This window comes from Erwinia mallotivora (genome assembly GCF_000590885.1).
GTDB classification, from domain to species: domain Bacteria; phylum Pseudomonadota; class Gammaproteobacteria; order Enterobacterales; family Enterobacteriaceae; genus Erwinia; species Erwinia mallotivora.
Genome location: NZ_JFHN01000066.1, coordinates 1 through 57,671 on the forward strand (window position 1 = coordinate 1; position 57,671 = coordinate 57,671).

General features: G+C 51.7%; 51 protein-coding genes and 1 riboswitch (1 of these 52 running past the window's edge). Of the genes, 21 read left to right on the forward strand and 30 right to left on the reverse strand.

Features of this window, described 5'->3' with window-relative positions; translation table 11 throughout:
* The 14 genes from BG55_RS17515 to tssB all read right to left on the reverse strand — a co-directional run.
* On the reverse strand, positions 1-2,586 hold a 2,586-nt coding region (locus tag BG55_RS17515; RefSeq protein ID WP_034940252.1), incomplete at its 3' end, for an ImcF-related family protein.
* Complete coding sequence (locus BG55_RS17520) at positions 2,583-3,785, reverse strand: KPHS_23130 family T6SS system protein (RefSeq protein ID WP_034940329.1); 1,203 nt, start codon at positions 3,783-3,785, stop codon at positions 2,583-2,585. The genes BG55_RS17515 and BG55_RS17520, both read right to left, overlap by 4 nt.
* A 2-nt stretch (positions 3,786-3,787) precedes the next feature.
* Positions 3,788-4,048, reverse strand: coding sequence for a PAAR domain-containing protein (locus tag BG55_RS22075; protein ID WP_071995052.1), 261 nt, complete (start codon positions 4,046-4,048; stop codon positions 3,788-3,790).
* A gap of 1,124 nt (positions 4,049-5,172) precedes the next feature.
* On the reverse strand, positions 5,173-5,607 hold the full coding sequence (locus BG55_RS17530) for a hypothetical protein (RefSeq protein ID WP_034940256.1): 435 nt from the start codon (positions 5,605-5,607) through the stop codon (positions 5,173-5,175).
* 2 nt (positions 5,608-5,609) lie between these two features.
* Complete coding sequence (locus tag BG55_RS17535; protein WP_052018930.1) at positions 5,610-7,871, reverse strand: hypothetical protein; 2,262 nt, start codon at positions 7,869-7,871, stop codon at positions 5,610-5,612.
* A gap of 10 nt (positions 7,872-7,881) precedes the next feature.
* Complete coding sequence (locus BG55_RS17540) at positions 7,882-10,239, reverse strand: type VI secretion system Vgr family protein (protein WP_034940258.1); 2,358 nt, start codon at positions 10,237-10,239, stop codon at positions 7,882-7,884.
* Positions 10,240-10,275: 36 nt separating this feature from the next.
* Positions 10,276-11,094: a lysozyme inhibitor LprI family protein gene (locus BG55_RS17545; RefSeq protein WP_034940259.1), complete on the reverse strand. Its 819-nt coding sequence runs from the start codon at positions 11,092-11,094 to the stop codon at positions 10,276-10,278.
* A 68-nt stretch (positions 11,095-11,162) separates the two neighbouring features.
* The gene (gene tssH, locus BG55_RS17550) at positions 11,163-13,808 is read right to left on the reverse strand and encodes a type VI secretion system ATPase TssH (RefSeq protein ID WP_034940261.1); all 2,646 of its coding nucleotides are present in this window, start codon (positions 13,806-13,808) and stop codon (positions 11,163-11,165) included.
* Between the two features lie 291 nt (positions 13,809-14,099).
* Positions 14,100-14,591 carry a type VI secretion system effector Hcp gene (hcp, locus tag BG55_RS17555; protein ID WP_034940262.1) on the reverse strand — a complete coding sequence of 164 codons (492 nt, stop codon included), beginning with the start codon at positions 14,589-14,591 and terminating at the stop codon, positions 14,100-14,102.
* 145 nt (positions 14,592-14,736) lie between these two features.
* Positions 14,737-16,401 (reverse strand): OmpA family protein, encoded by a 1,665-nt coding sequence (locus BG55_RS17560; protein WP_034940264.1) that lies wholly within the window; start codon positions 16,399-16,401, stop codon positions 14,737-14,739.
* A complete protein-coding gene (tssL, locus tag BG55_RS17565) occupies positions 16,401-17,129 on the reverse strand; it encodes a type VI secretion system protein TssL, short form (RefSeq protein WP_034940266.1) in 729 nt (242 codons plus the stop codon). The genes BG55_RS17560 and tssL overlap by 1 nt, the downstream gene beginning before the upstream one ends.
* Positions 17,126-18,475 carry a type VI secretion system baseplate subunit TssK gene (tssK, locus tag BG55_RS17570; protein ID WP_034940267.1) on the reverse strand — a complete coding sequence of 450 codons (1,350 nt, stop codon included), beginning with the start codon at positions 18,473-18,475 and terminating at the stop codon, positions 17,126-17,128. The genes tssL and tssK overlap by 4 nt, the downstream gene beginning before the upstream one ends.
* A gap of 18 nt (positions 18,476-18,493) precedes the next feature.
* Complete coding sequence (tssC, locus tag BG55_RS17575; protein ID WP_034940269.1) at positions 18,494-20,041, reverse strand: type VI secretion system contractile sheath large subunit; 1,548 nt, start codon at positions 20,039-20,041, stop codon at positions 18,494-18,496.
* A gap of 34 nt (positions 20,042-20,075) precedes the next feature.
* Positions 20,076-20,576, reverse strand: a complete 501-nt coding sequence (tssB, locus tag BG55_RS17580) for a type VI secretion system contractile sheath small subunit (RefSeq protein ID WP_034940270.1) — start codon at positions 20,574-20,576, stop codon at positions 20,076-20,078.
* Between the two features lie 752 nt (positions 20,577-21,328).
* Positions 21,329-21,398: riboswitch (Fluoride riboswitch) on the forward strand.
* Between the two features lie 80 nt (positions 21,399-21,478).
* Between tssB and BG55_RS17585 the strand changes: the two genes are divergently transcribed.
* The 4 genes from BG55_RS17585 (at position 21,479) to BG55_RS17600 (ending at position 24,795) form a co-directional block, all read left to right on the forward strand.
* Positions 21,479-22,387: a DHHA2 domain-containing protein gene (locus tag BG55_RS17585; protein WP_034940272.1), complete on the forward strand. Its 909-nt coding sequence runs from the start codon at positions 21,479-21,481 to the stop codon at positions 22,385-22,387.
* Positions 22,384-22,809: a universal stress protein gene (locus BG55_RS17590; RefSeq protein WP_034940273.1), complete on the forward strand. Its 426-nt coding sequence runs from the start codon at positions 22,384-22,386 to the stop codon at positions 22,807-22,809. Before BG55_RS17585 ends, BG55_RS17590 begins: the two co-directional genes overlap by 4 nt.
* 15 nt (positions 22,810-22,824) lie before the next feature.
* Entirely contained in the window at positions 22,825-24,114 is a 1,290-nt protein-coding gene (gene eno, locus BG55_RS17595; protein ID WP_034940275.1) for a phosphopyruvate hydratase, read from the forward strand.
* Positions 24,115-24,399: 285 nt separating this feature from the next.
* A complete protein-coding gene (locus tag BG55_RS17600; RefSeq protein WP_034940276.1) occupies positions 24,400-24,795 on the forward strand; it encodes a VOC family protein in 396 nt (131 codons plus the stop codon).
* Between the two features lie 249 nt (positions 24,796-25,044).
* Here BG55_RS17600 and BG55_RS17605 read toward each other — a convergent pair whose 3' ends face one another.
* A complete protein-coding gene (locus BG55_RS17605; RefSeq protein ID WP_084276361.1) occupies positions 25,045-25,821 on the reverse strand; it encodes a LysR substrate-binding domain-containing protein in 777 nt (258 codons plus the stop codon).
* A 1-nt stretch (position 25,822) separates the two neighbouring features.
* On the opposite strand from BG55_RS17605, the gene BG55_RS17610 reads away from it, so the two are divergent.
* On the forward strand, positions 25,823-26,209 hold the full coding sequence (locus BG55_RS17610; protein ID WP_235192787.1) for an SDR family oxidoreductase: 387 nt from the start codon (positions 25,823-25,825) through the stop codon (positions 26,207-26,209).
* A 121-nt stretch (positions 26,210-26,330) separates the two neighbouring features.
* Here BG55_RS17610 and BG55_RS17615 read toward each other — a convergent pair whose 3' ends face one another.
* The 5 genes from BG55_RS17615 to BG55_RS17635 form a co-directional block, all read right to left on the reverse strand.
* Positions 26,331-27,650 (reverse strand): NAD(P)/FAD-dependent oxidoreductase, encoded by a 1,320-nt coding sequence (locus BG55_RS17615; protein WP_034940278.1) that lies wholly within the window; start codon positions 27,648-27,650, stop codon positions 26,331-26,333.
* A 258-nt stretch (positions 27,651-27,908) separates the two neighbouring features.
* Positions 27,909-28,598, reverse strand: coding sequence for a GntR family transcriptional regulator (locus tag BG55_RS17620; protein ID WP_034940279.1), 690 nt, complete (start codon positions 28,596-28,598; stop codon positions 27,909-27,911).
* Positions 28,599-28,680: 82 nt separating this feature from the next.
* Positions 28,681-28,974, reverse strand: a complete 294-nt coding sequence (locus tag BG55_RS17625) for a hypothetical protein (protein WP_052018931.1) — start codon at positions 28,972-28,974, stop codon at positions 28,681-28,683.
* The gene (locus BG55_RS17630; RefSeq protein WP_034940281.1) at positions 28,964-30,463 is read right to left on the reverse strand and encodes an aldehyde dehydrogenase; all 1,500 of its coding nucleotides are present in this window, start codon (positions 30,461-30,463) and stop codon (positions 28,964-28,966) included. Before BG55_RS17630 ends, BG55_RS17625 begins: the two co-directional genes overlap by 11 nt.
* A gap of 9 nt (positions 30,464-30,472) precedes the next feature.
* Complete coding sequence (locus BG55_RS17635; RefSeq protein WP_200871644.1) at positions 30,473-31,375, reverse strand: dihydrodipicolinate synthase family protein; 903 nt, start codon at positions 31,373-31,375, stop codon at positions 30,473-30,475.
* Positions 31,376-31,767: 392 nt separating this feature from the next.
* Here BG55_RS17635 and yddG point away from each other — a divergent pair, with 392 nt between their 5' ends.
* Both yddG and BG55_RS17645 read left to right on the forward strand, forming a co-directional pair.
* The gene (gene yddG / locus BG55_RS17640; RefSeq protein WP_034940283.1) at positions 31,768-32,685 is read left to right on the forward strand and encodes an aromatic amino acid DMT transporter YddG; all 918 of its coding nucleotides are present in this window, start codon (positions 31,768-31,770) and stop codon (positions 32,683-32,685) included.
* A gap of 273 nt (positions 32,686-32,958) precedes the next feature.
* On the forward strand, positions 32,959-34,344 hold the full coding sequence (locus BG55_RS17645; protein WP_034940284.1) for an MFS transporter: 1,386 nt from the start codon (positions 32,959-32,961) through the stop codon (positions 34,342-34,344).
* A gap of 31 nt (positions 34,345-34,375) precedes the next feature.
* Here the strand turns inward: BG55_RS17645 and BG55_RS17650 are convergent, their stop codons facing one another.
* The gene (locus BG55_RS17650; protein WP_034940287.1) at positions 34,376-35,389 is read right to left on the reverse strand and encodes a GlxA family transcriptional regulator; all 1,014 of its coding nucleotides are present in this window, start codon (positions 35,387-35,389) and stop codon (positions 34,376-34,378) included.
* Positions 35,390-35,718: 329 nt separating this feature from the next.
* Here BG55_RS17650 and BG55_RS17655 point away from each other — a divergent pair, with 329 nt between their 5' ends.
* Both BG55_RS17655 and BG55_RS17660 read left to right on the forward strand, forming a co-directional pair.
* Positions 35,719-35,991: a hypothetical protein gene (locus BG55_RS17655; RefSeq protein ID WP_034940289.1), complete on the forward strand. Its 273-nt coding sequence runs from the start codon at positions 35,719-35,721 to the stop codon at positions 35,989-35,991.
* A 20-nt stretch (positions 35,992-36,011) separates the two neighbouring features.
* Positions 36,012-36,485 carry an NUDIX hydrolase gene (locus tag BG55_RS17660; RefSeq protein ID WP_034940291.1) on the forward strand — a complete coding sequence of 158 codons (474 nt, stop codon included), beginning with the start codon at positions 36,012-36,014 and terminating at the stop codon, positions 36,483-36,485.
* Positions 36,486-36,762: 277 nt separating this feature from the next.
* Here the strand turns inward: BG55_RS17660 and BG55_RS17665 are convergent, their stop codons facing one another.
* Positions 36,763-37,785 carry a S66 family peptidase gene (locus BG55_RS17665; RefSeq protein WP_034940294.1) on the reverse strand — a complete coding sequence of 341 codons (1,023 nt, stop codon included), beginning with the start codon at positions 37,783-37,785 and terminating at the stop codon, positions 36,763-36,765.
* A 713-nt stretch (positions 37,786-38,498) separates the two neighbouring features.
* Here BG55_RS17665 and BG55_RS17670 point away from each other — a divergent pair.
* The 5 genes from BG55_RS17670 (at position 38,499) to BG55_RS17690 (ending at position 43,956) form a co-directional block, all read left to right on the forward strand.
* On the forward strand, positions 38,499-39,326 hold the full coding sequence (locus BG55_RS17670) for a winged helix-turn-helix domain-containing protein (RefSeq protein ID WP_034940297.1): 828 nt from the start codon (positions 38,499-38,501) through the stop codon (positions 39,324-39,326).
* A gap of 122 nt (positions 39,327-39,448) precedes the next feature.
* A complete protein-coding gene (locus tag BG55_RS17675; RefSeq protein WP_160170877.1) occupies positions 39,449-39,778 on the forward strand; it encodes a YqeJ family protein in 330 nt (109 codons plus the stop codon).
* Positions 39,779-40,033: 255 nt separating this feature from the next.
* Positions 40,034-40,720 carry a DUF1120 domain-containing protein gene (locus BG55_RS17680; protein ID WP_034940298.1) on the forward strand — a complete coding sequence of 229 codons (687 nt, stop codon included), beginning with the start codon at positions 40,034-40,036 and terminating at the stop codon, positions 40,718-40,720.
* Positions 40,721-40,967: 247 nt separating this feature from the next.
* Positions 40,968-43,280: a fimbria/pilus outer membrane usher protein gene (locus tag BG55_RS17685; RefSeq protein WP_268745069.1), complete on the forward strand. Its 2,313-nt coding sequence runs from the start codon at positions 40,968-40,970 to the stop codon at positions 43,278-43,280.
* The gene (locus BG55_RS17690) at positions 43,252-43,956 is read left to right on the forward strand and encodes a fimbria/pilus periplasmic chaperone (RefSeq protein ID WP_034940302.1); all 705 of its coding nucleotides are present in this window, start codon (positions 43,252-43,254) and stop codon (positions 43,954-43,956) included. The genes BG55_RS17685 and BG55_RS17690 overlap by 29 nt, the downstream gene beginning before the upstream one ends.
* Positions 43,957-44,069: 113 nt before the next feature.
* Here BG55_RS17690 and BG55_RS17695 read toward each other — a convergent pair whose 3' ends face one another.
* The gene (locus BG55_RS17695) at positions 44,070-45,059 is read right to left on the reverse strand and encodes a tyrosine-type recombinase/integrase (RefSeq protein WP_034940303.1); all 990 of its coding nucleotides are present in this window, start codon (positions 45,057-45,059) and stop codon (positions 44,070-44,072) included.
* 813 nt (positions 45,060-45,872) lie between these two features.
* Here BG55_RS17695 and BG55_RS17700 point away from each other — a divergent pair.
* The 4 genes from BG55_RS17700 (at position 45,873) to BG55_RS17715 (ending at position 48,650) form a co-directional block, all read left to right on the forward strand.
* Positions 45,873-46,508: a helix-turn-helix domain-containing protein gene (locus tag BG55_RS17700; RefSeq protein WP_235192788.1), complete on the forward strand. Its 636-nt coding sequence runs from the start codon at positions 45,873-45,875 to the stop codon at positions 46,506-46,508.
* Between the two features lie 6 nt (positions 46,509-46,514).
* Positions 46,515-47,378 (forward strand): queuosine precursor transporter, encoded by an 864-nt coding sequence (locus tag BG55_RS17705; protein ID WP_034940306.1) that lies wholly within the window; start codon positions 46,515-46,517, stop codon positions 47,376-47,378.
* 10 nt (positions 47,379-47,388) lie between these two features.
* Positions 47,389-48,225: an NADPH-dependent 7-cyano-7-deazaguanine reductase QueF gene (gene queF, locus BG55_RS17710; RefSeq protein ID WP_034940308.1), complete on the forward strand. Its 837-nt coding sequence runs from the start codon at positions 47,389-47,391 to the stop codon at positions 48,223-48,225.
* Between the two features lie 137 nt (positions 48,226-48,362).
* Positions 48,363-48,650, forward strand: coding sequence for a chorismate mutase (locus tag BG55_RS17715; RefSeq protein WP_034940309.1), 288 nt, complete (start codon positions 48,363-48,365; stop codon positions 48,648-48,650).
* Between the two features lie 172 nt (positions 48,651-48,822).
* On the opposite strand, the gene BG55_RS17720 is transcribed toward BG55_RS17715, so the two are convergent.
* Positions 48,823-50,367, reverse strand: coding sequence for a methyl-accepting chemotaxis protein (locus BG55_RS17720; RefSeq protein WP_034940311.1), 1,545 nt, complete (start codon positions 50,365-50,367; stop codon positions 48,823-48,825).
* Positions 50,368-50,805: 438 nt separating this feature from the next.
* On the opposite strand from BG55_RS17720, the gene BG55_RS17725 reads away from it, so the two are divergent.
* The gene (locus BG55_RS17725) at positions 50,806-51,600 is read left to right on the forward strand and encodes a hypothetical protein (RefSeq protein ID WP_052018934.1); all 795 of its coding nucleotides are present in this window, start codon (positions 50,806-50,808) and stop codon (positions 51,598-51,600) included.
* Positions 51,601-51,754: 154 nt separating this feature from the next.
* Here the strand turns inward: BG55_RS17725 and BG55_RS17730 are convergent, their stop codons facing one another.
* Together BG55_RS17730 and BG55_RS17735 are read right to left on the reverse strand one after the other, a co-directional pair.
* Positions 51,755-52,180 (reverse strand): cupin domain-containing protein, encoded by a 426-nt coding sequence (locus BG55_RS17730; protein WP_034940313.1) that lies wholly within the window; start codon positions 52,178-52,180, stop codon positions 51,755-51,757.
* 25 nt (positions 52,181-52,205) lie between these two features.
* Positions 52,206-53,396 carry a cytochrome P450 gene (locus BG55_RS17735; RefSeq protein WP_034940315.1) on the reverse strand — a complete coding sequence of 397 codons (1,191 nt, stop codon included), beginning with the start codon at positions 53,394-53,396 and terminating at the stop codon, positions 52,206-52,208.
* Positions 53,397-53,872: 476 nt separating this feature from the next.
* Here BG55_RS17735 and BG55_RS17740 point away from each other — a divergent pair, with 476 nt between their 5' ends.
* Together BG55_RS17740 and BG55_RS17745 are read left to right on the forward strand one after the other, a co-directional pair.
* Positions 53,873-54,370 (forward strand): hypothetical protein, encoded by a 498-nt coding sequence (locus BG55_RS17740; RefSeq protein ID WP_034940317.1) that lies wholly within the window; start codon positions 53,873-53,875, stop codon positions 54,368-54,370.
* A gap of 169 nt (positions 54,371-54,539) precedes the next feature.
* Complete coding sequence (locus tag BG55_RS17745) at positions 54,540-55,214, forward strand: hypothetical protein (RefSeq protein WP_152542832.1); 675 nt, start codon at positions 54,540-54,542, stop codon at positions 55,212-55,214.
* 131 nt (positions 55,215-55,345) lie between these two features.
* Here BG55_RS17745 and BG55_RS23335 read toward each other — a convergent pair whose 3' ends face one another.
* The 4 genes from BG55_RS23335 to BG55_RS17765 form a co-directional block, all read right to left on the reverse strand.
* On the reverse strand, positions 55,346-55,606 hold the full coding sequence (locus BG55_RS23335; RefSeq protein ID WP_235192789.1) for a hypothetical protein: 261 nt from the start codon (positions 55,604-55,606) through the stop codon (positions 55,346-55,348).
* A gap of 74 nt (positions 55,607-55,680) precedes the next feature.
* Positions 55,681-56,160 (reverse strand): DUF6694 family lipoprotein, encoded by a 480-nt coding sequence (locus BG55_RS23340; protein WP_235192790.1) that lies wholly within the window; start codon positions 56,158-56,160, stop codon positions 55,681-55,683.
* A 390-nt stretch (positions 56,161-56,550) separates the two neighbouring features.
* Entirely contained in the window at positions 56,551-57,456 is a 906-nt protein-coding gene (locus tag BG55_RS17760; RefSeq protein ID WP_034940319.1) for an alpha/beta fold hydrolase, read from the reverse strand.
* A 50-nt stretch (positions 57,457-57,506) separates the two neighbouring features.
* Positions 57,507-57,671: the final stretch of a TetR/AcrR family transcriptional regulator gene (locus BG55_RS17765; protein WP_034940321.1), read on the reverse strand. It continues 444 nt past the right edge of the window; the window shows 165 of its 609 coding nt (coding positions 445-609); its start codon lies beyond the right edge, outside the window; the stop codon is at positions 57,507-57,509.

The window sequence follows — 57,671 nt, forward strand, 5'->3', positions numbered from 1 at the left end:
GAGGCTTGCCGCCACCAGGCTGCCGTAGTCACGGGTATCGGTCAGATCGATAGTCTTCCCCTGGAAGACGGTCTGGGCCAGCATCCAGGCCATTGCCTGCGGATCAGGTGCGCTGATCACCTGCTGGAGCCTGAGGCGCACCTGAGTCACACGGGCAAGCCAGGACTGGAAGCTGAGGTTACCGTTCGAGCCGATGCCGTCTTTGCCAGCCATCAGGCCCATGAGCGGACCAAACACGCCGTCGAGCGGCCCTTTTGGCCCCTGCGCCTGTTCCATAAACTGTCTGGCGTTCTTGTTACGCCCCACCAGTTTTTTTGCCGAATCCACCAGAGAATCCGCAAGCCGCTCTCCTTTGGCCCCGCTCTGTCCCTGCCAAGCAAGCGTATTCATCAGCGCCACCAGAGGTGACTGACGCACATCCGCCAGCAGATTCAGCTGGGCAATGGCTTCCGAAAGCGAACCCGCTTCGTGCCACTGAATGCTGTTGGCCATATTGAGCCAGACGTTGCCAAAATCGGTGAAATAACGCGCCGTGAGGCGCTGTTTAAGCGCTTCCGGCGACACATCACTACCCGGCTGATGGGTCTTATCGGTTAGCACCCAGTCAATTTCGTCGCGGCGGGTCCTGACCACCTCATCAATCGCCTCCCCAACCTGTTCTTCCCACGCCTGGCGAGTGAACATCCCCGGCACCACTTCTTCAGAGGAGAACAGGGATGAAGCATCCGTGTCACCGGTCATGTCCGCCAGGGTTAAATCCGGCCAGTTACGAGCAATACGCCCGAGCATCTGCTGGTAAAGACCGGATTCAGCATTACGCTGACCAATCTGTTTGAGCAAAATCTGACGTACTGTGCCCACCAGTTCGAGGTCGGGGGTGATTTTCCACTCCGGATGTGCTGGCAGGTTCTGTGCATAGAAGCCGAGCAGCTTTGGCAACTGGGTGTGCCACACGCTGTCCGGCACGCCGCTGCGGTGCGGCCAGGCCTTCAGCATATTTTCAGCAAACCAGTCCCCGTCCGCTTTATCGGGACGTACGAGCATCAGATAGCCCTTGAGCAGGCCGTAGGTTTTCTGAGTGGCAGAAGTGCGCGCATCGCTGGCCGGTGGCAGTTGCACAAAGGCGGTGAGCTGGCGGTGAAGTTCTTCGGCCAGCGCATCACGCATCAGCTCCTGATTGTTGCGGGCATAAAGCGGCCAGAGCATCTTCAGCGTGTCGCTGTCCTGGTTCAGACCAAAACGGCTGTACCACGGCGCACCGTGCACTTCGCGGTTCTTCAGGCGGGCGATGGTCTGTTGCAGGGCCAGCTGGTTACGCAGACGTTCCGGCAGCGGCTGTTTTGTATCGGCGGCGATCCGGGCAGTCTCCTGGGCGAGCCAGATTTGGCTACGGTTGACACACAGCGACAGCAGCGTACCTGCTCCCCAGAGCAGAACCAACCCCAGCAGCGCCAGGCGAAGCACCTTTTGCCCGTGGAAGCCGATTTTACGGGCCTGCACCTGAAGGCTGTCTTTTTCCAGTGCCCGCCAGACCGGTGGTGACAGGCGTGTATGCGGCATTGTTCCGCTACCCGCCAGCAATGGGCTGAACATCACTCCGCGCAAACGGTAAGGGGCTGGCCCCGACATCAGCGTGGTGAGAAGCGGGACCAGGGAGCGACGCAACTCGCCACGCAGGGCTTTTGACAGGCTTAGCAGCCAGTGGTGCTGTGAATTCTCCAGGAGTGTCGCCACACCAGGGGGCTGTAATTTTGCCGAGAGCGCGGCCAGTGTTGAACGGGCCTCTTCTGTCGTTGCCCCCGGGCCGAACAGTGCTCCCGTAGGCGGCACGTCCTCCCCATCCCGGGCCCAGAGACCTTCCCGAACCAGCCACAGCCAGACCGGCAGTTGCCAGCCCAGCAGGGTATCGGTTTTCTGACGCACACGGACCAGCGTGTCCTGCTCCGCCGAATCCGGCAGTGCAGCCGCATTCATCACCTGCACCACGCCATCCAGTGGACGCTGCGGGCGCACCTCTTTCAGGGCGGACAAAAACTCGTCGTCCGGCACACTTTCCGCCAGGCCCCCGTGAATGAGCACAATCCCGTCACTCTCCTGCCAGTGGTCACGCTTCAGAGCTGGCACCACCTTTTCAATATCGCTGTCGCTGCCCTGCACCAGCAGCAGGCGTACTCTGGCTTTCCAGCGACGGCGGTAGCGCAGGTACAGATGATCGATAAGCGGTTGGGCGCTGAAGCTATTCTCAGCACGTTCTTTCTCATCAACGAAGGTATTTGCGGCGTTATCTTCAGGAGCGCTGTTGGTCCTATGCTTGTTATGCAGCCATGTGCCCTGGGCTCCCTTCCTGCCCGAAAAGAAGAACAGTTTCTCCAGCCCCCAAATCAGGGCCAATAAAATTACGCTGACGATCGCGCAGATCGTCACAATCCGTTCAGCAGGATACGGACCGAGCCCCAGACTGGCGGCAATGAAATCACCGCCGGTTGTCAGCACGAAGACAATAATCGCAGAGACAAAAATTATCGCCAGAACAGCGGGCCCCAGAAGGGATTTGGTTTTTGCCTTTTCTTTTTTTGCGCTGCTCATTCCCTGATAAGGTCCTTTTGTCGTTCTTCTGCCGTGATAGAGGTAAGCCAGATAGCATCACTCGCCGGATCCGGCTGAGCGGCAATCATCTGTGCACCCTGCTCCTGAACAACCGCCGTCGCCAGGGCGACGGCTATCCAGGGTGATGCGACACGGGTATACCCCAGAGTTGCATCAATACTCTTAATTTCGTCTGTCAGGCTGAGTGTGAGCGCGTTATCCTCACAGGACTTATTCAGCCCCGGCCTGTTAGTGACGGCTTCGCCACTGATCCATATTCCCTTGATACTATCCGGAGATAATTTCGCCCAGCGCAGTGAATGGGCCATATTACTGGTGAGTGTGTCGTGGTTGCTTTGCTGGGGACGATGCAGCCTGGCTGCATCAGGAAATTGATGGCTTTTACGGTTGCACAGCACCAGAGTGGTAATTGCTTCCGCATCATTTTCCGCCGGAGATGACCGCAGCACGAGGGTCAGAATGATTAACGCCGAAGGCTTATCCCAGCTGTTGTCCAGCCATTTATCCAGTGCATTCATTCCCTTCGCTGATAGTTGATGCAGCTCCCTTCCGGATTTCAGCGTCAGGAGTTGCAATATTCCGGCTTCGTCTTCGGTAGACAGACTTTCGTCACAGTCAAATATCAGCCAGCAGGGAAGTGTGTCAGGAAGCCGCTCCAGTGTGTTCTTCAGGCGGGCGGCGACTTTCTTAATGGCCTTTTTTACCGCATCAGGATCCGCATCAAAATCAGTTATCCGGGCATGCCTGACGGGAAGGCCACCACCACGCGGTATGCTGGTTTTCAGTAACGGCGTCATCAGTGCCATTGCAGCGACCAGACTTCCTGTGCCTCTCCCGGCCGGGCTCTGAACGAACGTGTCCAGCACCCAGGCAAAGCGCTGACCGCGCGCGATCTCCATGTCTTTCAGGCTTTCACATTCATAATTCCAGCCAGTTTCACCATTGAGTTCAAGCCGATAGCCGATATACCGCAATACCGCCAGGCCCCCCCAAAGGATAAAGGGCAAGCCCAAAGCGGTTAACCAGAATGCCCCCCCGCGCCTGTCTCCGGTCCATTGCCACACCGTCAGCGCCACGCCCACGAGCAGGATGGCAATCAGCAAAATAACCCAACGTAGTGCCACCGGACGCGAAATGTTGTCTTCACCCTCCGGGACTTCATCCAGGTAAATCGGCATATTCAGCCAACCTTCGCTGCGGAAAAGGAGCTTATCAGCGTACAGCCACAACCGCATTTATGGCCTTCAAAGGCCACCGAGGTCCCATCTTCATCCAGATAATTTGGATTGCCATCAACGATAGTGGTTTCCCCATGCTCGGGGCAGGAGACTTTATCCCCTTTGCGGGCAACGCCAATGCCACCGTACTTCATTGTCGTGGATGCAGTTAATACCGAACCGCCATGGGTCGTTTTATCCCCTTTACGAATAATCTTTAGCATTTCGATCTCGTCTTATATTAAATAATTAAATTCATAATGACGGAAAGAGATTACTGCGTTAACTGAACATAATAACCAGCCAGTGCATTAGCCCTTGAAATATTCTCTTCCATCCGACAAACGCTATATATTTGCAAAGCTGTTAAAAGCCTTGACTGTCGAACCAGTTCTCCCGGTAGCTAAGCCATGATTTTTTTGCAGGCTTGAATCGGGCTATTTCACTACTGGCGAATTCAGGATCGTTCTCATAACGGAATTTTATTAGCCGGATGATTTCTTTATACTATTTATCCATATTCGCCTTTGCTGCATCTGAAGGCAAAAACACCCCATCTCAATTGAGTTATTTACATCAGGGCTTTTTTTGCATTGCTCTTAAATCTGATAATAACCTTTGCTTGCAGCATTTAATATATAAGAAAAAAAGTTTTCGATGTTCATGAAGTGCTCACAAAAACATCACCGAATGCATATGCCACAACGACGGACCCAGCTTTATCAAGAATAAAGGAAAACCCGTCGGACATTTCAGATATAAAGGCTTGCTCTCACCTGCTTTCTCCGGATTTGTCAGGAAAATCGGCAAACTGTCATCAGCACTCAGGCATTCAATATGTACCTGATAACGGGAATCGTAACCGCCATCTTTTGGCACCTGGAAATATCCCAGATGACCAATACTGTCACCGGCACGGATCGGCTACGGTGTGGGGCATACTACCGTGTCGAACGCCATCGGCTCCGCATAAGGCGGCAACAAATGCGTCCACCATGACGGACGCGCAGCTGCACCTGATGACGGGACAAGATTATTCCTGTCTGTCAGGATCCAGTACTGCTGACCTTCCTTGAGGCCTGTCTTTGTCCCTTTGCCTTTTGCTCTATCCGACAAACTGTTAAAGGTCACAAGACCGTAACGACGACCATTGCTGCCAATCGTGTGCAGACTGCTGTCTGAGGCATCCCATTCAACATGAGCGCCTTTTGGAATAATGGCTGCGCGATATGAGTCACTGACGCTTTTGTTATCGGTACAGGCACTCAGAAGCCATTCAGGGCGGTAAGCCGACAGATTATCATTTACGATCCACTGCGTTTCGATTGCCTAAGAGTTTACTAAACTTTCATTCATCGCCTGTATCATATTCATCACCATTCCATTTAAGTATGTAATTAGGCCCACAAAAAATATCTCTCATTCCTTTATGCTTATTTTCGCTTACACCTAAAGATGTGCACATATATGATGCATCCACAGACTTCCCGTCATGCATTTTTATTTCGAATGTCATCATCGGTGATTCATTTAAAGAAGCAGAGCAATCCGCCTGGGCGCAGGTACCTGGTGGGGTAGAATCAGAGTATGTATATTCAATTGAATCCTTAGAGCCATCACCATATAAATCAGTATATACCTCCCCAGTTTCACCATCTGTGAAGCCTGCTGCTTTTAATTTACTTGCATCAAGCAATATTGTGATGGAATTTAATTGAGATGAGTGAGCACAACCACCAAAAATCAGTAACAACAACATCACCATTGGATTTTTATATTTCATATTTAATCAGCCTCTGGTATTCCTGGCCTATAGTTAAGCCTGATGTTTTCAGCTATTTCAGACTTGGTTATTTTACCATCTTTATTTATATCGTGGTAAAGGTTCTTATCGTAAGTACCGCCATCACCTTTTTGATAAATAATCCCATTAGGCTTTATCTTTATAGTCTTCGGACTAAAAATTGAATAATAAACATCTTCAAGAGACCACTCTTCTGTAGGAATATTAATGTTACGTGATTGCATCTGGAAATATTTCTTCACATATTCCATTTGTTGAACATGATCCATTCTACGGAGTTGTGGTATGGATGTCCCCAGCTCTTCTGCTGTTGCCTTCATGAATTGAATCAAACCAGTTGCTGATGAACCTGGATTTTTAATATCCGTTCTAAATGTCTTCCCTGTTTCGAGAGCTATACATGCCATAATGTAATTGGGGTCAATATTCAAATCATTTGAAACTTCCAAAAGTTTGGCTCTAAATGCAGATGTTTTATCTGCTCCGAATTTTTCAAAGAATTTTTTCATCCAAATAATTTTATTGCTGGATTTTAATGTTCCTAAAAACATCACCGGATGCATATGCCACAACAACGGACCCAGTTTTAATTTCCCGGCTTCCTGCATCCAGACCATCTTCTCAATATAGGCTTCACTGTACTCTTTCCATTCTGGCGCATCCTTCGTCAGATTATTCAGAAATGGCAGCCAGATTGAATCATCCTTCTTGTAGTACCACTCACTGGGGTGTTTCACGATCATCTTATTTTTAACATCGCGATAAGACGGGTTATGGACAGCACTCAGATATTCCTGACGTGAATAGGGACTGATACTGCCATCAATCCGGTTTAGCAGTCGTTGATAGTTATGAGGAACGGCGCGATGACTCACGCGGGTATCATTACTGGCGGCATGAAAAAGGCGGTCATAAAGCGTGCGAACCAGGCCCTTTGGCGGTGTTTTGCCATCAAGATGATCGAAGCCCGGTGCCTCGTCCACCGTGGTGGTGAACCCCAGTTTTTCGAGATCGTATTGCGACAGGGTTTCAACCGACGTGTTACTTTTCGGCACGTAGCCGTTCGCATACGGCAAAAACCAGTATTCCTGCTTCTCAGCATCCAGTTCTGTTTTCACCCGGCTCAGCTTTAAAAGTGCTTCGCCTGCTGTAACCCTGCCATCACTGACCATTGTCTTTGTATTTAAATCTTTCGAGAACAACGGCAAACCCGTCGGACATTTCAGATATAAAGGCGCGTTCTCGCCTGCTTTCTCCGGATTTGTCAGGAAAGTCGGCAAACTGTCATCAGCACTCAGGCATTCAATATGTACCTGATAACGGGAGTCGTAACCGCCATCTTTCGGCACCTGAAAATAACCCAGGTGGCCCACACTGTCACCGGCACCGATCGGGTACGGTGTGGGGCATACTACCGTGTCGAACGCCATCGGCTCCGCATAAGGCGGCAGCAGATGCGTCCACCATGACGGACGCGCAGCTGCACCTGATGACGGGACAAGGTTATTTCTGTCTGTCAGGATCCAGTACTGCTGACCTTCCTTGAGGCCTGTCTTTGTCCCTTTACCTTTTGCTCTATCCGACAAACCGTTAAAAGTCACAAGACCGTAACGACGACCATTGCTTCCAATCGTGTGCAGACTGCTGTCTGAGGCATCCCATTCAATCTGAGAACCTTTTGGGATTGTGGCTAAACGATAGGTGTTTCTGTTCTCAGCGTTGGCATCAGGAGTCCACTCACGGTGAAACACAGGCAGATTATCATTCACGATCCACTGCGTTTCGTTTTCACTGGACGCGTAAGCTGAGTAAGGTGCCAGATGCATATACAGCGTATAAAAATGCAGGCCGTTCTCTTTTTTCTCGCCCGGCTGAATGTAGTGCCGCACCAGAACAAAAGAACCCGACAGATGCAGCGGACCCGTTTCCCAGGGAACATTCAGGTAATCCCGACAAATACGGTACGCCACCACTTCCCCGTCCGCCATACAGCGAACGCTCTGCTCACCCTTAAAGGCCACCGGAAAATCCACCGCTTCAGAAGCCGCTTTGCCACTCAGTGCACACCACGGCGTGGTGGCATTCGTGATATGAATACCCCCGTGCCACAACCCGTTGCTTCCCAGCATGTACCAGCCGGACGCTTCACCTTCCAGGTGAGACATCACATCATCCTGGCTGGCAAAGTCACTCCCGCGATTACTGGATGGCACTGGCCAGCTGAATTCAGGTAATACCGACATTTCTGCTCCCTCAGTCGCCCAGTGGTCTGCTGGTCATTGTATTAATTTCGGCTGTTCCGGTCGTTTTAAAATCCGGCGCGGAGACGGGCATATCACCGCCAATGCCAGGCACCAGGTAATCCCGCACCTTCATCGTCAGGTCGCCTTTCGAGCCATGCTCAATGCCGCTGTCACTCAGTTTCAGGTAAGAGCCACCGCCATTTACCGTCAGTGTTTTGGGGGTACTGATAATAATTTCATCATCGGTGCTGGTAATCGTCAGTTGCTTCTGCGCACTCATATCGAGTGTGTTATGGCGGGAATGCATTTCCACATCACCGAGGTTCGCAATCAGCTTTGCTCCCTCTTTATGGACAAACAGCCCCAGCTCCCGCTCAGCACTGACGGAGACATTACCCATCGCGCCTATGTCCAGATGTTGTCCGGCATTGATCATCGTATTCTGTGCGCTGGTCAACTGAAGATGCTCACCCGAGGTTAACGCAATGCCCTGCGGGGCAGACGCCAGCATCACAGCTGACTGTAAATCCGCAATGCTCTGTGTCACCAGATTGTTTTGCGTCCGGATGTCGCTGAGCAGTGCCTTTGCCGCTTCAGCAGCATTATTCAGCGCCTGCATTTCACGGTTGGCCTGTTTGATCCGGTTCACGGCCGGTGCCATTTCCAGCATCTGACCTTCACCTTTTGCCTGCGCATCCGCAGTCAGAAACATCCCCCGTCCGGCACGTACTGCCCCGAACTCATCGGTGCGCAGCTCAAACCCGGTACCGCGTGGCTCACGCCGGGCATCCACCACATGGCCGCCGTTAAGCTGCGTTTTCCCGTAAGGTGTTGCCAGCTTGAAATGTTCTTCCTGACGCTTATCTTCCAGACGGAGTTTATTGTCCGCGGCCGTGCGCCAGATATTGCGCGTATGATTGTCACGCGTGACGTGGTCGGGGTGATCTGAATCGTGCCGGGCATACGCAATGTATGGCCGGTCCGGGTCACCGCCGTCAAACATCACCGCGACTTCGGTGCCATCAAGCAGCGGGGAGTGAAAGCCGTAGGTATCCCCGGCGTAGGGTTTCGCCATGCGCAGCCATAGGTAGGCATATCCCTGTTCGCTGTTGTTACGGTCAAAATCAAGCCGGACGCGGTAGCGCCCCTGATTATCGAGGTAGGCGTAAGTGTCATGTTTCTCATCGCTTTCCACCCGGGCAGGCAGAGAACCTGCTATCACCGGTCGGTTCAGCAGCGCCGGACGGAAGCAGACTGTTTCACTGTACGGGATGCCCGTAAAGCGCAACTGAAAACCCTTATTGCGTGCTCCGGAGGTGTGAACCCCGGTGATGACAATCCCGTCCCTGAGCGAATCAGGCAAACCGCTGCCCTGAGGCTCCAGTACTTCGCCCGGGGCCAGAATCGGGCTGCTCGCACGTCCCGTGACGATCTGCTGGATATTGAGGTAGCGCTCATGACGCAGGCGGGCATACCAGGCACCGCTCTCCGGCGTTTCCACATCCCCCTGACTCAGAAACGGCTCAGCGTAGTGATACACCTCACCGGTGGTCGCCGCCCCCTCCTGGCGAACCGACACGGAGCTGTCCTGCGGGGTCAGCGCATCGCGGTAGTTATAGTCGCGGGTGGCCACGCCGCCGGTGACCACGCGGTCTTTTGGCTGGATGTTCCAGACGCTCTCCTGTCCATTATCGCTGGTGCGTGACGGCGGGATAATGGGCAACTTCACGCCAAACTGATACTGCATCTGGCTGTCCTGGAAAATCACCACATCCTGCTCAATGTGGCCGTCCATCTCAAAGCGCCAGAAGATACCAACCTCCGCCAGCAGACGCTGAACAAACGCCAGGTCCGTTTCTCGCCACTGGGTAATGAGCTCACGAACCGGGTAGGTCTGCGACAGGCGGAATTCAAAATCCGCCCCTTCAAGACCGTGGGAACGCAGTATCTGCTCCACCACTTCCGGCACCGACTGATTCAGATACACCGCACAACGCCCGGAGTGCTGCATCAGGGCAATGCGTGGCACGAGTCGTAGGGCATAGGTGATTTCATCACCCGACACGGAGATGCGGCGAAACGTATCTACCACACCATATATCGTGCGCACCGGCACGGCTGGCGTGCCGTCATAGAGCGGCGTCTGGAAGGTAAAAGACGCGGGTTTCAGCATCAACTCACTGCTGGCAATGCTGGCCGCACAGGTGACCGTGACGTCATAACGCCACGGCTGGCTCAGAGTATCACTGGCACGAAAGCGCAGGACGTCGAGAAAATGCGGGCAGTCATGGACGTCCACACGATAGCGTGACAGCCCCAGCGCTTCATCGATTTTCTTCTGTGTCAGACTGATAACATCACTAACCATCTTTTACCTCCCTCACAGAGCACCTGCAACCGTCCATTAATTATCACCAGTAAGGAAAGCGATGCGGTCATTGGTCATTCTTATCTGGCACTGATAAATTTCAATACGATGTTTAATATCTACATTATTCGATTCTGCATCCGACAATTTTCCGCATTTAGCTACTTTTCCATTAACCCATGCCACTTGTTCTTTTTTCAGTGCATTTCGCGAGGAGTCCGGAAGCTCTCGCCATACTGAATTAAGGTTACTATCGGAGTTTTTATATTCAGCCTTAGCAGAATCCAGGTTATCTTTTGCCTGAGCATTAATAATCTGACTTTTATTAACGGATAACACACTTATATTGAACAGTGCATCAGATAAATCAGTGCGGTTAAACTGACTAAAGATGACATCTTTACCGTTATCAGCAAGTTTGGCACGGTAACTGACACCGCTCCAGACCACGCTTCCATTATTGAGTTTTCCATAGCTACCTGTAATGAAGTGCAAATAGTTTGGATCGCTACTCACCACATCCAACGCTTCCTGTGGCACTTTTACTGCAATGGTTGCGCTGCAATTCAGACCATAGCTGTCTTTACCAGACGTAGAGACATTAACCACGCCAACCACCAGGCTGTTAAGTTTATTCTGATAGTCGGCAACGGGTTGATCATAACTGTATTTAGACTTTGTCAGGTAATCACTTTGCAGCAAGCCCGAAGCTTCGCTAAGAAAATAATCAGAAAGGGTTTTAACAGTATCTTCTCTGCCACATTTAAAATCATCAGATGAACTGAAAAATCCCGCATAAGCATTTGCTGTACAGGTAAGAGCAATAACCACCGGGACAAATTTTATAAATTTCATTTGTTGCTTCCTTTCATTAGCAGTAATAGCAACACTCCGTTGCCAGTAATAAGTAATTCGACTCTGCGCTATGATTTCTTAGCATTAAATTCCAGACCAATCCCCTCTTCGTCATTCCAGCCAAGCGTCAGGGAGTGTGGTTTTTGTTTCGCCGCCATATAAGCCAGCAACTGTTGGCTCAGCACCGGCAGAATTTGTTGATTGAGCAGACTGTCGACGTTGCGCGCCCCGGTGTCCGGCAGCAGACAGGCGGCGGTCAGTGCGTCATACAGGCTCTCATCAATCTGCGTGGTCAAACCGTAGTGACGGTGTAAGCGCGTGCTGACCTGTGACAGCTTCATTTCCACGATGGTGCGCATCGCCGCTTCCGCCAGAGGACGATAAATCACCGTCTGGAAGCGCGCGAGCAGTGCAGGCTGGAAGTGGTCACGTAAAATCGGGCGCAGCAGCTCGTGCAGGTCGCCTTCGGTGGCGTCCGGCTGTTCATTCAGCAGCTGCATCAGGTGGTCGCTGCCGAGGTTGGAGGTCATCAGAATCACGGTGTTGCGGAAGTCGATTTCGCGCCCTTCCCCGTCGCGCATAAAGCCGCGGTCGAACACCTGGTAGAACAGGTTCATCACCTCACGGTGCGCCTTTTCCACCTCATCCAGCAGCACCACGCTGTACGGACGCTTGCGTACCGCTTCGGTAAGAATGCCGCCCTGACCGTAACCCACGTAACCCGGCGGGGAGCCTTTCAGCTGTGATACGGTGTGCGGCTCCTGGTACTCCGAAAGATTGATGGTGATAAGTGACTTCTCACCGCCGTACAGCACATCCGCCAGCGCCAGTGCGGTTTCAGTTTTACCCACCCCGCTCGGGCCGACCAGCAGAAACACGCCCTGCGGGCCGCTCTCAGAGGTGAGGCCGGTCTTGGCCGCGCGCAGGCGTTGAGCGATGGCCTCAAGTGCCACATTCTGGCCGACCACACGTTTGCCAGTTTCGTTTTCCAGCGTCAGCAGTTCGGTCTGTTCGTCCTTCATCAGGGAAGAGAGTGGCACACCGGTCCAGTCGGCTATCACACTGGCAACCGTGCGGGTGTCCACATCCACCTGAATCAGCGCGTCACCCTGCTGCGCCTGCACCAGCTGCTGTTGCAGGTTGGTAATTTCAGCCTGCTGGCTGATGTTCTGTCGGCTGGCCATCAGCTGCTGCGCAATGTCCTTTTCCACAGCAAAACGCGTTTCCTGCTGTTCAAGGGTGGTTTTCAGCGCGTTGCGCTGCTGCTCAATGACATTCAGCCGGTCATCATGATGGCTACTGCCGGCGGCGATATCGTCCCGCAGCGCCTGCTCTTCCAGCGCCAGCGCGGTGAGTTGTGCTTTGAGGTACACAATGGCTTCCGGGACGGTGTCGAGGCTGATGCGTACACGGGCGGCGGCGGTGTCGAGCAGGTCAACGGCCTTGTCCGGCAGCTGACGTCCGGTCAGATAGCGGCGGGAAAGCGTGACAGCAGCACGGACCGCATCGTCGGTGATGTGCACGTGGTGGTGTTCTGCGTAGCGCGATTTCAGGCCACGCAGCATCAGACAGGCCGTGTCGTCGTCAGGCTCGTCCACCAACACCCGCTGGAAGCGACGCTCCAGCGCGGCATCGCGCTCGAAATATTGTTTGTACTCGCTCCAGGTGGTCGCGGCGATGGTGCGCAACTCACCGCGTGCCAGTGCCGGTTTCAGCAGATTCGCGGCATCCGCGCCACCGGCCTGATTACCCGCGCCAATGAGGGTGTGCGCTTCATCGATAAACAGCAGGATGGGTGTCTGTGACTGTTGCACCGCATCAATGACATTTTTCAGACGCTGTTCGAACTCGCCTTTTACACCCGCCCCTGCCTGCAACAGCCCCAAATCGAGGGTACGCAGAGTCACCAGTCTGAGGGATTCAGGGACGTTGCCTTCGGCGATACGCAGCGCCAGGCCCTCTACCAACGCCGTTTTACCGACGCCCGGTTCCCCGACCAGTATTGGGTTGTTCTTGCGACGACGGGAGAGGATATCCACCATCTGGCGGATTTCGCTGTCACGGCCAAACACCGGGTCGATATTGCCCGCTTTCGCTTTGGCGGTGATGTCGAGGGTGAATTTATCCAGCGCGTTCTGCAATGCCGGGTTCAGTTCACCGTCTTTCACTTCCGCTCCCACCGGACGACCAACAAACTCCACTTCACCACCGTGGCTCCGGGCCAGCTCTGCTTCCTGCTGTACTTCTGGTCGTTCCTCAGATTGCGCGTCCAGCAGCGGACGCAGGCGGGAGAGTTGGCTCATCCCCAGCGTCAGCAGCGGCCACAACCCGTCACAGTGGGCAAGTCGCTGGTTTTCCGTCAGCGCCATCAGCAGGTGAACGCTACGGATCTGCTCTTCGCCTGCCAGCGAGGCCAGCATCCAGGCTTCCTGCATCAGTTTCTGGATATCGGCGGATAACTGCGGGCGTTGACGTACCGAACGTGGCTGCCTGTCCAGCCAGCCCAGCAAATCCTGCCAGATGGCGTCCATATCCCACTCGTAGCGACGGGCCAGCACCGTCAGGTCACCCTCCCCCTGCTCCAGCAGTTTCAGCAGCCAGTGCTCCGGTAGGATTTCAGCATGGGCGCGGGTCTGGCACAGGGAGGCGGCCCCTTCCATCGCGCGGGCGCAGTAAGGGTTCAGACGTCGAAGGAGGATTGCCGGGTTTTCCATGTTTGCTTGCTCACTGTTGAGGACCATTCAGGCACGCTACCGCCTCTGGCCGTTACCGAGGCCCATAAGGTCTGTTTCCGGGATGTAATACTGCTTTGCTCAACACCCGCCACGCAGGCGTTCAGCAAAAAACGGGCAGAATGGGCTGCCCGTCCGCTTAAGAGGATTACGCTAAATAGTTCGTGTCACAGGAAGGCGGCAAGATCATGAGTCCCCGGGAGCATAGCCAACTATGTGACCGGGGCGAATGAACGCAGCCAACGCACCTGTGGCGCGAAATATGACGCGTAATCAGGCGGTGGCGCGTTCGTTCCACGAATCGGAATGAATGATGTTGCCGTCTTTATAGGTCCAGGTGATTTTTTCGTAACGCAGCTCGATCTGCTCAAGGTGGTTATGCTTCTCGTAAGCAGGATCCTTGATGTCGTGCATCACCGGATTCACTTTCACCACTTTCACGTTCTCGAGCCTGGTGTTGAAGTACTCCACTTCCTGGCCCGCGTCGTTGATTTTGTACCACCTGAATTCCGCAGACTTGAGGGTCTGACCGGTGGTGACCGCCTTGTAGAGGTACGGGCTGGAGGAGTCGATTTCCTTGGTGAACAGGAACGGGGTGTGGATACGGGTGCCGGTCAGCTTGCCGGTGTTGTTGTCGGTCGGGATGTACAGGTTGTGCTGCTGAGCGACAACTTCGATGCTGCCGTCACGATCCTGAACGTCCACAGACCCTTTAATGTCCGCGCCGCCGTCGTCTTTCAGCCAGAGATAAACAGGTATTGCCATGAGAATTTCTCCATTTGTACACTTCATCCTTCAGACTGCCTCTTTGTTGGCTGCCTTCATTCGCCCCGCTCACAGAGTTATCTCTGTTCCCGGGATTCACTCAGTTGCCGCCGCGATGCAGCCCGAATGATTTTGTGTATCCTTTTTACGAAGCGTCATCATCCTGCGATGACGCTGAGGGTTTGCCCGGTTTCTGACAGGCATCAGCCTGCGGCACCAGACTGATTTCGACACGGCGGTTAAGCGCACGGCCTTCCGGGGTGTCATTGGTTGCGATCGGACGGCTCTCGCCATAGCCCTGCACCGCAAAACAGCTTTCCGGCACGTCACCGGTATCACGCATCCAGTCGCGTACCGCTTCAGCTCTTTTCAGGGACAGCGTCTGATTCAGTTTCGGGTTACCGGTGTTATCCGTGTGACCCGCGACAACAATCAGCCAGCCCGGCTTCGCCTTAATCCCCACCAGCGAATTGACCAGCATTCTGGTGGAGCCGGTTTTCAGCGCCGACTTACCCGAATCGAACAGCGACATGCTGTCGAGGCGCAGGGTTTTCGGCACAGGTTTGGGTTTCGGCTGCGGTTTCGGCGGTGGCGGCGGAGGCACCCAGGTATCAATGGCCCGCTGCACGGCCAGCCACAGGCGGTCACCCGGGTACAGCCCGAGCCCGTAACGGTAGGGTTCCCCCTGACGCTGCCAGCGCTCCAGCATCAACACATCCTGCTGGAGAACATGCAGGGCCTGCGCTTTCGGGGCATAGTGGCTCATCGGGATAGCCTGCCAGCGCTGAAGATCGGCACTGACCTTGCGGATGAGCGACTGGTTATGGCGCACGGACAAAGCAATGGCGCTAAGGGCACAGAACAGCAGAATCACCACCACCCACCGACCGGTTTTTCCGTCCTGTAACGGCGTCGTATAAGGTGCCAGCAGGGGAAGGAGCGCATCGGCAAAATGCCAGCGCGGCTCATACGCCGTGGCACGACCGGCCGGGGCAATACGGGTCTGACGAAACAGATGCTGCTGCCACAACGCACCCATCGACGTGGGTATCGATCCCAGACGCAGGGTGACAGCAAACGGCAGCACGGGCGGACACAACCTGTCTGCTTTACTCAGTTCATCCAGCATTATGGCCTGAAGCAGCGCTGTCGCCTGAGCCAGGTACGGCTGAATAAAGGCCGTCTGCAACGACTGCTGCCATTCGCTGAGAGTGATTACAGGTTCTTCCTCCGGACACACCAGCGCCGTGTTGCCCCGCATCACTACCCATGGCGTTTCCGGGCCGCTGAATTCAGCATTCAGGACCACCGGCACAGGACAGCCGGTCAGGTCCCGCAACGATTTCATTTGCAGACGCAACGCTTTAAGTGAGGCGCGCAGTAATGCCTCATCCTTATGCTGGTCCGGCAGGCAGCGGTATATCACGGTGAGCTGCCCGGCCATCGTCGGGGTGCGGACCAGCAGACGCCCGGCAAAAGGCGTGAGCCCGGTTAGTTCCGCTATCCGAAGATACCAGCCCTGCGCCGTACCCCGTCCCGGACCTGCGGCAAACATAGCATCATCCACATCACCGCAGACCAGCACCACCGGCCCGCTATGGCTTTCAGGCGGGAATTCGCCCGTTTCATCGACCTGCTGTAGATGACGATAACGCCGATGGATAAAGACATAAGAAACCAATAGCACGACCAGCGTCAGGACCGATTTACCGGTGCCCGGCCATGCGAGAAATCCCCACACCAGCCACGACCCAGTGACAAGGCACAGCAATACTGGCAGGGCAGCCCGGGCAAGTGTTGGTCCGCGCATCAGCGGTGCTCCGGCAATTGCTGGTGCAGCATCTCATGCAGCCACAGATGACCACCCAGCCACACCGCCCCCGTCAGGATTACCGCCAGCGCCATCCAGAACCAGACGGACCGCAGCAGGTTGTAACGACGTCGTCCGGTTCTCAGCAGGACCAGTGACACCCCGCTCTCCAGCGGGGGTACGCGTTCATTCAGGGCGGCGATCACCTCATCACGCTGCGACTGTCCCACACCGGAGAGGCTGTACTGTCCCTGGAACCCCAGCGCCAGCACCCGCTGGTAGCAGGCGAGCACCGCAGGCTCCGGCGCGGGCTGACGCAGCACCTCCGCGATACGGTCATATACGGCCCCGCCCGCTCCCAGGGATCCAAAGTAGACCGCCTGGAGCGGCGCAGAACGCCAGACGCGTTGCCCGGCGTCAAGGGTCATATTCAGCGCATCGGGTGCATGGTCGCCGGATACCGCCACTTCCACATTTTCCGCTCGCCGACCCTCCGGCTTCCGGTTCATAACGGTTTCGTCCAGCAGAGCGCACTGGGCATAGGTAATGTGATCAATATTTTCAGCACCCAGCCCCGCACGCTCCAGCGCCTCGCGCACGCTTTCCACCTGCGTTTTGCAGGCCGCATACAGCGCCGGACCGTCCGTCACCTCCCCGCCGTGGCGCAGCTGCGCCACGGTAAGCCAGGTCTGCGCCATCAGGGCATCAATATCAATAACCTTATTCATGAGCGCAGCACCGCGAACAGTTCAAGCTCCAGTTCGCCAAGCAGGGACGGAACGTAAAAGACGCACACGCCCTGATCCAGCATTTCGCGGGCCGCCGGACTTGCCATATCCAGCACAAAGTACTGGTTTTCCAGACGCAGCGGCAATGCAGCCGGGACGCGGCTCAGGGCAATAAGACCAATTCCCTCGACGGCCACGCCGGACACTTCGCCGACATTTGCCGGGGCACCGGCAATACACATCTCTGCGAACCGTTCGGCAATCTGCCATGCTGGCTGACTGGCCCGCACGGAGAGGTAGAAATCCGCTTCATCACGCAGACGGATATCATGCAGTACCGCTTTCCAGGTCTCCGGATCCAGACGGTCCATTCTGACCGCCACCACACGTGAAGGCAGGCTGGCGTCCAACAGTTCACTGATAAGATCAAACAGAGGCGGGAAGGTCTTTTCCGCTGCGCGATGGTCGTAGCCCGGAATGGCATCCAGGTCATGCTCCAGCGAAAAAGTCAGCATACTGCCAGCCAGACGCGCCAGCTCTGCCCAGACCTGCTCAGGGTGCCGGTTCGGAAAACGTTCAAACTCGGAGAGAACCCGGGCATGGGAGTTCAGGGCATTCAGCAGCCAGAAGAGCGAGACATCTGCCACCGCAAAATCAGCCATCCGCTCATTGCTTTCACGGCGCATGGCCATCAGACGCTGGCGACGGGATCGCAGTTGGCGATTCAGTAGCGCAAGGCGCTCACACAGCCCGCGACTGGCTGAGAACAGCGCCATCGGCGGGATAAAATCCGGGTCCTGACGCCAGCCACCCTGTCCGTCCCGCAGCAGCCGGGCAACCGCACAGGTTTCCCAGGCGCTGTTATCCTCTTGGTCAAAGCGGAAAGCCAGATTAAAGCGGGCCACTGCCATTGACTCTTCATCCTGGCCGAAGCGATCACTGATGGTTTCCCAGGCCTCAACATAGCGCAGCGGACGTTCTGCCGACTGTGCGTTGGTTTGCACGTTGACTATCCCCGCCTGCATAACCGGCAAGGCAACATACACCGTGACCGCCGCATTACCGCCAGAGGCAGGGACCCCCACTTCACGCGGCGGCGGTGGCAGGTCACTCTTGCGGGTATCAACCAGCGTGTCATCCGGTAGCCACAACAGCAAGGAGTGCGCCTGGATCCGCCCGGAAGCCAGCATCGCATCGTCGAGCTCAACATGCCCGACGCCCCAGGGGAATGCACTGCCACGGACAGAGACATGCGCCCGGGAGTGAGCGTCCCACTCAGACTGCTGCTGAAACTGCTGGGGGCTAAGCAGAGCCCCTTCATTCCATAACGGACGATGAATTTTCATCCCTGATTTCCCCTCGCCTTACGATTTCGCCTTCGGCATCTGGGAAACCAGTGACAGGTTGACGTCCATCCCCTCCACCTGGAAGTGCGGTATCGCGTACAGCTTCACGCGGAAGAAGCCCGGATTATCCTCAATGTCTTCCACCACCACTTTCGCATCGCGCAGCGGCTGAGAAGCCTGCAACTCATCGCCCGGATCGGTCATTTCGGTGACCAGACCGCGCACCCAGGTATTCAGTTCCAGCTCCAGCAGACGGCGATCCTTCGTCGTGCCAATGTTTTCACGCTGAATCAGCTTCAGATAATGTGCGATACGCGACAACAGGAAAATGTACGGCAGGCGGGCATTGATACGACTGTTGGCCGTCGCATCCGCAGTGTCATACACTGCCGGTTTCTGCGTGGAGTTCGCCGAGAAGAAGCAGCTGTAATCGCGATTTTTATAGTACGACAGGGGGATAAAGCCCAGACTGGCGAACTCAAATTCGCGGGTTTCCGGGATCATCACCTCACTCGGGATCTTCACCTGATTACCGGTGCCAAGATCGTACAGATGGATTGGCAGGTCCTGCACCGCACCACCGGCCTGTGGGCCACGGATTTGTACGCACCAGCCGTTGTTAATGAAGCTTTTCACCATGTTGGAGGCAAAGGCAAACGAGGCGTTGGTCCACAGATATTTGTCGTGATCCGGCCCCTTTACTTCTTCGACATAGTTAAAGCTGCGCACCGGTACGGTGTCCGGGCCATAAGGCAGACGACCCAGCACACGCGGCATCACCAGGCCGATATAGCGGGCATCTTCCGTCTCGCGAAAGGATTTCCACTTGATATATTCAGCACGGTCAAAGTAGTTACCGATATCCTTAATCGCCGCCACATCTTCCATGGCGTCCTTGAGGAAAAATTTCGGACCGGCGGAGCCGATAAACGGCATATGGGCTGCGGCAGAGACTTTAGAGATGTTGCGCAGCAGCGTGACATCCTGTGCTGATGCATCAAACTCATACGCAGAAATCAGCGCCGCAATCGGCTCTCCACCCGGCGTATCGTACTCATCGATGTAGGTGTGTTTATACAGTCCGCTCTGGATAATTTCCGGGCTGTCTTCAAAGTCCTGGCGCAGCTCTTCTTTGGACATGTCCAGCAGTTCAACTTTTACGTTCTGGCGGAAATCGGTTTTGTCGACCAGCGATTTTACGCCGCGCCACAGGCTCTCCACCGCCTGGAATTCTTCGCTGTGCATCACCGCATCGAGCTGACGGCTAATCTGGTAGTCCATCCCGGCGATATGATGGTCAATCAGGTTCTTGTCGAGTTTTTCAACTTTTGAGCCGGCTTTGCTCAGGCATTCCAGAAAGACCTGCATCCCGGCGGTTAAACGTTCATCCGCCGTCGCATCCGACATCGCCTGCGTATCCTGCCAGATATCCAGTGCGCTCAGTCGTGATACCGGGTTCAGGTTGATTTTCTCAAATAGGGATGCATAAACCCCAGCGGAGGCAGGACGTTCCAGCACCAGACTCTCGCCACCAGCCACATTCTCATTTTTCACAGACATCAACATCTTCCTTAATTAATCCGTTAAAACAGGGCGATCGTTATGCCTCTTTCGCGGCCAGAGCAGACAGCTCAGATCGGAGTTCTGCGCTTAACGCCGGGTCGAGCAGGATTTTTTCCAGCTCTTTGCGGAAAGCCAGGTTATCCAGCAGGTTAGCCCTTAAATCACGCAGTAAATTGCGCATGGAAAGCATCGCCTTCAGCTGAGGTATTTGCCGGGAGACCTGCTCCGGGGTGAAATCCTGCATGCTGCGGAAGGTCAGACTGATGTTCTCTTCACTGCCGTCACCAGCCAGCGTGTTTTTAACGGTGAGGTTTACTTTTGGAGAGTATTCGGAAAGGACGGCGTTAAAGTTATTTTTATTCAGATTAACTTTTTTACGCGCGGATAATGGCGAGGACGCCTGGCCATTACTGAAATCGCCCGCTACCAGTAATTTCAGCGGGAGCTCAGTTTTCCTGCCTGATCCACCGGTATGCAGATCGAGTTTTAAATTAATACGTGCCTTAGGAATTTCGGACTGAAAGGAAGAGTCAGACATGGCGGTCCCTGTTCTGTGGAGTGACAGAAATGGTCAATGCCAGTGATAAATTAATATGAAAGGCAAATCCAGCCAGAATATCTTCCCGGTTCACGTCATCCGACGTGAATAATAATACTGGAGCCAAAAGCGAACGTATTCCATCACCAGCAAGTCGACACTGTATTTTTGAGTATTTATCTGAAATAAAAAAATTCGGACAACACCCAATTGCTGAAGTTTATGAAACGTCATGCAGCCAGAGGAAATGAAAATTTGTAACATAAATTTACAAAAATTGAATTTAACAAAATAGGATCATCTACATATTTTATAGGAACTTTCTCAAAAAAATCCATTCAGACCTTATGGGGCAAGACGTTCATTAAATGATCAATTTAATTCAGACTGTAAATCAGAGGAAATACCATCGTTAAGGTTAAATATTTGATTTTCTGTTTTTATCAAAAATGAGAAGTGCGGCGTGAATAAGCATGTAAAAAAACAGAAGCGGTGTCAGAGTTTCCACCGCTTTATATTTTTTAATTAAACCGGGCTGATTTTTTTCAGTTAAAAAAACTCACGACTCCTCATCACGCATCTTGCATACCCGTGCTGGTTCGATTTTCATCGCGCATTTTTCCCCAAAACGCCTGTGCCAGTGACGCTACCCCACTGACAAATACCAGCGTCCGGGATCATCAGCGATGGTCTGTCAGCAAAGATATGTTGGCCAGAACAACGCTGGCAGATTTTCTCTTCAGCTCTATACTCAGAACCAGGGTGATGGCGTTCCACCTTTCCCAACCGCTCCATTCCGGAGCTGATGACGCCTGATGTAACTCTTGACTTTCAGGAGGTGCGTTAGGCCATCCACAATTCCCCTTCTGGCCTGCGTACTTCCCTTATATGGGGAGAACTCTGTGATCCACGTTTTTGGCCATATCAATCCTGACAGCGATGCCATTTGCACGGCGGTGGTTACCGCCTGGTGGCTTACGCAGCGCGGACAACCTGCCTCAGCCTGGCGAACCGGGGAGGCAAACCGGGAGACGCAATTCATTTTTGAGGCGGCAGGACTGACGCTGCCACCTCTGCTCACTATCCCTCTGAGAGGCGAGGCAGTCTGGCTGGTTGATTTTACAGAACCCGCTCAGGGGCCTGACGACCTGCTGCACAGCAACATCACTGGCATCATCGACCACCACCGGCTGGGCGGGCTGGTAACCCGGCTGCCACCGGAGGTATGCATCCGCCCACTCGGAAGCAGTGCAACAATACTCTGGCTGCTGATGGATAATCAGGCGCGCAAGGCGTTGGCCCCGACCCACGCCATGCTGCTGTTGGGTGCACTGCTAAGCGACACGGTCAACCTGCGATCCCCCACCACCACTGAGGAGGATATTCACACGGCAGGGGAACTCAGCGTCATCTCAGGCATGAGCCGTCGAAGCTTCGCCCGCAACCTGCTCCGCGCAAAAACCGACCTGAGCGGGCTGACAGCACAACAGCTGCTGGACAAAGACCTGAAAGCGTTTGTGATTGCAGGGACAGACGTGCGTATCGCTCAGATTGAAGTCACTACACCGGAGCAGGTTGCCCCGCTGATGGATGACCTGCGCGCCGCCATGACCTTTCTGGCCAACCAGTCTGGTGCCGGGATGGTGGTGCTGATGCTGACCGATATCGTGGCTGGTTTTTCCACGCTGTATTTCGCCGGGCGGGAGAGCGTCCATGCAGCGTCCTGCTCGGTTCCGGGCATGCTGAGCAGAAAGAAGCAGCTCCTGCCGTGGCTTGAAGCCCACCTTAATCAGAACCGGAGTAACCCATGAAGACTTATACCCACGCGCTGGTCCTCGTCAACGACGCAAAGGACGGCGCACTGCTGCTGAGTCGTGCGACTTCGCTGGCGCAGCCGCTCAACCTGAAAATCACCCTGGCCCACATCAGCGACGACTGGCGCGAGATGAACTACGTTTCCGACAGCCTGATGGACGACATCGTGTCGGAAGAGGTGGTGAAAGCCAAAGCCTTTCTGAGCGAGCTGGCAGCATCCGTGCCGGAGGCGGTGGATACGCTGGAACTGGTCACCATGCGCCGCTTTAAAGATGTGGAAAAGTGCATCCTCGACCAGGAGGTGGATCTGGTTATAGCCGGACACCGTCATCGTTTTATGGGGATGCTGACGTCGCAATCGGCGGGATACATCAACCACCTGACGGTGGATGTTCTTATCATTCACCTTGGTAACTGAACCAGGAGAAACATCATGCGCTTTATACTGGATAAGGTGACCGCCCGCGAAATTCTTGACTCGCGTGGCAACCCTGCTGTTGAAGTTGAAGCTTTCACCGCAGAGGGTCAGATGGCGCGTGCCTCTGTGCCCTCTGGTGCCAGCACCGGTTCCCGCGAAGCCCGCGAACGTCGTGACGGTGATGCCAGACGATTTGGCGGAAAGGGCGTCAGGGATGCAGTAGACGTGGTGAACAAAGAGATCTGCGCAGCGGTGCGCGGCACTGACGTACGGGAACAACGGCAGTTGGATAACATCATGCTGGCTCTGGACGGGACCGACAACAAAAACCGTCTGGGCGCTAACGCTATTCTCGGCGTATCGCTGGCGGTGGCGCGACTGGCGGCCCAGGCTTCGCATGAGCCGTTATGGCGCTATCTGGGAGGGCTTCAGGCGAACCTGCTGCCGGTGCCCTGCATGAATATCATCAACGGGGGAGTGCATGCCCGTGGTCAGGGCGCGGACTTTCAGGAGTTTATGATAGCGCCACATGGTGCACCAACGCTGAACGACGCCGTCCGTCAGGGTAGCGAGGTATACCAGGCGTTACGCCAGATACTGCTGGACAAAAACCTGTCGGTGGCGGTCGGCGATGAGGGTGGCTTCGCGCCCACCGTATCATCAAATCGTGAGCCGCTGGAGTTTATCATGCAGGCTATTGAGAAAGCGGGCTACCGACCCGGTGAGGAGATCAGCATCTGTATGGATCCCGCCTCCAGCGAGTTTTACGCGGACGGGAAATACCGTCTGCGCACCGAAGGCAGTTTGCTGAGCGCCGCAGAGATGACCACATACTACGGCGAGCTGATGGATCAGTTCCCCATCGTGCTGCTGGAAGACGGTCTGGCCGAGGACGACTGGGATGGCTGGAAACACCTGCACCAGCGGCTTGCGGACCGCGCCGAGCTGGTTGGCGACGATCTGTTTGTCACCAACGTGAAATACATTCAGCGCGGCATTGATGAAAATCTCGCCAGTGCCGCGCTGATTAAACTCAACCAGATTGGTTCGCTCAGCGAAACGCTGGATGCCGTGGCGCTTTGCCAGCGGCACGGCTGGGGAGCGTTTATGTCGCACCGCAGCGGCGAAACGACCGATACCTTCCTGGCTGACCTGACGGTTGCCCTGCGCGCTGGCCACCTGAAAACTGGCGCGCCGTGCCGGGGAGAACGCGTGGAGAAATATAACCAGCTTATGCGTATTGAGCAGGCACTGGGGGAGGACGCACATTATGCAGGCATCAAAGCATTCGTACGCCATACCTGACCTTCATCGCCACACAGTCTGCGCCCGGCTTTTGCAGCGGTGCTTTACTCCCATTCGCATCCAGCCAGGCGACGAGTGTAAAGACCTTGTGAAATGTTATCCTGATAACATTCATAAGCTGACAGGCCATTAACGGTTGTGACTGCCGAGGGCAGTCGTACAAAACCTCTCTTACCGCGACTGTCGTCCAGCCCGAATCAGGAAAATGAACATAACGCCCTGCCCTCCTCCCTTTCGGGGGAGCGGCAGGATAATCTTTTGACCTGGAAACTACCGGAGAAGAATATGAGAACGCAGAAGCGATGCATGGGGTATGTGGCAATTGTTGTCGACGACTACGATCGGGCAATCGAATATTACACCGATAAGCTGGGTTTTACGCTGGTAGAAGATACGCCGCAGCCCGGAAAACGCTGGGTTGTGGTTACACCAAACCCTGAAAGTGACTGTAATCTTCTTTTGGCCCGTGCTTCAAACGAAAGACAGGAGACATTTGTCGGTAACCAGTGTGGTGGGCGTGTTTTTCTCTTCCTTCAGACCGATGACTTCTGGCGCGATTACAACGCGATGAAAGCCAAAGGTGTGATGTTTTGCCAGCAGCCGCGAGAAGAGGAATACGGTACGGTGGTTGTATTTGAAGATATTTATGGTAATCGCTGGGATTTGTACCAGAACAAGTAAAATTATATCACTCCGTCATCTGCGGCCTGGATATCACCCGGCGCATTTGGAAAGATGCTCCCTGTTTCGTTGGCCAGACAACTTCTGCTATTCCCGGATCAAACAATACATTCTTCTTACTGACCCGGGCTGGCCCTGCATCGCTAATCCCCTGACTCCCTGGGTCTGCGCCACGGAACCAATGTGTATCAGGTTTAGCTCTCTTCCCATTCTGCTCATCAGAAAAAGCAGCACCAACGCGTCTGGTGCTTATTTTTTTATCACTTTATTCATATCTTCAATAAGCTGGTCTTCCGCCATTTGCAGTCTGATCTCTTTTTTATCGGTCTTTTGGCTGAGCTGCTGATAGCGACGCCTTAACGTCTGTAACAGCGTCTGAAAGGCAGGAGAAAGTAAGCGACGGCCCGGGTAGTAAATATGATAACCAGTAAAAGGCTGGCACCAGTCGTCCAGCACCTGGACTAATGTCCCTTCAGCGATTTGCCGGGTGACCTGGTCCTCCATCACGATGGCTAATCCCAGCCCCGCTTCTGCGGCAGTGACCGCGGCAATGATGCTGTTAACAATAAACTGCCCATCGACACGGACATGCAGTTCACGCTCACCATTGCTGAATTCCCAGGGATAAATGCCGCCAGAAGCAGGCATACGAATATTGATGCAGGAATGACGGGTTAAATCCTGCGGTATATGCAACGGCGGATGTTTTGCCAGGTAATCCGGCGAACCGACCACCACCATGCGGATATCCGGGCCGATTCGCAGCGCGATCATATCCTGTGCAATCTGCTCACCCAGTCTGATCCCTGCATCAAAGCGTTCGGTGATAATGTCTGTCAGGGCTGAATCCAGTGATAATTCAATTTCGATATCCGGAAAGGCATGTAAGATTTCGGCAACGGCTGGCCAGATCAGCGTTTCTGCCACATGTTGACCCGTGGTGATCCTCACCAGGCCTGCGGGTTTATCTCGAAACTGGCTGAGTGCCTGTAAGCGATTGTTAATATCACTGAAGGCAGGACGCAGCGTGTTGACTAACTGCTCACCGGCCTCGGTAGCTGATGCCGTTCCTGATACCCTGGTCGCTTATATGATTGCCAGGCGTGCAAACCATCTCCGGGTACAGGCGTCTGCTATCAGCTGGGGTGCCAGGGGGGCGCGAGTCAACTCAATCAGCCCTGGCATCATCGTCACCCCGCTGGCAAAACATGAACTTGATTCAGAAATTGGTGATATTTATCGCGCGATGGTCGAGGCCTCACCCACAAAACGCATGGCTCCCCCGGAAGAAATTGCCGTGGCCGCCTCTTTCTTACTCGGTGCAGATGCGGGATTCATTACCGGTAGCGATCTGCTGATTGACGGTGGCGTTATTGCCGCAATGCGCGCGGGTAAACTGCAAACGCCAGGCTGATGTAAGGTCGCAGAATAAATGAAGCGGGTAACAGAAAAGCACCTTCTGTTATCCCCGCCCAATGGCGGGGCGATAGCATCGGCTTTGTTGCTGTGATCACGCCTGCTTTCAGTGACAAACACTACAATTCCAGCCCTGCACGATATTGTCCCCATTTCAGCACCGAGTTTACGCCGACCGACAAAAACGGCTGCGGCGGCGTTTTATTTGGCCCCGGAGACGCGCAGAGAAAATTGATTAACTCATTGTTTTCACCGGCAATCATATCCGCCAGCAGTTTACCGGTGGCCGTGCCGCGGGTGATCCCCAGCCCGTTACAGCACAGCGCCCCATAGACGTTCGGTGCCAGCTGGCCGAAGAAACCTTCGTGATTTTCTGACAGGCAGATTGCCCCACTCCAGGAGTATTCAAAATCGACATGATTAAGCGTTGGGAAGCGCCGCTCAAAGGACTTGCGATGTCTGGCAATAAAGCTCTTCAGATGATAGTCACGCGGGCGGCCATCCGGGTGGAAACTAAAACTGTTGCGCACCAGAATGCGGTTATCGATGGTGCGACGAACGGTACTGCCAAACGGATGCGCGGGAATCACCCCCCACACCGGCTTGCCGCCGAGAAAAGCGTGCTCATCGCCACTCAGCGGACGAGTCAGACTGCCGTACAGGAAGGTTGGCAACAAACGCCCGCGCAGGAAACCAAAGTGTGATGCGAAAGCGTTATTCGCCAGGATCAGCTTATCAGCAGTAATGCTGCCTTTATCATGCACCAGCGTCACTCTGTCGCCATAATGAATGGCGGTGATCGGCGTGTACTCGTAGAGCGTTACGTTTGAAGGCAGGCTGTTTGCCAGCCCTTTTACCAACGCTGAAGGCTGGAGCAGGATAGTGCCCGGAATATAAAGCGCCTGTTTATAGTAGGCAGTACCGATATGATCAGGCAGATCCCTGCCTGCAATCATCTGCGTTTCACGACCCACCTTCTCCAGCCCACGTCGGTAGGCCTCCAGAATCGCCACCCCTTTTTCACCTACCGCCGCCTGATATTTACCGGATTCGGACATCTGACACTCTATGCCGTGTTCCCTGACGATAGCGCGCAGATAGTTCTGTCCCAGGGTGTTGAGCTGCAAAATCAGGCTGGCGGTTTTCACATCGCCAATGTAGTCCTTCGCCCCAATATCGTGCGGCACGTCGATAGCAAAGCCCGCATTGCGTCCGGAAGGGCCGTACCCGACCTCCTGCGCCTCGACCAGCACGATTTCATCGTCGGGGAAGTGATGTGCCATCTGACGGGCAGCGGCAAGACCGGTCAGCCCGGCACCAACTATGACCCAGCGAGCATGTTTTTGCCCGACATGGGCGGGATGCGGAGTGCGCGATGGACTGGTGTGATACCACCCCGGCAGGGCGTCATCAGCAGGAAGTGAAGTGATCTTTTGCACGTTATTTTACTCCGGTACGCTGCCATTTTTACTGTGGTTTGCTTGTGCTTTTCCAGGCGAAAAGCGTTGCCGGAATGATGTTAGCCAGGATGAAAACAGGAATATGTGATGAATATCTAATGTATACAAGAAGTATAAATTTAGTTAATTTTATGTTAAAACAGGCGAGCAAAAGCCCCCGTACGAGCGGCGATATGATGTGTTCTGGCGCAGAAATGACCTGCCAGCGGACGCCGGCAGGCGTCCCCTCAGGCGAGGTTATTCAGATGACCGGACAGGGTCATCCGCTTTAAGTCCTTCAGGGGCAATAAATATCTCCATGTTCTCCCGCGACAGCGACCAGTGTTCAAAAACCAGCTCCACCACTGCCTGCTCGTCACGCGCTTCCAGTGCGGCGATAAACGCATCGTGATGATCGGCCGCCAGCGCCAGACGCCGCGCCATGTCATCATTCTGCGGTCGGAAAAAAGTGTGACCTATGCGACAGTGGTCAATCAGCAAACGGCCAAGGCTCGGCTGCAAATAAGGGTTTGCCGCCATCTCGCCCATAATTTCGTGAAAGCGGTTATTTTCCAGCGCCAGCGCTTCTGCGTCCTTGCTGAGCATCGCTTTGCGAAAACGCTTTTGCGTCTCTTTCAGCCCCTTTAACTGCGCTGGCTTGTAATGCTGCACCGCCAGTCGTCCGGTGGCCGCGTAAACCATTGGGGCCACCAGGAAGAAATTACGCAGCGTCCCATGGCTCAGGGGGATCACCCGGACACCACGCTTTTCCACAATCTCAAGGTATCCTTCACCAGCCAGCCGCTGAAAGACTTCGCGCACCGGCGTCCGTGACAGCCCGTATTGCGCGGTCAGACTGGCTTCATCCAGCAGCTCATCCGGAGCCAGCGCCATCGTTAAGATGTGTCGCTTGAGATCCTCATACAGCGCTGCCTTCCCCGTTCTCATTACCGCCTCCTGAATGTCGACCTGATATGCTGCTTAACCTACAGATAAAGGTGCACTACAGCAAAAATATCAGGCGCAGGGATCACGCTCTGCACATCTCTCTGGCGGTCTGGTAAATCATTATCAGGACGGGTTCCACATCCCGGTCGGGCGGATGGCGCAGTATTTCTCCGCGCAGCCAGACAATTTCACTGCTGGCGCGCTGCTGAAAAGCGGTATTTTGCCCGGCATTTTTCAGCCACTTCATAATAAAGGCATTTTTCTGCCGCCCTGAAGCAATGCGGCCCTGCTTTCTTCTGATACTTAACGCCGCCAGAAGACAGAAATAGAAATGCGTTCTGTCTTCCAGGTCGTCAAAGAGGGCTTCAGGCGTCATCTTCAGTAACATCAATCCAGATGGTCTTCAGCTCGGTGTACTGGTCGAGCGCGAACACCGATTTATCACGCCCGCCAAAGCCGGACTGCTTATAGCCGCCAAAAGGCGTTGTTGCATCGCCTTCACCAAAGCAGTTAACGGTGACAGTACCGGCGCGAACAGCGCGCGATACGCGAATGGCACGACTGAGTTTGCCGGTATAGACCGACGCGGCCAGCCCATAGGGGGTGTCGTTCGCCAGGGCAATGGCTTCGGCTTCGGTTTTAAACGGAGTGACACAGAGCACCGGTCCGAAAATCTCTTCCCTGAACAGGGCGATTTCAGGCATGACGTCATCGATAATCGTAGGTTGCACGTAAGCGCCCCGCTCCGTGTCGCCACCGTGCAGCACCCGCAGCCCCTCCTGACGCGCCATGTCGAGGTAACCACTCACCTTACTGAAGTGTTCCGGCGAAACCATCGTGCCAAGCCGGTTGTTCGGGTCGAGTGGATCGCCCAGCGTCCAGTTGCCAATCTGCTTTGCCATCTCCGCCAGCAACGCCTCTTTCACCTCTTCCTGCACCAGCAAACGTGAGGTGGCAGAGCAGTTCTCGCCCATGTTCCAGAACGCACCGTTAAGGACATGTCCGGCGACTGCGGCTAAATCATCGGCATCGTTAAACACCAGCGCCGGGTTTTTTCCGCCGCACTCCAGCACCACCTTTTTAAGATTGGACTCCGCCGCGTAGTGCAGGAAACGACGTCCGGTGACCGTGGAGCCGGTGAAGCTGACCATATCAATATCCGGATGCAAACCAATCGGTTCGCCCACCTCTTTTCCGGTTCCGGTGACAACATTCAGTACGCCCGCCGGCACCCCCGCAGCAAACGCCAGTTCCGCCACGCGCAGCGAGGTCAGCGAGGTCTGCTCTGCTGGCTTGACCACCAATGAACAGCCTGCCGCCAGCGCGGGGCCAATTTTCCAGGCGAGCATCAGCAGCGGAAAATTCCAGGGCAGGACGCAGCCCACCACCCCAATCGGCTCACGCACCACCAGCGCCAGCGCCTGACCAGCCGGTGCCGTGTGATCGTATAGCTTGTCGATGGCTTCCGCGTGCCATTTCAGGACATGGATAGTCTCTGGCACGTCCACCGCCAGACATTCGCTGACCGGCTTACCGCTGTCGAGGCTTTCCAGCACCGCCAGTGACTCCAGCTCCTGCTCCATCAGGGCCGCCAGCTTAAGCAGCACCGCTTTACGTTCCCCCGGAGCCCGCTTGCTCCAGCTGCCCGATTCAAAGGCCTTACGTGCCGCGCTCACCGCCGCGTTAACGTCCAAGGCATCACAGGCGGCAATATTGACGATGGCCTCACCGGTAGCCGGGTTGCGGGTCGTCAGGGTTTTACCGTTAAGCGCGGCGGCAAAATGACCGTTAATAAACGCCTTGTCAGGAAACGAAAGGTCATGCGCAAGGCGCGTGACGTCATTAAGCGTCTGAAGCTGTTTCATTCTGCCCCCTTATCCTGCTGTGACCTTAGCCACGTTGCGTTTTACATCGGCAATCGTCGCTTTCAGCTGGGCTTGCTCTTCTTCATTCAGGCCGTGCAGCGGCGCACGAACCTGACCGCAGCTCAGGCCATTCAGCTCACAGCCATAGCGGATGGATTGCACAAATTTGCCACCATCAAGGAAGTTCATCAGCGGCATCATCGCAGCCATGATCTTACGTCCCTTTGCAAAGTCCTTTTCCACCACGCAGGCTTCATACAGCGCCACATGTTCGCGTGGAATAAAGTTTGAACCGGCACACACCCAGCTACGCGCTCCCCACGCGAAGAACTCCAGCGCCTGGTCATCCCAGCCGCAGGAGAGTGCAATATTGGGAAATTTGCAGGCCAGCAGATGCAAATTATTGAAATCACCCGAGCTTTCTTTAATGGCAACCACGTTTGACGAGCGGCTCACCTGCTGAAAGTAGGTTTCACCCATGGCGATCCCCATCCGGCCCGGATAGTTGTAAAGCATGATCGGCAGCTGCGCGGCTTTATCTATCGTCAGCGCATGATGGGCGTTTTCCAGTTCGGTGGGCAGCGCGTAGGGCGGTGAAGTGACCAGGATCGCATCGGCTTTGATTTCGCGCGAATGCTTCGCGTAGTCCACCGCGTCTTCAGTGCGGATGGCCCCCGTACCGACGATCAGCGGCAGACGGTTGCCAATCACCTGACGCGCATGTTCAGCAAGTGCCTTACGCTCTTCCGGGCTCTGGGCGTAGTATTCTCCCGTCGAACCACCAATAATGATGCCGTGCACACGGCCTTCAATCAGGGACTCCAGTACATCGGCAAAGCGAGCGAAATCAATGCTGCCATCGGCTGCGTAAGGGGTAATTGCGGGGGTGTAGATACCATCAAATGTCAACACGATAACCTCCAGGGAAATTCACAACCATCAGTGTCTGTTCAGCAGCCCGGCAGACTGCGATTTGTTAAAAATTTGCACACGGAGGCGAAAGAGGTCAATGGATGAATATTTTTTGTATACAGCAGAAATACAACACAAAGACGCTTAAATAGTAAATTCCTACACGCGCATTAAAATTAATTGTTTTTAATCAATTCATTAAAAAACAATCAACGCCGTATTAATTTTCTATATGATTTAAGATAGCGATCACATTCCGGAATTATTGCCCCGAAAGACGTATTTACAGCGCCCATGCGCAGGCATAGTTTTAAGGCGATATTTAACCAGTTATTAACAGTTCCACAGCCGATGAGCCGGTGGTTAACAACATTCAGACAGAGGTGCAGGGTATGCCCCAGAATAAAGCGACACTCATCGGACTGATAGCTATCCTGCTGTGGAGCGCAATCGTTGGGTTAATCAAAAGCGTGAGCGAAGGCTTTGGCCCGGTAGCAGGCGCTGCGTTGATCTACACCTGTAGCGCCATTCTGCTGCTGTTCACCGTTGGCTTTCCGAAGCTGCGGCAGTTTCCGTCAGGCTACCTGTTTTTCGGCAGCCTCCTGTTTGTGAGTTACGAACTCTGTCTGTCGCTGTCGCTGGGCTTCACCCACTCGGGCCGTCAGGCAATCGAAGTCGGAATGGTAAATTATCTCTGGCCCGCGATGACAATTTTGCTGGCGGTGGTGGTCAACCGCCAGAAGACCAGCCCGCTTATTATTCCGGGAATGCTGTTATCCGTGGCGGGAATATGTCTGGTGCTGGGCGGCGAGCGCGGTTTCTCATTTAATGAGATGACCAGCAATATAATGGAAAACCCGCTCAGCTTCGGCCTCGCACTGAGTGGCGCTGTTATTTGGGCAATTTATTGCGTGGTGACAAAAATTATTGCCAAAGGGAATAATGGCATCACGCTGTTCTTTATTTTAACCGCCCTGACATTATGGATAAAATATCTGACATCCCCGCAGCCAGAGTTTGTTCTCTCCTGGCATACATGGCTTAGCCTGGCACTGGCTGCCATTGCCATGGGCTTTGGCTACGCGGCATGGAATGTGGGTATTTTACATGGCAATGTGACCGTGCTGGCTGCCGCCTCCTATTTTATTCCCATTATCTCGGCGCTGCTGGCGGCCTTTATCCTGAACTCGCATCTGACGCTCTCATTCTGGCAGGGCACTGCGATGGTGAGTCTGGGCTCGCTGATCTGTTGGTGGTCTACCCGCAGCATAGCGCCAAAAAAATTACCGGCAATAAATCAAAGTAAGTAAATACCAGATAATAAAAACATCTTACCCGCCTGCCCTGTACCAGAGGAGTCGTTGTTATGAATCAGCAGAAATAACAGAAATTACTCTCTATTAATTTTTCGGCATCGCTTTATCTGCTCTGGATAATGCTCTGACGATCTTACCTGACCTATATTAATTCCGTGATCGTTAAATTAACGGTACGGGTTTCGTCTGCCTGCAATACGCCTTTGTGGCTAATAAGGCCGGTTACCCCTGTTAATTTAACATCATCGGGGAAAGACAGGAGTTATCATGTCAAATACGCTTTCTGTAGAAGACCTTCCACTTAACCGCTTCCATCGATTGCTGACCGTGCGTTCAGGCGGGGGATCTTTTGTCGACGGTTATGTGCTGAGTATCATCGGTATCGCCATGATGCAGGTTTCCCCTGCTCTGGGCCTCAACGCATTCTGGCAGGGCCTGATTGCCGCTTCGGCATTAATCGGCATCTTCTTCGGCGGCTTTATTGGCGGTGCGTTAACTGACCGTCTTGGGCGACGCCTGCTTTATTTCGTTGGCCCGACCCTGTTCATTGTCTGCTCACTGGCGCAGTATTGGGTGCAGAGCGGCGAAATGCTGTTTGCCCTGCGCTTTATGAACGGCGTGGCGGTGGGGATTGAATATCCGGTAGCCACCGCCTTCCTGGTGGAGTTTTTGCCGAAGAAAAATCGCGGGCCCTGTCTCGCCACGCTCACCATCTTATGGTTCGCGGGGGCCGCCGCAGCTTACCTGACCGGTGAAACGATTCTCAATGTTGCCGGCTCTGACGCCTGGCGTCTGACACTGGCCAGCACTGCCGTCATTGGCATCCTGCTGTTCATTGTGCGTATGGGCACCCCCGAGTCCCCACGCTGGTTGATAAGTAAAGGCCGCCACGCTGAGGCCGAAGCCATTATCCGCCGCGTTTACGGCCCGGAGTTTGGCCTGGACAATCTGCCGGTTCAGACCGAGAGCAAAAATCTCTCCTTTGCCAACCTGCTCCATTCCGGCTACGGCAGGCGCATGGCATTTGTCACGGTCTTCTGGACCTGCTCCGTCATTCCGGTATTTGCGGTCTACGCCTTTGCGCCAAAAGTGCTGGATGCGCTACATCTAAGCGGCCGCTGGGCTTCCTGGGGTTCGGTAAGCATCACCCTGCTGTTCGTGATCGGCTGCATTATTGCCACCCGCCTGATCAATACTCTGGGGCGTCGTAAGCTACTGCTGCACAGCTTCCTGTGGTCTGGTCTGGCATTGCTGCTGTTAGGTTTGCTGCGTGACGGCCCCTCTTTGTTAATCCTGCTGATGTTTGGACTGTACGCGCTGTTTATTGGCGGTGCTCAGGTGTTGCAGTTGGTCTACCCGAACGAGATTTTCCCAACGGAGATCCGCGCCGGTGCGGTGGGCGTGGGCACCTCGCTGTCGCGTATTGGTGCGGCGGTGGGGACATGGCTGGTGCCCGTTTCGTTGCAAAATATCGGCATCGGCCCGACGATGTATATTGCAGCGGCAATCACCTTCTTTGGTCTGGCCGTCTCCTGGTTGCTGGCCCCGGAAACCAACGCCCGTAGCCTGGAAGATGCCTCTTCGCTGGATCACCAGCCACCAGCGGAAAAAGCTGCTGTACGGACGGTGCTGCCCAAACGACACAGTCTGTGAGACGAAAAGGGCGACGGGATGTCGCCCTTTTCTATTCCCTGATCAGTTTTTCGACTTCCCTGCGCCGTTTACGAAATGAGCTGGGCGTTTCGCCATACTGTTTGCGAAACCATGAAATCAGATGTGATGCATCTGAAAATCCGGTTGCGCTGGCGATGGCATTAATGCTGTTACCTGAATCCGCCATCAGCTTGCGTGCCTGCTCAAGGCGCATATTGCGCCAGTAAACCGACGCCGAATGGCCGGTGCAGCGGGTAAACATCAGATTCAACTGGCGGAAGGTCGCACCGGCAAAATCCGCAACTTCCGCCAGAGGGATCGGTGAATCAAGATGGTCTTTCATAAAGCCAATCACTTTACTGACCAGCGCATTTTCATAGACGTCGGGCGCGTTGAGCGTACTTCGCTGCTTAGCCTTGCCTGTGGGTTGCGGAGTATCGTCAACCAACAGATATTTCAGCACTTTTTGCGAGCGCACCGCCCCGCAGTGCTGGCGAATCAAATCCGCAGCCAGATCAATCGCCGTCCCTCCCGGGCAGGAGATGATCCCGCCATCTTTTATATAGGTTTTGTCGATAACCGGAATGGCTTGCGGAAAACGCAGACGAAATTCATCGCGGGTGGTGAAGTGGATAGCACAGTAGCGTCCATCCAGCAGACCGGCGTTTCCCACCACAAATGCCCCGCTACACAGGGTGATGATCGGGATATTACGCGCATGCAGTTCACGCAGTGCCTGCAACAACCATTCTGGCGGATCCCGCGTCTCTTCAAGCAACCCGCCCGCCACGATGAAGTAGTCCCAGGATTTAGTAAAATCCAGCGTTGCCGTAGGTGAAACGGGCAATCCACAGCTGGCGATAACCGGCCGGTCATCACAGGTCATCCACTCCCAGCGGCAAAAAATCTGTCGGCTGGAGAAAGATTCGTCAGCCGCAAAGCGCAAAGACTCCACCAGCCCGGCGACAGAGGCAAGCGTGAACTGGCGCATCAGCAAAAAGCCAATCGTTAAATCAGGTTTTGGCTCAGGGTGATTTATCGGCATTAATCGGGCTCCTTTCGTCCATTCGCCATGTCCGGCAGGCTTTTCAGTTGGTTGCTCTGCTGTGTATGTGCCCCTGGGTAAATATCTTTCTGGCAGGCCTGTTCAGACTTCTGGCTTCAGGATGCGTCGCGCAAAATTACCTTCAATGGGCACCGTCAGTCATCACAGTGGCGACTGACGCCGCTTGTGCATTGAAGATGTCCGGGCTGTTGTGAGACGCTGAAGTCACATCTGATAAAAATCTGGTTGCCTGATTTTTGTTAAAGAGGTTAATTTATTTAATGGTTTATTACTAACTTGAAAACAATTTTCTGTCACAGAGAGGAACAATGAAAAAAATCTCAGCCCTGCTCACTCTGCTTGCCTGCGGCTTTTCAGGAATTTCATGGGCTGGTGAAGCTCACGTCTGCCATTCACCGGCCGTTGCCACCAATTCAGCCGCTGCGATGCTGAGCGACAACACGGTATTTAATTGTGGTGAAAAGATAAGCGGAACCCTACCGCAGCTTGCCGCCCAGGGGTGGATCATTGTTCAGCAAACCGATCAGGTGGCTATCACCGATCCATCCCGGGTCTACGCTCAGTTAATTATCAGAAAATAAGCCGCGCTCAGGGAGGTTTTTTGCGTACCCGTCCGTCATCGCGATTGATCATTTTTACTCCTGAGCATCGGGTTCTACTCTTTCATTTCTGCCATGAAGATGATGCCCTGAGCGGCAAATCCTACTGGGCGACGCCAGGTGGAGGGCTGGAAGATAACGAAACCTTTGAACAGGCCGCATTACGCGAGTTACGTGAAGAAACCGGGCTGATAAGAGAGTCCGCAGGTCCGCACATCGCCAGCAGAAGCTTTACCATGACCCTGCCTGACGGCGAAACCGTACGGGCAGATGAGCGTTTTTTTATCATTCAGGCAGAAACCACTGAAACCTCCCTTTCAGGCTGGAGTGAAAATGAGCAGCAGGTGATTCACGCTCTGTACTGGTGGTCTCTGGAGGAGCTGGTCATATCTGAGGAAACGATATTTCCCCGTGAGTTACTTATTGAAATTATCAGCAGGCGGCCTGATCAACATCCGCATCAGCCCGGTCCATAACCATGGCCTGAACAAAAGCAACGCAGGCTTCAGGCGTTACCGTCAGCAACGATATAACTCTTGGCCTGCAAAGCACATACTCACCACCGCCGATAAGGCGTAAGAAGGCTGGCTTATCCCTGACCAGTCTTAATGAAATGGCCGTGGCGCGAAGTTTATGCAGAGACGCCAGCAGAATCGCTGGCTGAAAGGCACCGCTGCGCGGCATGGACTTCGCCAACGGGATCGGACCGTAATCTGTAAACCGGCCCAGTGCCATGCTGATGAATAAACCCCGTCAACGCAGGTATTGCCCGGTGACGGCAACGGTGCACTGGTCGAAATCAATACACAACCGGACACCAAGAGGAAGAGTCAGCATCGGATGGGTGTGGCAACAGTCGAAACCATCAACCAGGGGCAAAGGCTTATCTGCCAGAACTTCATATAAAACGTCTGAAGGTTGCCGCCCGCTCCCTTCATCATTAAAGCGCTCGTGTTTGCCTGAAATAATTGCACTGACTTTATCAAATATGCCGTTCAGCTTGAGCATAGAGAATGAACGCTCAACCGTCGCGATGTCTTTCAGACTGTCTTCGATAAACAATATATCGCCCTGCCGGATCTCTGGCATACACGGGCTTCCCATAATTCCGGAAAGCGTATTCAGATTCCCGCCAATTACCCGCCCTTCAATTCTGCCCTTTCCGACAAAACGACAGGTATTATCACAAAGTATTTTGGGCCTGACGGGTTCAACGGTGTCCCAGTTCAGCCGCTCATCCGTCCATTTTTCTGGCAACGTGTAATGACGGGTTGCCGAATGAGGTTGCATCAGCATTTCATAAAAAGAGTGCCAGGTTTGATCCACTAACGGCGGAAATTCACCAAAAGACGCGACCAGCGCCGGACCATAAAAGGTAATTAACCCTGTTCTGGCGTAAATCCCTGCCAGCAGAGCGGTCGCATCAGAGTAGCCAATGATAATTTTAGGATCTTCCATCAGCGTCTCATAGTCGAGATAGGGCAGGAGTGAATTACTGTTACTGCCCCCAATAGTGGACATGATGCAACGCACCCCAGGATCGCGAATCAGCGCGTTCAGCTCTTCAGCACGTTCTTTAATCGAACCTGAACGATAGAAGTCTGACCGGCCTGTCAGGCAGCCCGCTTTGAGCCGGAAGCCCTTCTTTTCAAGAAACGATTTTGCGCGGTTAAAGCGGTTGGGGGCGGTCACTGTCACCGGGGATGACGGAGAGAAAAAACCGATCGTATCGCCAATGCTCAAAGCCGGGGGTAACAGGGGTTGCCTGAAAGACATCTGTTTTCACCTCACCGTTGAATAAGTTGTACAGACCCTGTCATGGCGTTCAGGGGAGTGAATATAAATACAGGCTCCGGGCAAAACTGTCACTGCCCGTATTGATACTGATAATAAAGTGACTGATTCTCACTTTGCTTCTGTTTCAGACGACAAAGACATGTAGTGAAAATAACGAACAACCACAGCAGGCTGCGTCTTCTTTGGTATCAGGGTAAATCCTGATGCACTGAGCAGTTCTGCCAGTTTATGCCTGCACGACGTCATCGCCGGGCAGGCATTATTGCCGTAGCCTGTCGGGACACGGACAGCGCGCAAAAACCGGAGCGTAAACGGACCAGGTGAGATTTCGGGCACTGCCCGGGTTCAAAATGGCAGATAAACAGCCCTGATGGGCCTGGCTCTGAGTAAATGTTTATTTTACCCGACTAACGTAGCTGCGCCCGGGTAACAATTAAAAGGCGGCAAAGAATAAGCATCATCACGCTTTTCACGCCGGTGCGATTGACATGTTATGCACCCTGGAAACTTCTGTATAAAAGATGATTTTATTGGAAACTTTGTTACAATGGATAACATATTGATTCGCATGGCGATCTTTCAATAAACCTTTCCACATCATACTATTAAAAGTATAACTTACAGAGCATATAAAGCCATTATCGCAATAATGCTTCTTAAAAAATCCAGAAGATTGTAGTGAGGAGATATTCGTGAGCAGAAGAATAATGGTTAATCATATCGTCTGTTTTGAGCCAGAAAAAAAGAAAATCTCCGGAAAAAATGGGACATATTCTCTTAGTGCCTCAGCTGCATTATGTTTCGAACTGCTGCTGAATAATGCAGGAAACCTGGTATCCCATCAGGAATTTTATGAATATGCATGGCGACGGTTTGGCATGGAACCCACATCAACCTCTCTGTATCAAAATATCTCCACCCTGCGTAGCGCACTTAAAAAGTCAGGACTGACCACCGACATTATAAGAACAATGCCGCGCAGAGGATTTCTCCTCTCTCCATTGACCGAGATAGTCAGAGAGCAACCAAAGAGCAATGAAAACACCGGGAAAGAAACGCAAGAAATTGCCGTTATGAAAAATAATGATGTCGCCATCACACCGGAACCATCGGTGAATGAAATCATCACTGAAAAAATGTCATCACCTGTAAAACCCTCCTCAGACAGAACAAAAAAAAATGGCATAACGATATTAATAACAGCCTTTGCCGGCGTTATGGTAGGCGGTTCATTCTTTTTCATAAAAAACGAACCCCAGGAAAAAAACCTGTTCACATCCGAAGCCATTAGTTTTTCAGGGTGCAAAATATTTACTAACAGAGATTCTGTTATCAATAAAGAGAAGGTGGTCAGCATCGCCTCAGCACAGGAATTACAGTGCAACAAAACGCCTTATATCTATATGACCAGCTATAAGTACTCGGACCGACTCTCTCTCATTCTCTGTCAGCAACCGCTTAATGGCGAACACAATGCAAATTGTCATTCTCTGTATTACATAAAGAGCTTTCGCAAATGAAAAAAATTATCATTTTTCTTATATTTTCTTTGGTGACATATTTCTGTTTCTTCATTAAAAATCAATCCAGGCCAGAGGGTGAGTGTAAGGCCGAGATATCTTTTATAAAAGGAAATGAGCGTATGAATATCGTGTCATTTCAGAATCTTGATTCAGGTCAGGGAACCATATCCATCTCAGGAGTACTTTACAACGGCAAGAAAATCTCAGGATATCTGAGTAAAACAGTAAATTTCACCTATAAAAAGAACGGCGACAATTACCTTGTCAGATCAGATTTAATTCTCAACTCTCCTCAGATGACGCTGACCCCGGATGTTGAGAAGAGATGGTTACCCGATTTTTTCATCACCAAAGGACAGTCACTCCTCTGGAAGATAAAGCATTTAAATAACAGGTCATGGTTGGTCTATTCTGAAACAGTACCGCTCTACTTATGTGAAAAAAACTAATAATCCCGCAACATACCATTTAAACAATAAGTGCATTACACAATGCACTTTCACAAAACCTCTTAAAATCTCTTAAATCACAGTAGAAAACCAATCAATTTATTGATTTTTAACAGCTTTTTTTAACAGAAAAGATTTAATGAATTTTGATATTTATTAAGTCACACCTTATCAATTTTAAAGGTATCTTCTTTCCCGTTCCAGGCCGACCTGGCTTGTGTTCATTAGTTATATATTCAGATAAAGGAAGAAGACGTGTCTTTTAAAAAATTAGTGCTGATTTTTGGTTTCACCAGTAGTTCACTGTTATCCCATTCTGTCATGGCGGGAATGGATATTAACGTACATGGTATTATTGCTCCGAATGCCTGCACAGCAAATATTGTCGGAGGTGATGGACTTGATTGGGGTATTATGCAACATGAAAACCTCAAACAGACTTCGCTTAATAATTTCCAGGCAAAACAGGTGACATTGCAGGTCAGTTGCCCATCTAATCAGAGCGTTGCTTTTTGGGCGACCGATCCTAATGAAAATAGCGCGATGGTTGGTGAGAACACTGACGGCAGAACTGGCCACGCCGATGCCAGCCGTATTTTTGGTCTGGGCATGGATCCGGTAACCGGAAATAAACTGGGTAACTTTACTCTCAACCCGGTTTCATCGACAGTGGATGGTGTCACTAACAGTACATCATTTGGCTATCAGAATGGTGGCGCGCACAATGGCACCTCATTTAGTAAAGTATTAAATGCAAACTGGAGTTATAAAAAAACAGAGGACTGGACGCCCTGGGACGAAACAAAAAATACGCCTTCAGCAGGAAAATCCTTCTCATGGGTATTTGACGTCGAGCCTCAACTTAACCGTGGGGATATGATCACTAACGCGCAACAAGTTGACTGGCAGGGAACTGCGCAGGTAAACGTGCGTTACTTCTGATTTAATACTTAAAGCCTGCCCCACCAGGCGTTATTGTCGCAGCCAGTCTGGACACCGACAGCGCGCAGAAACCGGAACGTACACTGAGTACGTAAGGATTTCGAGCACTGGCCGGGATCAAAATGGCAAGTAAATAGCCCTGATGGGCCAGGATCTTAGAGTTGCAGCAGGCATCTCAATATGAGGTGCCTGGTTTTTTATGCGTAAAATATATTCTTTTTTTATTATCTGCTCTCTGCTTTTCGCAATGGCACCCGCGCTCAGTAAGCAGCTAAAGTTTGACCCAAACCTGATATCGGCAAATGGCATCAGTGACATACAGCTTGATAACGCACTCAATCAACACGTATTACCTCAGGGTGATACCCAGGCGGAAATTTACATTAACGATCATTTTATCTCATCGGATAAAATATCATCAGTCAATGGAAAAGTAGTTTATTCAGATCTTTTTAAATCGAAGTCAGGCATAAAAAAAAATCAATGGCGACGCTATAAAAAGACAGCTAACGGAAAATATTACGTTCTCAACCCGGAAGTAAAGGAAGATTTCGACCGCAGCGATAATTCCTTACGTATTCAGATCCCAGTGACATATCTGATTAATCCTGACGGCAAGATGAGAACCAGCGGAGGCACCGGTGCGTTTATTAACTATAACACCTATGCATATCGGTTCTCCGGTTCTTCTGATGCACTTGAAAGCACCAATACAGAATATGAAGCTGGATTAAATATGAACAATACAATTTTACGATCCCACGGTTCTTACAGCTCATTTCGCAGCCGTGGCATTAATACGTCTGTAAACAGAGTACGTGATGGCTATATCGAGCGTAACGTTGCCAGCGTGAAAATTCGCGCTGGCCGAACCATGGTCAGTGATGGTGGATTTGGCACCGGTTATATTGATGGTGCCGTAATATCCTCTGCTGAGGGAAACGCCACGGCATTTGTTAATTTCACTTACGACACCGCGGAAGTTCTGCTGGTTGAATTCTGGCAGAACAATCTGTTGCTGTATAAACAGATGATTCAGAAAGGACATGCTGAACTGCGCAATATCCCGGTCTCCGGTTTTACTGGCGATGTCATGGTATTAATTAAACGAAACGGTCAGATAGTGGATTCGCGGGTGATTTCCCGTGGACAAATTACCACGGTACGCGAGGGAGTGACTGGCTATTATGCTTTCGCCGGGCGGACAGCGACGGCAAGACGCAGCCTGGTCAGCGGTGCTGGTTTCAGCAAATACTTCAGCAAAAATATCAGCCCATCCGTTGCCCTCGTTTCGGCGTCAAAATACCGGGGGATCACGGTTAATAACACAACGTTAAACGGCAATTTCCGCTCTGCAAGCTGGCTGAGCGCCGTGCAGAATGAAAAAAATCAGAAGGGCCTGAGCCTGAATGTCACGGCCAGTTATAAAAATACCAGCCTCACTTACACACGCAACAGTCGTCATTTCAGCTACATCGATCAGGCGCTGATGGGCAGCTACAGCGCACAACAAAGCAGTATCGGCCTGAGCCAGACGCTGCAATTGCCAAAAGGGATAACGGGCAGTCTTTCACTGACACACTATCGTTTTTATGACGCCCCCAGTCAGGATTCACTGTCAGCGAGTATGAGTATACCGGTGGCTAAAGCCTCATTGGGTATGGGGGTTTCCTGGATGTCCCTCGCGCCCGGACATGCCCGGACAGACAAACTAAGCGTTAATCTGACCCTCAGCGTTCCGCTCAGCCTCAGAAACCGCAGCGTCAACTGGCGAAGCCAGTACTACAGATATGGTGAAAGAGCACGTCTTTCCAATTCAGTAAGCGCTTCGGTTACCGACAATTACAGGCTTACTGCCAGTCAGATGCGCACGTCAGGATCGGGACGTTCAGAGACATACACGCTGGATAATGCCGTCACGACACCCTACACAACTGCGGATATTTCCCTGTCTCAGGGCAATGAGGCGGGCGAGTCATCGCGGACGACAGCGGCTTATTTATCCGGTGCAGTAGCAATAAGTAAGGAAGGGGTTGTCTTTTCGCCAGGCCGCATTGGCGATACATGGGCGGTGGTTAATACTGGCGTTCATCATTTTCTCAATGTCAGCTCACTGCAAAGCAGCTCGGTGACTAATCATGATGGTAAAGCCATTATCAGTCCTGTGGCAGAGCAGAGAGGCGACTTTATACGGGTAAATCCTGAAGGGCTGCCATCAGGGGTTATCATTAAAAACAACGTCAGAGAATTTTCTGCCGCTCACGGTTCGGTATCATATTTTAATTTTGACGCATCAAAAAATAGTTCATTGCTGATGAAGTGGAATCAAATGCCTGGCTGGGTCAATCAGAGCGATCTCTTTTACAATAAGAAAGGAAAATTAATTGCCCGATTTATTGATAAACAAATTCTTCTGATTAATGAAGAAGATATTAAATTTCTGCAAGGAGAGGGAATGTCCTCCCCCGGCAGAACAGACACCACGTGTAAAATTTCAACCAAAAACATTCACAAAAAGGAGGACATAATTAATGTCAACTTTATCTGTAGTCACGCGTAATATTGTCATTTTTATTTTTATCGCATCGGGTCTGATAAACTTCGCCAGTGCAGAAATATTGCCTTCCTCTTCAGCCGTGCTGATTAAGTCAGGAAGTCAGGAATCTACAATTGACATAAAAAACAATGGTAACAAAAGCGTTCTTCTTTACAGTAAAATCAGTCGACTACCCGATGATAATCTGGCGGGAGGCACGCTTTATACCGAACCACAGGCCATTGTGATGGCACCAGGAGATACTCAGACCATCCGGGTTATTTATCGCACAAACACCCCTGATGCCGTTGAGCACATCGCCAGGGTTATTTTTACCGGCCTGCCACCGCAGGACGAGGTCAGCGAGGGAAAGGTAAAAATCCTCGTAGGACAGGATCTTCCGGTAGTGATCAATGTTCGGAAGGACCTGAAACAAAAAGATGTGTGGGAGCAGATAAAATATCGTACAGAGACGAATCGTTTGTGCATGTATAATCCCACGGCTAAGGTTTTCCGCTTTTCACCCAATTTAAAAACTGATGAAAAAAATATTCAGATTACCTTCAGAAAACCTTATGTACTACCCGGAGAAGAATTGTGTGCTGAGACGACGCATTCACTCGCGCATGGAATGCATCTGAATATAACCAGCGTGAGTGATTATAATTATCTGTTAAAAACCAATAAGGTCATCCTGTGATTTTTAACGCCTGAAAATTTTTCTCCGGCCATCGTCAACATCACCCTCCGCCAAACGGGTTGCATCATGCAGACCGCTGGCGGGGCAATAAGTCAGGGTGGCCTGACAAAAGCTCACCCGCCGTTAGCTCTTTTTGCTGGTTTATCAGCATATAACGACAGATCCTGTGCCAGCGTTCGGGCAGTAATTTCCCTGTTTGCCGTCGTATTGCTGGTACTGCTGTGGTTGGGTCGCTCCTTTACCAGATGCAGATTACGCTCGGGGGATTTCAGTAGCGTGTGTCCTAACCGGTGAGGCGTGACAAAAAATCCACATTCGTTTGACAGCCGTCTGAAAAAAGAACGTAGCGGTTGCAGCGAAGGGATAGCGGCAAGTTTTTCACGATCACAGGGCATGGTAACAAAACGCTCGTAGTGAAACAGCCTGTCGCTGAGGGTTGCACCGCTGGCCTGCGCCCTGTCGATCAGCACCTTCAGCTGTGGCCGCAGATGACTGACAATTGGGAATGTCCTCTCACGACATGTTTTACTGCCCTGTATGCTGAGTTCAATCGCACCTTCATTAATGCGAATATCCTTCAGGCGAATATGCAGAAGCTGATTCTGACGCATTCCGGTGAAGCGCAGCGTGTCGAGCACAATCCTCCAGTACCAGACCGGATACAGCGCGCAATTAGGGAGATCGCCCGCAGCGCGTTTTTCCGCATCTTCAAACTGTTGCATGACAAGTGCAACGCGCGTCATCTGAGTGTCTGACAACGTTTCCCTGATTTTCTCTGGCGATTTGACAGCCGTGCTGTTGAAAGGATTATCTTCAGAATCAATTAATTGCTGCCTGATCCAGAAATTGTACAATGCGCGCAGATAAGCAACTTTGTTATTCCATGTCTGTAAAGAAGCACCCTGCTCCTCCAGCTCATGGTGTCGCCATGCCAGAACATCACATCGGGTTATATCCTGAGGCCCGCAAATCAGTCCCGCATATTTTCTGAAATTATCAACAACCTTCACGTAGCTTAATTCAGTCTGCTCTTTCAGTTGCTTATGGAGAAAATATTTTTCCATAAGCAACTGCCAGCAACCATCAGCATTATCTCCGTTCATTCAGATTCCTTCCTTAATTTAAAATACAGCCTGATTTAACAAACGCCCGGGAAGATTCCTCAGGCGATAACATTGGCGGGCCTGCACGGCAATATCGCTGACCAATAACGACGCAACGCCGTAATCATGTATCTGTGTCCAACGATGTTTTTATACGGCGGAAAATTTAGCGTCATCTTGCATTACTCATCAGAGCTTCAGGCTGATACGTCGAAGATAAAGGCAATGGAAAACGTCATTTTTCCTGATGCATTCAGGAAACCTGTCCCAAAACAGTAACGCGGTGAGTTGCTTACGCGTTGGCAAGTGAAAAGAAACCTGTGGTTAATTCCACCTGTAAAATTTCCCTGATGCTGGCAAATGAGCTGCTCTGGCAATAAGCGTTAAAATTCTACGAAGCACGGCTCTCTGACCGGCTTTCTATTCTTCAGAAAAATCCTGACGCCTTGAGAAGTCAGGTAATATCGGCGCATTGATGTTTATTGCATAACAAATAATCTGTTGGTAAGCCTGACCATTAATTTTTTTGTTGTCAGATGGCCCTGCTCAATCTCAGATTTGCCTGGTATTGCCAAACATTCCCGTAAAACGACGCCAAAACTGTAATTTAACTAATGCATAAGAGTCAACGAAAAAGTATACAAAAAAGCTACAAAAACGTTAACTTATTTCATAAATAATTGTTTTTAAACACCTTGCAAGAGTTGTAAAAAGAAACAAATCGCTTCTGCATATGTAAGCAACCCGGCGTTAAACTGGCCTGAAAATGAAATTTATGATATTTTTCGCATATGTTAAATTTGTGAACCACGAATGATGAAGACCTCAGGCATAAAAAGAAAAAGCAATATAATTAATAACATAGAGTATCTCATCAGAAAAACCGGCGAGAACAAGACTTCACTGGCACTCCATTCTGGTGTGACCAGAACCACGCTCTATAAGATCCTTGAAGGGAAAGTGAACAATGTTCAGAATTCCACTATCACCAGAATCGCAGATTTTTTCGGCGTTCAGTGCGATGTGATTGAACATTATGACATTGAAGAACTGGACAAAGTGGACAGTACCTTGTCAGTGGTGGGTAATCGTAATCCCGCCGCAGTCCCGATGATCCCTCAGTCACAATTGCTGCCCAGCATGGACATGCGCATAGGTCAGTTAGTGACACAATATCCGGTGACCTGGGCTTTTGAGGACGGTGCTAACTTAATAGCATTAGTTGTTGAGCAGGAAATACAAAAAACTTTTTTCCCTGGTGATATTCTCATCTTAAAACGCTACAGCACGCTTCAGGATAAACAGCCTTGCCTTTTTTATAATCCAGGCAAGGGTTTATATATCAGAGAACCTCATCACGCCAGACAGGAAATAGCTTTTTCCAGTGTTAACGACAAGTTAATTGGCACAATTATAGAAGAACGACTTCCTGAAAACATTACTGAGTAATAAATCATGGAAAAAAACAAGAAATACAAGCTACTTGGATTCAGCAGAATGACAGAATCGATAAAGGCTAATATTATGGTGCTGTCTACAGGTAAACACATCTCTCTGCCAATACAGGAACTGGAGAGTAGCGACATTTCAGAAGATCTTAACCGACACGAAATTAAAGAAATGTACAGAAGGCTATACGGGAAAAGTGATTTAGTCACAGCATACGATATGAAGGATCGCCAGGACAGATCATGGTTCGCCTATCAGTTAATCAGTCTCAGCCTGACGGTGATCTATATATTCTGCACCATAACGGGTATCAAACCCGTAAACATTGGATTTCTCGATATTGTTGCGCCACCTGCCATATTTCTGTATCCATTGACTTTTATTCTTGTTGACATACTGAACGAATTTTATGGACTGCGACTTGCGCGTCGGGCCATTTTTATATCTTTATTTACCAATATCCTGTTTGTCTGCGGCTTACTGGTTACTTCAGCACTACCCGGCATCAGTGAATGGGGCCTTGGAAGGGCCTATACTGAAATCGTTGACAGTATTGCAGCAGTATTGATTGCCTCTTCTCTGGCCTACGTCATTTCAGAAAATGCCAACTCCTGGTTGCTGTGCAAAATCAAAGAGATGACCAATTCGCGCTGGCTTTTCATCCGGGTTTTGACCAGTTCCGTTGTAGCTATAGCGCTGGACAGCGTTATATTTTGCACCCTGGCCTTTTATAACACATTGAGTTTTGACATTATAAAAACCATTATTCTTTCTCAGTTTTTCATTAAGATGACCTATGCCGTAATTGGTGTTTTCCCTATTTACGGCACTCGCTACCTTTTCAGAAAATATATCAACAAAAACATTTAAGGAATTTGATATGAATCCCGAAAATATTACTTTACTGGGAACAAAAACAGAATATATACAACATTATACACCCAGTATACTGGAGGCTATTCCTCGCAGCCTTAACCGGGAAGAAATTGGCATTAAAGACAATGCCCCTCTCCCTTTTTCAGGCACTGACCTCTGGACGGCATGGGAAATATCCTGGCTTAATGACAAAGGTAAACCGGTTGTTGCTATTGGCGAGTTTTTTATCCCGGCCAGCAGTCCCGATCTGATAGAGTCAAAATCATTTAAACTTTATCTTAACAGTTTTAATCAGAGCCGGTTCCCGGATGCTGAGCATGTTTCGGCGTTGATGAAAAAAGATCTTTCTGACGTTGCGGGTGCCCCGGTAGAATTAAAACTCTATACAGACATCAACAGTTATAATAATCACATAACGAACTTACCCGGTGAGTCGCTGGACGGCCTGGATATTGCCATTGAAAATTACGAATTCGATGCTTCTTTATTAAAAGGAAGCACCTCACCTTCTGGTGAAATAGTATCTGAAACGCTGCATTCAGACCTGCTGAAATCTAACTGTCTGGTGACTAATCAACCTGACTGGGGAAGTGTCATTATTCGTTATGAAGGTAGCAAAATAGACCGGGAAAAACTGCTGCGTTACATTATCTCGTTCAGAAATCACAATGAATTTCATGAGCAGTGCGTTGAGCGTATCTACAGCGACATAATGCTGTATTGTCAGCCCGCTAAGCTTACCGTATTTGCCCGCTACACTCGTCGTGGCGGATTAGATATTAATCCTTTCAGAAGTAACTGTGAACAGAACCTGCTGTCAGCCCGCTTAGTGCGTCAGTAAAAAATAATGCCGCTGATTTTCAGTCAGTGGCATTTTTATATTTAATGAAGGTTAAAAATGGCAACCCCGATGGGCCTGGCTTTTATTGCAAGAGTAGCTATGACGGATTGCGTATGTGCTGATTAAGGAAATCAAAAATGACATTCTCATCCATTGAAGAAGTAAGAAAGCGTATCGACCAGATCGACAGCCGACTGGTTGAAACCATCGCTGAGCGAGCCGAATGTGTTAAAGCCGCCGCCGCTTTTAAAACTGACCATACAGCAGTTCGTGCGCCTGACCGGGTCGAGCAGGTGATTAATAAGGTCCGTGGTAAAGCCACTGAAGCAGGCGTGCCGGAAATCATTATTGAAAAAGTCTGGCGGGCGATGATCGATGCATTTATCGAGTATGAGCTTGAGCAGCACGACAGATTGAAACAGTAAATACTGGCAGTCTGCTTTAGCAACTCAGTTGGGTACAGCGGAAACAGGGCCATCAGGAAATCTCTTGTGGCCCTGTGGTTGCAGACGTTACCTGCGAAAAATTAACCTGACAGGAAATGTAATAACGCCTTAAATCTGACGCAGATATTTATCCCGCTCAGGCGTCAGGCTCTCAGAGACGAAAGATTTCCACCATACCTCGCAGAGAATGTGCCTGTTCGGAGAGGGACTGAGAGGCAGAGGATGACTCCTCAACCAGCGCCGCATTATTCTGCGTGACGCCGTCCATCTGACTGACCGCCACGCTGACCTGCGAGATCCCCTGCATCTGCTCACTGGAGGCCAGCGCGATTTCATCCATTGCGCCCGCCAGCTCCCCTACCATTCTGGTGATTTTAATAATGCTGGCCCCGGTGCCGCTGGCGACGGCAACGCCAGTTTCAACCTGCATCACCGCTTCCTCTATCAATGTCTTGATATCTTTAGCCGCCACGGCGCTGCGCTGGGCAAGGGTACGCACTTCACCCGCCACCACGGCAAAGCCACGTCCTCCTTCCCCGGCGCGGGCAGCCTCGACCGCAGCATTCAGTGCCAGAATGTTAGTCTGAAAAGCGATGCTCTCAATAACGCTGGTGATGTCACGAATTTTTGCGGCACTGCCTGAAATGCTGTTCATCGTCACCGTCATTCTTTCAACATCACTCTCGCCGCTGTGAGCAAGTGTCGCGGTGCTGCGGGCTGAATCCGCCGTCTGGCGGGCACCGCTGGTATTATTGCGCACCGTGGCGGTCAGCTGCTCCATGCTGGCTGCGGTTTCCTGTAATGCAGCTGCCTGCTGTTCAGTACGCGAAGAGAGTTCGGTATTGCCCCGCGCGATTTCATCGGCGGCCAGCGCAACAGAAGCGGCGGTATCTTTGATTTGCGCCACCAGCTGGCGCAGACGGTTCTGCATGACATCGAGCGAGGCCAGCAGACTGGTGGTGTCACCCTTTTTCAGTGATACGGCGGTGGCCAGATTACCTTCAGCAATAGCTGCGGCAAGATGCTGCGCCTGGGACGGCTCCCCTCCTAACTGGCGCATTAATATGCGGATAGTGAACAAACAGGTCCCGGCAGCAACCAGGATGGAGATGACCACCAATACGGTAAGCTCCAGCGTCGTTCTGCTGGTTTTCACACTATTTTCAGCCACGGTATCCTGGCTGAGCTTTTTTTCGACCCCGGTCAGTTCGTTCAACGCATCAAGCAGCGCAAACTGCGCGGGGCGAGCCGTGACCATCAGATAAGACGTTGCCTGCGCCATCTGATTATCCATACCCAGCTTTCCTGCGGTCATCAGCGTGCTCATCGCCGCATCTTCTGCTGACAGAACGCGATCAAGGGCATGTTTACCCTGAGGAGAGACGTTTTCGGACATACTCGCCACCAGCTGCTGGCGCATTTGTTCATAAGACAGCTTCTGAGCCTGAAGCCGGTCCCACTCCTTTTTCATCTGCACCGGATCGGAGAGAAGAACCAGATTCCTCACCGCGATAGCCATATCTCTGACGCTGCTTCGCATATCCAGCACCAGCGTGAAACGCTTCATCTTGACGTTGACAGCATCATCCATTCCATCCCTTGCCTGATGAAGGGCATGAAGAGCGATCCCGGCGCATAAAGCAAACAGCAAAATAAGCAGGCCAAAGCCTGCCGTAAGACGGGTAGATATTTTCATTTTTGAAGGCCTTTGTGATAGTAAGCAGAAGTAATATCGGCAGCAAAAAGGCACATCAGAGACACAGCGCCAGCTGTTTTTTTGTAAAACAGAATTTAAAGCGACAAAACGGTGTTGTATCAGTCTGTTAGAAATTGTGTAACCTCAGGTAACGGTGTCAGGCGACGAAAGATGAGGTTAACCGAATAACGTGCGAAAAAGCTACACAGAGCAAGGAAGAGGTCCTGAATGAAATCGAACATATCATTATGGTGCTGCACCTGCATAAATCAGCGGATTAAGCTGACTTATTCCCTTTACACAATGCTTATTACCTTAAATCGGTGTTTATCCGGACCACCCTTCATCACCCCGTAAACTGTTAACAAAGGCTCAAGTTTCCACTGGACGTTCCGATAATGATATTGCCTTTTTTTTACTCACCAAAGGGAGTGTCAAATGAGTAGCATCAGTACAACGGGCATGGCTCAGAGTGATGTTTTTAGCAAGCCAGTCAATACCGCCACATCTCTCGTTCTTTCTGAAGAAAAAATCAGCCAGATCAAGGCGGGAGAAACTCCAGCAATCCAACTGAGTCAGGAAGCAACAGAAAAAAGTCAGCAAGCGCTGTTGCAGTCGAGAAACAGCATTATCGCCCTGACAAAAAGCCAGACCAATGCCGTCACCAACGATGTCGACACCTTCTTCTCAGGGATGCTGACCCACTCAACAGCGTCGTCAGCCGATATGGGCGGGCTTATTTCTGAAGCGCTTCAGACCCCCGGCGGTTCAGGCAACTCCACGACCAATTCAATGGATCTGTCGCTTACCCAGGCAAAGCTGAACTATCTGGTTGAGAAATTTGTTCCTGCTGAATATCAGGCTGCAACCCGGTCTGAAATCAACAATTACGTCACCAGCAAAGCGACCGGGCAGGATGAAATATTAAAAGATATGACCAGCAGATCGCTGGCCATCGCACAGCAGTATGGCGATCAGGAGGGGGTGAAAAACTTCAGTCAGCAGCTGGATTTACTCAGCTCAGGCCAGCATGAAACCCAGACTGAACGCAGCGCTATGCTGTCACTGACCAACAGCACCTCCGACAGTTCATCATGGTTTTCAGGTTTGCATCAGATGGTAAATGAGAACGACGATGCGGATTTTTTTAAAAGCATCGAATCCTCCCACATTACTCAGCTCCAGCAGCAGTGGGAAAAATTTACCAGTATGGTGAACAGCTTTTCTTCATGACGGTTGAAAATGGCAGGCTTCCTGTCACCGGGTTAGTGCTTTTCAGTGGCGACATAACCCGGCAGCCGAAGCCTGAAATGAACTTGCAATAATATTTCCAGCTTCGCCGTGCTGAAACCGCTGATGCCCGAACGGGCGAAATCAGGCCTGACGGTTAGTTACGTGACTTTGCACTCAGCACATCCTGATCCAGATCGGGCAACATCACCACCCCTTCCGGGTCGCAGGCATCGGTTCTGGCAATCACCACCGTCGCGCTGGCGTCTGTGGCATTGTAAGGAAGATGAGGAAGGTCAGCAGGGATATATAAAAAACTCCCTTCCGGCACCTCCAGATCATGCTCCAGCTGTTCACCAAAGCGCACGCCGGTGGTGCCGCTGATGGCATAGATGGCGGTTTCATGGTGTTCATGTTTATGCGCCTTGCCCTGTGAACGGGCGGGGATAGTGGCAAGTTGCATATGGATGCCGACGGCACCGGTCGTCTGGCGGGACACGCCCGGCTGATAAAACAGCGCCTGTGGCCCGACGGAACCCGGTTGCGGTGTGACAAGACGACATGCGTTTTTTGTTTCTGGCATGATCCTTCTCCTTTTTATCTGATGTTTACCAGCTGACCGGCAACGCGCTGACACCACGCAGGTTTGCCCGCTGGTTGCGGCAAATGCCCTCTTTTATCAGCCGCATTTCCGGCAGGCGGGTCAGCAACACCTCCAGCGCAACCTCCATCTCGGCCAGCGCCAGCCGGTATCCCATACAGTGATGAATACCGCCGCCAAAAGAGAGGCAGCGCCCTTCCCGACGGCGGATGTTCAGCCTGTCCGGCATCGGGAACACCTCCGAATCATGGTTGGCGGCTCCCAGGCTGAGAAAAAGGCTGGTTCCACGGGGTATCAGCTGGCCTGCCAGCTCAATATCCTCATGCGCCGAGCGATAGAGCATCTGCACAGAGCTGTCGTAGCGCAGGCATTCCGTAATGGCGGCCGGTATCAGTGTGTGGTCCTGCTTCAGCTGTTCCAACTGCTCAGGGTTGTCGTGCAGGGCCATCACCGTGTTGCACAGCATGTTTGAGGTGGTTTCATGCCCGGCAATAAACAGCAAAATAACGTTGGCAATAATTTCATCGTCATCCAGCCTGTCGCCGTCGTCTCCGCTGCGCAGGAAAAGCGAGACCAGGTCACTGGCGGTGCTGCCACGCCGGGAAATAATCAGCGTGCTGAAATAGTCTTCCAGGGCGGTGAACGCATCTTCGGCCTTCAGCAGGTCTTGCTGAGTGATCTGCGGGTCGAAGAGTCTGACCAGCGCAGATGCCGCGCCACCCAGTCTGGCCGCATCTGACTCCGGAACGTCCAGCATCCGGCAGATAATGCGCACCGGAAGCGGGAATGCAAACGCCTGAGCGAGGTCGCACGCGCGGCGATCGATGAAGGAATCGACCAGTTCATTTGCCACCGTCAGGGCCATCTCCCTCAGCGGCTGAATCTCTTTGGTGCTGAAGGACTTCATCACCAGTCCCCTCAGTCGGGTATGTTCCGGCGGGTTGAGAACAAGAAACATTTTGCTCATGCCGCGAAATACCGGACGTGCAGCCGCTTCTTCGCCAAAACGCAGCCGGACGCTGGCCATGTAGTTTTTACCTGCCCGCCGATCGTTCAGCAGAGCATCCACCACGGCGTGGCTGCCGCTGATGATGATGTTTTCTCCACTGCGGATCAGCGGCCCCTGTTGATGGAGCTTGCTGTACAGCGGAAAAGGATTTTCACAATAGTCCGGGTTCATCAGTTCACTGAGCTGCATACCTTATCTCCGGATAATGCGTGCCTGCGGGAGGGTTGCCATATAGAAAGTGCTTCGATCATTTTTAACAAAATTCGTTACCGTTATGTTATTCCGTCACTGTACCCCTGTTGAATAAGCAGCGAACAGTAGCGAAATATCAGCCAGTCTCACTAATAAAGAATGGAATTAACTTACACAAAAAAAATAACATAGTGTGATTATTTTGTTTTCAGAATGTAAATTTTGATGTCGTAAACAGGTAGCAGATTAAGAAGACCTCTGGCTGAAAACAGCTGCAAAACTCAACGCTGGCTATGAGCATCAGGAATACCTTCCAGCCCTTTCCGACAGGTGATACATCATTTTCTTTAAAGCTTTCTCTTTTACAGCCGTTACTTATAGCTGCAAGTGATTTGCATGCAATGAATGCCTCCATCAGCTATCAGACTGAGGGCGGTAGCATGTTGCTGATTTAACTTTTTACAGAGGAATGTATGGCAATACATCACTATAAATCTAAAGCCGCCCACCTGGCGGTAATGGCAGAGCTGGCATGGCGTGAATACAATGTGGCTATGCCGGAAATTGATATTGGTGACGATATATTCGCAGTGAAAGATTCGTCCGGGAATATGTGGAGATTGCAGGTAAAATACAGCCAGGCAAAAAAATTAAAGAAAGGATACTCTGGAACCTTTGGCGTGAGGCATGACCAGCTGGTAAAACCAACCTCTCCGGAACTTTACTATGTTTTTGTTATAAAAAAAGAGTGTGGAAACTGGTTTTATTTAATCCTTCCCCGACAGGCACTGGAAACTCATTTCACAAGCAATAAATTCGGCCATGTCTTCTTTAATAAAAGTCTGAAAAAAGAAGTCATCAATTTCCATGTATTTTTCAATGATAATGGAGAAGTCAGTTACAGTACGGGGTCGAAGAAGAAATTTTTAACCGATTATCTGAATAACTGGGGAAAAATACCAGCGATTTAACCTTCACAAAACAGAATATAATTACCTGCTAACCGAGCGGGAATGCGGGTAACAGCGAGTTTTATGATGGAAGAGTTAAATGCAAGTACTGTATTTTTCCTTCTCGCCTTATCCTTTGCAATTAAATAAATTTCTCAACACAAACCAGACCAATGGAATAAAAATTAATATGAACAGGTTAGTCATTACAGGTGTATTGTCTTTAGCATTTTTGACCGGCTGCGCAGGGAAAAACAATGCACACAAAGTGCAGGCCGCCAGTGGCAGTTCGCTGGACGTCTCCAGTACTTTTGTATCCACAGATATGAACAATAATCACTACCCGGATATAAAACTTCGCGTGGTATCACCTGTCACCACCGGTGCTATGGTGGGGCTGTCAGTAATGACAGCGGTTCTGGGCGGAGGGATCGGGAGTGCTACATTTGACAAGAACCAGTATAAGGGCACGTCAGTAGACACGATGCCGGAGCCGACATCCGGCTATTTTTCACCGCGAGCGGAAGTAAAAATTAAGCACTGGCTGGACAAAAATGGTAATGGATATGTCTGGACCCAACCTTTGTATATTGCGGCCGCGCAATGGTCACTGATTTATACCGATATGTCGGCCAGTAACAGCAACTATGATTTAACCTGGCGGGTGGTATTTTACAAACGTCCGGAAGGCGGAAATATACTGAGTGCATATATAATATCAGAGTGTTCGCCTACCCACGTCACCGCGCCGTTAAATGACTGGAAGGCCAACAATTACGCCAGAGTGACGCTGGAAACGCAAAAGATGATGGATGCCTGCCTTCTTGAGCTGGAAAATCAGTTGCCACGATTGTTAAAGAAATAACGCCGGTCGCTGCCTGCCCTGATGATATGGGCAGGCAGGATAGCGGCTGGTGCTACATCATGAGGCCCTGCTGCCACGGCTTAACAGCTGAAGAGCGTCTCACTCATTGACCTTTCGCTGGCTCCCTGGTATCAGGGGGTTGCTCCGGGATACAGCCCTTTTAGTTCCGCAAGGCGACTGGCATCACGTTCAGTAAAGTCAGCATCACCAAATATCTGGTTTCCCTGGGGATCATCTATACGAATAACTGTAACCGTAAAGACGGCATCTGCCGGTACCTCAACATTGCCCCAGTCAGACAAGGGACTGGGCGCGAGACGCCAGTCAGCTTTCTCTCCCGGCTCCAGACCACCAGGAATTTGATAGCTGAAGGTGTCTGTGTACCAGGGCACCTGACGACCCGGGCTGGAAATTACGCCACGGAAATCGGCGCGGGAAACGGATTCAGACGTGCCATTCTCTACGCTCAGCGCAATAACAGGCTGGATGTTGCCATATTTTTTTTCTCAAAATAAAAACGCGAGCGTGTGACCGCGAAAGCCTCAAGCTTTTTCAGGTTTTCCTGTGCATTAGCCTGTTTTTGTTCAAGTTCTGCGATTTCCTGGAGGGCCTGAGCCTTTTCTTTTTCAGCCCGTTCCTTGCGGATCATCTCAGCGTAGTTGATGACTTCCTGGCCGGTTTTCCCTGAAAGATCGCTTTTCATTTGCGCTTCAACACCCGCAGTGTTGTTCGTCATCCCTGCCTGCACGGGGTCTTTAACGTTCAGGTGGTTGAAAGCTACCACCTTAAGTGCGTCATCATAAGATGCGCGCTGTTCTTCAGGCAGTGATGCTCTGACCTTTTGAACAGAGGACTTCATGCTCTCATCACTGGACGTATCAATTTTTGGCTGGTCACAGCCACTGAGCACCAATGTCACTGCCAGCGCGACCCAAACTCTTCTCATAACCATCCTTTACCCGTAACACTGCGACAGGACGAATCCTAAATGCCACCAGAAACATTTGGAAGCACTTTGCGATAACAAGATAAGAGAAAGTTTCAAAAAATTAACGCGGCCCAATGACTCTGGCTGTGCCGGATGCGCTTAGCTGACTGCGAACAGCCAGCCATAACGACAGAGTAGTTAATCATTATGCTGAACCCGTGATCTGCCTGCCGTTCAGTAACAGACGGGGATATTTGAAATGCGCCCCCGGTGGGCAATAGTTTCGCACTTCGCTCATAGCTGGTCTGATGAAGTTGCTGAGCGTGTGCTTTGTGCCAGCAGCGCCCCCTTTCAACATAACCATGACTCAATGGGGGCCACGCATAATCATTCAATCAGCAGGCCAGTTCAGCGGAAAAACGTCGCCAGCGCCTCAGCCAGTGCCTGCGGTTGTTCATCCGGAATGAAATGGCCGCAATGTTGCAGGGTAATTCCCGTGACATTATCAGCAAACTGCCTCAACGGCGTGGCCATATCGGGGATGGAACCTTGCTCCGCGCTGATGGCCAGCAGTGGAAGTGTCATTTTATGATGCTCGCTCAGAGTCCGGTTCTGTGCAGCTGATATCGTTACCTCACGGTATGGCGCCAGGCCGGCACGCAATGCGCCGTTCTGCCTTAACAAACGGTTATATTCCGACATATCGCCATCGCTGAAAGCCATTGGACTGGCTGTCTTGCGTCGCAGGAACCATTCAAGGTAGATCTCTTCACGTCCGGTGATTAATGCTTCAGGAAGATCGGGTAATAAATGAAAAGCGAAGTGCCATGTTTTCCATGCTTTATCAGGTGTGACTGGCAGGGCATCAGGCAGGGTTATGCCTGGAATTCCCGCATCAAGCAGGGCCAGCTTGATCACCTGTTGGTTGTAGAGCATGGCGTAGGGCCAGGCAACCCAGGCTCCAACGTCGTGAGCAGAAAGGTAATAACGCTCAATCGCAAGCTTTTGCATCAGGCCCCGCACCTTCCCGGCAAGCGCCTGCGTATCATAGCCGAATTGCGGTTTGTCGGAATCGCCCTGTCCAGGCAGATCCGGTGCGATAATCTGATAGCGGTCGGCCAACAGTACCATTACCTGACGCCAGGCGTACCAGCTTTGAGGGAAGCCAGCCAACAGTAATACAACTTCGCCCTGTGGATTGCCCCCTCTTACATAGTGCAAACGAACACCCTCTATTGTTTCGTAGTGATGTGAAAACCCTGGCATCCCTGTGACAGGCTGTGACCAGCATTGGACAGTTGTATTGTCAATCATTCATAACTCCGGTTAATTAGAAAATGACCATTTCCTTATCAGAGAAAATTTTAATCGAGCATGTGCAGTACTGTCGAAATCACAAACTCGCCCGCGGCAATATCCTTTATTTTTCCTGCCACACGCATTCCCAGCACCAGACATACCAGTAGGTCACTCAGCGCTTCAGCATCATGTTGCGGGTTAACAGAGCCGTCCTTCTGCCCCTTTTCAAT

What these genes read in the sequence shown, in the direction of transcription:
- eno (WP_034940275.1), top strand. Translation starts at nt 22,825, where the DNA reads ATGCGCTTTATACTGGATAAGGTGACCGCCCGCGAAATTCTTGACTCG.
- BG55_RS17690 (WP_034940302.1), top strand. Translation starts at nt 43,252, where the DNA reads ATGTCAACTTTATCTGTAGTCACGCGTAATATTGTCATTTTTATTTTT.
- tssB (WP_034940270.1), bottom strand. Translation starts at nt 20,576, where the DNA reads ATGTCTGACTCTTCCTTTCAGTCCGAAATTCCTAAGGCACGTATTAAT.
- BG55_RS17650 (WP_034940287.1), bottom strand. Translation starts at nt 35,389, where the DNA reads ATGCCGATAAATCACCCTGAGCCAAAACCTGATTTAACGATTGGCTTT.
- BG55_RS17535 (WP_052018930.1), bottom strand. Translation starts at nt 7,871, where the DNA reads ATGTCGGTATTACCTGAATTCAGCTGGCCAGTGCCATCCAGTAATCGC.
- BG55_RS17700 (WP_235192788.1), top strand. Translation starts at nt 45,873, where the DNA reads ATGATGAAGACCTCAGGCATAAAAAGAAAAAGCAATATAATTAATAAC.
- BG55_RS17590 (WP_034940273.1), top strand. Translation starts at nt 22,384, where the DNA reads ATGAAGACTTATACCCACGCGCTGGTCCTCGTCAACGACGCAAAGGAC.
- BG55_RS17705 (WP_034940306.1), top strand. Translation starts at nt 46,515, where the DNA reads ATGGAAAAAAACAAGAAATACAAGCTACTTGGATTCAGCAGAATGACA.
- BG55_RS17695 (WP_034940303.1), bottom strand. Translation starts at nt 45,059, where the DNA reads ATGAACGGAGATAATGCTGATGGTTGCTGGCAGTTGCTTATGGAAAAA.
- BG55_RS17735 (WP_034940315.1), bottom strand. Translation starts at nt 53,396, where the DNA reads ATGCAGCTCAGTGAACTGATGAACCCGGACTATTGTGAAAATCCTTTT.
- tssH (WP_034940261.1), bottom strand. Translation starts at nt 13,808, where the DNA reads ATGGAAAACCCGGCAATCCTCCTTCGACGTCTGAACCCTTACTGCGCC.
- hcp (WP_034940262.1), bottom strand. Translation starts at nt 14,591, where the DNA reads ATGGCAATACCTGTTTATCTCTGGCTGAAAGACGACGGCGGCGCGGAC.
- BG55_RS22075 (WP_071995052.1), bottom strand. Translation starts at nt 4,048, where the DNA reads ATGCTAAAGATTATTCGTAAAGGGGATAAAACGACCCATGGCGGTTCG.
- BG55_RS17560 (WP_034940264.1), bottom strand. Translation starts at nt 16,401, where the DNA reads ATGCGCGGACCAACACTTGCCCGGGCTGCCCTGCCAGTATTGCTGTGC.
- tssK (WP_034940267.1), bottom strand. Translation starts at nt 18,475, where the DNA reads ATGAAAATTCATCGTCCGTTATGGAATGAAGGGGCTCTGCTTAGCCCC.
- BG55_RS17665 (WP_034940294.1), bottom strand. Translation starts at nt 37,785, where the DNA reads ATGTCTTTCAGGCAACCCCTGTTACCCCCGGCTTTGAGCATTGGCGAT.
- BG55_RS17630 (WP_034940281.1), bottom strand. Translation starts at nt 30,463, where the DNA reads ATGAAACAGCTTCAGACGCTTAATGACGTCACGCGCCTTGCGCATGAC.
- BG55_RS17520 (WP_034940329.1), bottom strand. Translation starts at nt 3,785, where the DNA reads ATGCCGATTTACCTGGATGAAGTCCCGGAGGGTGAAGACAACATTTCG.
- tssL (WP_034940266.1), bottom strand. Translation starts at nt 17,129, where the DNA reads ATGAATAAGGTTATTGATATTGATGCCCTGATGGCGCAGACCTGGCTT.
- queF (WP_034940308.1), top strand. Translation starts at nt 47,389, where the DNA reads ATGAATCCCGAAAATATTACTTTACTGGGAACAAAAACAGAATATATA.
- BG55_RS17730 (WP_034940313.1), bottom strand. Translation starts at nt 52,180, where the DNA reads ATGCCAGAAACAAAAAACGCATGTCGTCTTGTCACACCGCAACCGGGT.
- BG55_RS17760 (WP_034940319.1), bottom strand. Translation starts at nt 57,456, where the DNA reads ATGATTGACAATACAACTGTCCAATGCTGGTCACAGCCTGTCACAGGG.
- BG55_RS17620 (WP_034940279.1), bottom strand. Translation starts at nt 28,598, where the DNA reads ATGAGAACGGGGAAGGCAGCGCTGTATGAGGATCTCAAGCGACACATC.
- BG55_RS17725 (WP_052018934.1), top strand. Translation starts at nt 50,806, where the DNA reads ATGAGTAGCATCAGTACAACGGGCATGGCTCAGAGTGATGTTTTTAGC.
- BG55_RS17720 (WP_034940311.1), bottom strand. Translation starts at nt 50,367, where the DNA reads ATGAAAATATCTACCCGTCTTACGGCAGGCTTTGGCCTGCTTATTTTG.
- BG55_RS17745 (WP_152542832.1), top strand. Translation starts at nt 54,540, where the DNA reads ATGAACAGGTTAGTCATTACAGGTGTATTGTCTTTAGCATTTTTGACC.
- BG55_RS17530 (WP_034940256.1), bottom strand. Translation starts at nt 5,607, where the DNA reads ATGAAATATAAAAATCCAATGGTGATGTTGTTGTTACTGATTTTTGGT.
- BG55_RS17740 (WP_034940317.1), top strand. Translation starts at nt 53,873, where the DNA reads ATGGCAATACATCACTATAAATCTAAAGCCGCCCACCTGGCGGTAATG.
- BG55_RS17645 (WP_034940284.1), top strand. Translation starts at nt 32,959, where the DNA reads ATGTCAAATACGCTTTCTGTAGAAGACCTTCCACTTAACCGCTTCCAT.
- yddG (WP_034940283.1), top strand. Translation starts at nt 31,768, where the DNA reads ATGCCCCAGAATAAAGCGACACTCATCGGACTGATAGCTATCCTGCTG.
- BG55_RS17540 (WP_034940258.1), bottom strand. Translation starts at nt 10,239, where the DNA reads ATGGTTAGTGATGTTATCAGTCTGACACAGAAGAAAATCGATGAAGCG.
- BG55_RS17685 (WP_268745069.1), top strand. Translation starts at nt 40,968, where the DNA reads ATGGCACCCGCGCTCAGTAAGCAGCTAAAGTTTGACCCAAACCTGATA.
- tssC (WP_034940269.1), bottom strand. Translation starts at nt 20,041, where the DNA reads ATGTTGATGTCTGTGAAAAATGAGAATGTGGCTGGTGGCGAGAGTCTG.
- BG55_RS17625 (WP_052018931.1), bottom strand. Translation starts at nt 28,974, where the DNA reads ATGACGCCTGAAGCCCTCTTTGACGACCTGGAAGACAGAACGCATTTC.
- BG55_RS17545 (WP_034940259.1), bottom strand. Translation starts at nt 11,094, where the DNA reads ATGAAATTTATAAAATTTGTCCCGGTGGTTATTGCTCTTACCTGTACA.
- BG55_RS17600 (WP_034940276.1), top strand. Translation starts at nt 24,400, where the DNA reads ATGAGAACGCAGAAGCGATGCATGGGGTATGTGGCAATTGTTGTCGAC.
- BG55_RS17715 (WP_034940309.1), top strand. Translation starts at nt 48,363, where the DNA reads ATGACATTCTCATCCATTGAAGAAGTAAGAAAGCGTATCGACCAGATC.
- BG55_RS17675 (WP_160170877.1), top strand. Translation starts at nt 39,449, where the DNA reads ATGAATATCGTGTCATTTCAGAATCTTGATTCAGGTCAGGGAACCATA.
- BG55_RS23340 (WP_235192790.1), bottom strand. Translation starts at nt 56,160, where the DNA reads ATGAGAAGAGTTTGGGTCGCGCTGGCAGTGACATTGGTGCTCAGTGGC.
- BG55_RS17655 (WP_034940289.1), top strand. Translation starts at nt 35,719, where the DNA reads ATGAAAAAAATCTCAGCCCTGCTCACTCTGCTTGCCTGCGGCTTTTCA.